This window comes from Corynebacterium sp. NML 150383 (assembly GCF_002285085.1).
Taxonomy (GTDB): Bacteria; Actinomycetota; Actinomycetes; order Mycobacteriales; family Mycobacteriaceae; genus Corynebacterium; species Corynebacterium gottingense.
Genome location: NZ_NSGK01000008.1, coordinates 1 through 54,085 on the forward strand (window position 1 = coordinate 1; position 54,085 = coordinate 54,085).

The 54,085-nt window shown below is 66.3% G+C and carries 59 protein-coding genes, 1 rRNA gene and 1 pseudogene (1 of these 61 cut by a window edge); 38 read left to right on the top strand and 23 right to left on the bottom strand.

The features are described from left to right. Positions 1–8 precede the first annotated feature (8 nt). From rrf to CKJ85_RS08570, 3 genes are all read left to right on the top strand, one after another. Positions 9–126 (top strand): 5S ribosomal RNA (rrf, locus tag CKJ85_RS08560). A 1,003-nt stretch (positions 127–1,129) separates the two neighbouring features. Next, positions 1,130–1,672 (top strand): hypothetical protein, encoded by a 543-nt coding sequence (locus CKJ85_RS08565; RefSeq protein ID WP_095554072.1) that lies wholly within the window; start codon positions 1,130–1,132, stop codon positions 1,670–1,672. Positions 1,673–1,735: 63 nt separating this feature from the next. Then, positions 1,736–2,362 carry a DnaB-like helicase N-terminal domain-containing protein gene (locus CKJ85_RS08570; RefSeq protein ID WP_095537420.1) on the top strand — a complete coding sequence of 209 codons (627 nt, stop codon included), beginning with the start codon at positions 1,736–1,738 and terminating at the stop codon, positions 2,360–2,362. Here CKJ85_RS08570 and CKJ85_RS08575 read toward each other — a convergent pair. Continuing rightward, positions 2,275–3,351: a pseudouridine synthase gene (locus tag CKJ85_RS08575; RefSeq protein ID WP_369825033.1), complete on the bottom strand. Its 1,077-nt coding sequence runs from the start codon at positions 3,349–3,351 to the stop codon at positions 2,275–2,277. The genes CKJ85_RS08570 and CKJ85_RS08575 overlap by 88 nt on opposite strands. On the opposite strand from CKJ85_RS08575, the gene CKJ85_RS12120 reads away from it, so the two are divergent. From CKJ85_RS12120 to CKJ85_RS08590, 4 genes are all read left to right on the top strand, one after another. Beyond that, positions 3,287–3,433, top strand: a complete 147-nt coding sequence (locus tag CKJ85_RS12120; RefSeq protein ID WP_165765395.1) for a hypothetical protein — start codon at positions 3,287–3,289, stop codon at positions 3,431–3,433. The two genes, CKJ85_RS08575 and CKJ85_RS12120, sit on opposite strands and share 65 nt — an antisense overlap. 71 nt (positions 3,434–3,504) lie before the next feature. Then, entirely contained in the window at positions 3,505–4,425 is a 921-nt protein-coding gene (locus CKJ85_RS08580) for a universal stress protein (protein ID WP_095554073.1), read from the top strand. An 81-nt stretch (positions 4,426–4,506) separates the two neighbouring features. Then, positions 4,507–4,776 (top strand): GlsB/YeaQ/YmgE family stress response membrane protein, encoded by a 270-nt coding sequence (locus CKJ85_RS08585; protein ID WP_095535964.1) that lies wholly within the window; start codon positions 4,507–4,509, stop codon positions 4,774–4,776. 164 nt (positions 4,777–4,940) lie between these two features. Further along, positions 4,941–5,570 (top strand): TetR/AcrR family transcriptional regulator, encoded by a 630-nt coding sequence (locus tag CKJ85_RS08590; RefSeq protein ID WP_095278863.1) that lies wholly within the window; start codon positions 4,941–4,943, stop codon positions 5,568–5,570. Here the strand turns inward: CKJ85_RS08590 and yidC are convergent. Next, positions 5,558–6,670 (bottom strand): membrane protein insertase YidC, encoded by a 1,113-nt coding sequence (yidC, locus tag CKJ85_RS08595; RefSeq protein ID WP_095554074.1) that lies wholly within the window; start codon positions 6,668–6,670, stop codon positions 5,558–5,560. The two genes, CKJ85_RS08590 and yidC, sit on opposite strands and share 13 nt — an antisense overlap. A gap of 72 nt (positions 6,671–6,742) precedes the next feature. Here yidC and CKJ85_RS08600 point away from each other — a divergent pair, with 72 nt between their 5' ends. Continuing rightward, positions 6,743–7,540: a class E sortase gene (locus CKJ85_RS08600; RefSeq protein ID WP_095554075.1), complete on the top strand. Its 798-nt coding sequence runs from the start codon at positions 6,743–6,745 to the stop codon at positions 7,538–7,540. 3 nt (positions 7,541–7,543) lie between these two features. Continuing rightward, a complete protein-coding gene (locus CKJ85_RS12125; protein ID WP_095554076.1) occupies positions 7,544–7,696 on the top strand; it encodes a hypothetical protein in 153 nt (50 codons plus the stop codon). Positions 7,697–7,732: 36 nt separating this feature from the next. Here CKJ85_RS12125 and CKJ85_RS08610 read toward each other — a convergent pair whose 3' ends face one another. Both CKJ85_RS08610 and CKJ85_RS08615 read right to left on the bottom strand, forming a co-directional pair. Then, positions 7,733–8,728 (bottom strand): TIGR00730 family Rossman fold protein, encoded by a 996-nt coding sequence (locus tag CKJ85_RS08610; RefSeq protein WP_095554077.1) that lies wholly within the window; start codon positions 8,726–8,728, stop codon positions 7,733–7,735. Continuing rightward, positions 8,725–9,306, bottom strand: coding sequence for a DUF2020 domain-containing protein (locus CKJ85_RS08615; protein WP_095554078.1), 582 nt, complete (start codon positions 9,304–9,306; stop codon positions 8,725–8,727). Before CKJ85_RS08615 ends, CKJ85_RS08610 begins: the two co-directional genes overlap by 4 nt. On the opposite strand from CKJ85_RS08615, the gene CKJ85_RS08620 reads away from it, so the two are divergent. Beyond that, a complete protein-coding gene (locus CKJ85_RS08620) occupies positions 9,305–10,600 on the top strand; it encodes a sensor histidine kinase (RefSeq protein ID WP_095554079.1) in 1,296 nt (431 codons plus the stop codon). The genes CKJ85_RS08615 and CKJ85_RS08620 overlap by 2 nt on opposite strands. After that, positions 10,575–11,213 carry a response regulator transcription factor gene (locus CKJ85_RS08625; RefSeq protein ID WP_095278870.1) on the top strand — a complete coding sequence of 213 codons (639 nt, stop codon included), beginning with the start codon at positions 10,575–10,577 and terminating at the stop codon, positions 11,211–11,213. The genes CKJ85_RS08620 and CKJ85_RS08625 overlap by 26 nt, the downstream gene beginning before the upstream one ends. 28 nt (positions 11,214–11,241) lie before the next feature. Here CKJ85_RS08625 and CKJ85_RS08630 read toward each other — a convergent pair whose 3' ends face one another. Further along, the gene (locus CKJ85_RS08630) at positions 11,242–11,874 is read right to left on the bottom strand and encodes a DUF6474 family protein (RefSeq protein WP_095554080.1); all 633 of its coding nucleotides are present in this window, start codon (positions 11,872–11,874) and stop codon (positions 11,242–11,244) included. Positions 11,875–11,950: 76 nt separating this feature from the next. Between CKJ85_RS08630 and CKJ85_RS08635 the strand changes: the two genes are divergently transcribed. After that, on the top strand, positions 11,951–13,447 hold the full coding sequence (locus tag CKJ85_RS08635; protein WP_233127010.1) for a TM0106 family RecB-like putative nuclease: 1,497 nt from the start codon (positions 11,951–11,953) through the stop codon (positions 13,445–13,447). On the opposite strand, the gene CKJ85_RS08640 is transcribed toward CKJ85_RS08635, so the two are convergent. Together CKJ85_RS08640 and CKJ85_RS08645 are read right to left on the bottom strand one after the other, a co-directional pair. Further along, on the bottom strand, positions 13,439–14,620 hold the full coding sequence (locus tag CKJ85_RS08640; protein ID WP_233127011.1) for an MFS transporter: 1,182 nt from the start codon (positions 14,618–14,620) through the stop codon (positions 13,439–13,441). The genes CKJ85_RS08635 and CKJ85_RS08640 overlap by 9 nt on opposite strands. A gap of 142 nt (positions 14,621–14,762) precedes the next feature. Further along, entirely contained in the window at positions 14,763–15,365 is a 603-nt protein-coding gene (locus tag CKJ85_RS08645; RefSeq protein ID WP_095546267.1) for a superoxide dismutase, read from the bottom strand. A gap of 116 nt (positions 15,366–15,481) precedes the next feature. On the opposite strand from CKJ85_RS08645, the gene msrA reads away from it, so the two are divergent. Next, positions 15,482–16,123 carry a peptide-methionine (S)-S-oxide reductase MsrA gene (msrA, locus tag CKJ85_RS08650; protein ID WP_095546266.1) on the top strand — a complete coding sequence of 214 codons (642 nt, stop codon included), beginning with the start codon at positions 15,482–15,484 and terminating at the stop codon, positions 16,121–16,123. On the opposite strand, the gene CKJ85_RS08655 is transcribed toward msrA, so the two are convergent. Continuing rightward, complete coding sequence (locus tag CKJ85_RS08655; protein ID WP_095547948.1) at positions 16,120–18,006, bottom strand: alpha/beta-hydrolase family protein; 1,887 nt, start codon at positions 18,004–18,006, stop codon at positions 16,120–16,122. The two genes, msrA and CKJ85_RS08655, sit on opposite strands and share 4 nt — an antisense overlap. A gap of 65 nt (positions 18,007–18,071) precedes the next feature. Between CKJ85_RS08655 and CKJ85_RS08660 the strand changes: the two genes are divergently transcribed. From CKJ85_RS08660 to CKJ85_RS08690, 7 genes are all read left to right on the top strand, one after another. Continuing rightward, positions 18,072–18,836 carry a glycerophosphodiester phosphodiesterase family protein gene (locus CKJ85_RS08660; RefSeq protein WP_233127012.1) on the top strand — a complete coding sequence of 255 codons (765 nt, stop codon included), beginning with the start codon at positions 18,072–18,074 and terminating at the stop codon, positions 18,834–18,836. A gap of 9 nt (positions 18,837–18,845) precedes the next feature. Continuing rightward, entirely contained in the window at positions 18,846–19,586 is a 741-nt protein-coding gene (locus CKJ85_RS08665; protein WP_095554083.1) for a glycerophosphodiester phosphodiesterase family protein, read from the top strand. A gap of 24 nt (positions 19,587–19,610) precedes the next feature. Beyond that, positions 19,611–20,516, top strand: a complete 906-nt coding sequence (locus CKJ85_RS08670; RefSeq protein WP_095554084.1) for a DUF5926 family protein — start codon at positions 19,611–19,613, stop codon at positions 20,514–20,516. Positions 20,517–20,649: 133 nt separating this feature from the next. Beyond that, positions 20,650–21,615, top strand: coding sequence for a carbohydrate ABC transporter permease (locus CKJ85_RS08675; protein ID WP_095278879.1), 966 nt, complete (start codon positions 20,650–20,652; stop codon positions 21,613–21,615). After that, on the top strand, positions 21,616–22,578 hold the full coding sequence (locus CKJ85_RS08680) for a carbohydrate ABC transporter permease (RefSeq protein ID WP_095535978.1): 963 nt from the start codon (positions 21,616–21,618) through the stop codon (positions 22,576–22,578). Positions 22,579–22,647: 69 nt separating this feature from the next. Next, the gene (locus CKJ85_RS08685) at positions 22,648–23,952 is read left to right on the top strand and encodes an ABC transporter substrate-binding protein (RefSeq protein ID WP_095535979.1); all 1,305 of its coding nucleotides are present in this window, start codon (positions 22,648–22,650) and stop codon (positions 23,950–23,952) included. 40 nt (positions 23,953–23,992) lie between these two features. Further along, complete coding sequence (locus CKJ85_RS08690) at positions 23,993–25,123, top strand: ABC transporter ATP-binding protein (RefSeq protein WP_095535980.1); 1,131 nt, start codon at positions 23,993–23,995, stop codon at positions 25,121–25,123. A 63-nt stretch (positions 25,124–25,186) separates the two neighbouring features. Here CKJ85_RS08690 and CKJ85_RS08695 read toward each other — a convergent pair whose 3' ends face one another. Then, positions 25,187–26,416, bottom strand: coding sequence for an LCP family protein (locus CKJ85_RS08695; protein ID WP_095535981.1), 1,230 nt, complete (start codon positions 26,414–26,416; stop codon positions 25,187–25,189). Between the two features lie 185 nt (positions 26,417–26,601). Between CKJ85_RS08695 and CKJ85_RS08700 the strand changes: the two genes are divergently transcribed. Further along, positions 26,602–26,928 (top strand): helix-turn-helix transcriptional regulator, encoded by a 327-nt coding sequence (locus CKJ85_RS08700; protein WP_095278884.1) that lies wholly within the window; start codon positions 26,602–26,604, stop codon positions 26,926–26,928. Further along, positions 26,928–28,061, top strand: a complete 1,134-nt coding sequence (locus tag CKJ85_RS08705; RefSeq protein WP_233127025.1) for an MFS transporter — start codon at positions 26,928–26,930, stop codon at positions 28,059–28,061. Before CKJ85_RS08700 ends, CKJ85_RS08705 begins: the two co-directional genes overlap by 1 nt. A 194-nt stretch (positions 28,062–28,255) precedes the next feature. On the opposite strand, the gene CKJ85_RS08710 is transcribed toward CKJ85_RS08705, so the two are convergent. The 5 genes from CKJ85_RS08710 to CKJ85_RS08730 all read right to left on the bottom strand — a co-directional run bounded on the left by CKJ85_RS08710 (position 28,256) and on the right by CKJ85_RS08730 (position 32,017). Then, positions 28,256–29,245 carry an IS481 family transposase gene (locus CKJ85_RS08710; RefSeq protein ID WP_095554085.1) on the bottom strand — a complete coding sequence of 330 codons (990 nt, stop codon included), beginning with the start codon at positions 29,243–29,245 and terminating at the stop codon, positions 28,256–28,258. Further along, complete coding sequence (locus CKJ85_RS08715; RefSeq protein ID WP_095554086.1) at positions 29,242–29,994, bottom strand: ABC transporter permease; 753 nt, start codon at positions 29,992–29,994, stop codon at positions 29,242–29,244. Before CKJ85_RS08715 ends, CKJ85_RS08710 begins: the two co-directional genes overlap by 4 nt. Next, positions 29,991–30,920 carry an ABC transporter ATP-binding protein gene (locus CKJ85_RS08720; protein ID WP_095554087.1) on the bottom strand — a complete coding sequence of 310 codons (930 nt, stop codon included), beginning with the start codon at positions 30,918–30,920 and terminating at the stop codon, positions 29,991–29,993. The genes CKJ85_RS08715 and CKJ85_RS08720 overlap by 4 nt, the downstream gene beginning before the upstream one ends. Then, positions 30,917–31,165 (bottom strand): AbrB/MazE/SpoVT family DNA-binding domain-containing protein, encoded by a 249-nt coding sequence (locus CKJ85_RS08725; protein WP_095554088.1) that lies wholly within the window; start codon positions 31,163–31,165, stop codon positions 30,917–30,919. Before CKJ85_RS08725 ends, CKJ85_RS08720 begins: the two co-directional genes overlap by 4 nt. Positions 31,166–31,270: 105 nt before the next feature. Further along, positions 31,271–32,017, bottom strand: a complete 747-nt coding sequence (locus CKJ85_RS08730) for a CPBP family intramembrane glutamic endopeptidase (RefSeq protein ID WP_095554089.1) — start codon at positions 32,015–32,017, stop codon at positions 31,271–31,273. 17 nt (positions 32,018–32,034) lie between these two features. Here CKJ85_RS08730 and pheA point away from each other — a divergent pair, with 17 nt between their 5' ends. Next, on the top strand, positions 32,035–32,958 hold the full coding sequence (pheA, locus tag CKJ85_RS08735; protein ID WP_095537443.1) for a prephenate dehydratase: 924 nt from the start codon (positions 32,035–32,037) through the stop codon (positions 32,956–32,958). Here pheA and CKJ85_RS08740 read toward each other — a convergent pair. Genes CKJ85_RS08740 through CKJ85_RS08750 form a run of 3 tightly spaced genes read right to left on the bottom strand, consistent with a single transcriptional unit; the run spans position 32,955 to position 35,128 of the window. Then, the gene (locus tag CKJ85_RS08740; RefSeq protein WP_095278888.1) at positions 32,955–33,302 is read right to left on the bottom strand and encodes a metallopeptidase family protein; all 348 of its coding nucleotides are present in this window, start codon (positions 33,300–33,302) and stop codon (positions 32,955–32,957) included. The genes pheA and CKJ85_RS08740 overlap by 4 nt on opposite strands. After that, positions 33,302–34,381: a septum formation family protein gene (locus CKJ85_RS08745; RefSeq protein WP_095554090.1), complete on the bottom strand. Its 1,080-nt coding sequence runs from the start codon at positions 34,379–34,381 to the stop codon at positions 33,302–33,304. Before CKJ85_RS08745 ends, CKJ85_RS08740 begins: the two co-directional genes overlap by 1 nt. A gap of 3 nt (positions 34,382–34,384) precedes the next feature. Beyond that, entirely contained in the window at positions 34,385–35,128 is a 744-nt protein-coding gene (locus CKJ85_RS08750; RefSeq protein WP_095535985.1) for a GntR family transcriptional regulator, read from the bottom strand. 133 nt (positions 35,129–35,261) lie between these two features. Between CKJ85_RS08750 and serS the strand changes: the two genes are divergently transcribed. The 3 genes from serS to CKJ85_RS08765 are packed head-to-tail and all read left to right on the top strand — an operon-like array spanning position 35,262 to position 38,207. Further along, positions 35,262–36,515, top strand: coding sequence for a serine--tRNA ligase (serS, locus tag CKJ85_RS08755; protein ID WP_095554110.1), 1,254 nt, complete (start codon positions 35,262–35,264; stop codon positions 36,513–36,515). Further along, entirely contained in the window at positions 36,515–37,375 is an 861-nt protein-coding gene (locus CKJ85_RS08760; protein WP_095535986.1) for a 1-acyl-sn-glycerol-3-phosphate acyltransferase, read from the top strand. The genes serS and CKJ85_RS08760 overlap by 1 nt, the downstream gene beginning before the upstream one ends. 4 nt (positions 37,376–37,379) lie before the next feature. Then, on the top strand, positions 37,380–38,207 hold the full coding sequence (locus CKJ85_RS08765) for an HAD family hydrolase (RefSeq protein ID WP_095554091.1): 828 nt from the start codon (positions 37,380–37,382) through the stop codon (positions 38,205–38,207). A 37-nt stretch (positions 38,208–38,244) separates the two neighbouring features. Here CKJ85_RS08765 and CKJ85_RS08770 read toward each other — a convergent pair whose 3' ends face one another. Beyond that, entirely contained in the window at positions 38,245–39,159 is a 915-nt protein-coding gene (locus CKJ85_RS08770) for a LysR family transcriptional regulator (RefSeq protein WP_095535988.1), read from the bottom strand. A 58-nt stretch (positions 39,160–39,217) separates the two neighbouring features. Between CKJ85_RS08770 and CKJ85_RS08775 the strand changes: the two genes are divergently transcribed. The 4 genes from CKJ85_RS08775 (at position 39,218) to glpK (ending at position 43,329) form a co-directional block, all read left to right on the top strand. Then, positions 39,218–40,117 carry an EamA family transporter gene (locus tag CKJ85_RS08775; protein ID WP_095535989.1) on the top strand — a complete coding sequence of 300 codons (900 nt, stop codon included), beginning with the start codon at positions 39,218–39,220 and terminating at the stop codon, positions 40,115–40,117. Beyond that, on the top strand, positions 40,114–40,767 hold the full coding sequence (locus CKJ85_RS08780; RefSeq protein ID WP_095535990.1) for an NAD(P)-dependent oxidoreductase: 654 nt from the start codon (positions 40,114–40,116) through the stop codon (positions 40,765–40,767). Before CKJ85_RS08775 ends, CKJ85_RS08780 begins: the two co-directional genes overlap by 4 nt. 86 nt (positions 40,768–40,853) lie before the next feature. Continuing rightward, positions 40,854–41,840, top strand: a complete 987-nt coding sequence (locus tag CKJ85_RS08785; protein ID WP_095535991.1) for an IS481 family transposase — start codon at positions 40,854–40,856, stop codon at positions 41,838–41,840. Positions 41,841–41,862: 22 nt separating this feature from the next. Further along, a complete protein-coding gene (gene glpK, locus CKJ85_RS08790) occupies positions 41,863–43,329 on the top strand; it encodes a glycerol kinase GlpK (protein WP_095535992.1) in 1,467 nt (488 codons plus the stop codon). Between the two features lie 16 nt (positions 43,330–43,345). Here the strand turns inward: glpK and CKJ85_RS08795 are convergent, their stop codons facing one another. Next, positions 43,346–45,316 carry an N-acetylmuramoyl-L-alanine amidase gene (locus CKJ85_RS08795; RefSeq protein WP_095535993.1) on the bottom strand — a complete coding sequence of 657 codons (1,971 nt, stop codon included), beginning with the start codon at positions 45,314–45,316 and terminating at the stop codon, positions 43,346–43,348. Between the two features lie 156 nt (positions 45,317–45,472). On the opposite strand from CKJ85_RS08795, the gene glf reads away from it, so the two are divergent. Both glf and CKJ85_RS08805 read left to right on the top strand, forming a co-directional pair. After that, positions 45,473–46,666 carry a UDP-galactopyranose mutase gene (gene glf, locus CKJ85_RS08800; RefSeq protein WP_095535994.1) on the top strand — a complete coding sequence of 398 codons (1,194 nt, stop codon included), beginning with the start codon at positions 45,473–45,475 and terminating at the stop codon, positions 46,664–46,666. 186 nt (positions 46,667–46,852) lie between these two features. Then, positions 46,853–47,368, top strand: coding sequence for a DMT family transporter (locus CKJ85_RS08805; RefSeq protein WP_233127014.1), 516 nt, complete (start codon positions 46,853–46,855; stop codon positions 47,366–47,368). Positions 47,369–47,478: 110 nt separating this feature from the next. Here CKJ85_RS08805 and CKJ85_RS08810 read toward each other — a convergent pair whose 3' ends face one another. Next, the gene (locus tag CKJ85_RS08810; RefSeq protein ID WP_095535995.1) at positions 47,479–48,471 is read right to left on the bottom strand and encodes a hypothetical protein; all 993 of its coding nucleotides are present in this window, start codon (positions 48,469–48,471) and stop codon (positions 47,479–47,481) included. Positions 48,472–48,542: 71 nt separating this feature from the next. Between CKJ85_RS08810 and CKJ85_RS08815 the strand changes: the two genes are divergently transcribed. Next, entirely contained in the window at positions 48,543–49,439 is an 897-nt protein-coding gene (locus CKJ85_RS08815; protein ID WP_095535996.1) for a LysR family transcriptional regulator, read from the top strand. Here the strand turns inward: CKJ85_RS08815 and CKJ85_RS12385 are convergent. Both CKJ85_RS12385 and CKJ85_RS12390 read right to left on the bottom strand, forming a co-directional pair. Beyond that, positions 49,436–49,654 (bottom strand): annotated as a pseudogene (locus tag CKJ85_RS12385) (NAD(P)H-binding protein); the annotation flags it as partial. The gene CKJ85_RS08815 and the pseudogene CKJ85_RS12385 sit on opposite strands and share 4 nt — an antisense overlap. A 72-nt stretch (positions 49,655–49,726) precedes the next feature. Beyond that, on the bottom strand, positions 49,727–49,852 hold the full coding sequence (locus tag CKJ85_RS12390; RefSeq protein ID WP_109561206.1) for a PLDc N-terminal domain-containing protein: 126 nt from the start codon (positions 49,850–49,852) through the stop codon (positions 49,727–49,729). Positions 49,853–49,866: 14 nt separating this feature from the next. Between CKJ85_RS12390 and CKJ85_RS08825 the strand changes: the two genes are divergently transcribed. Next, complete coding sequence (locus CKJ85_RS08825; protein ID WP_233127016.1) at positions 49,867–50,079, top strand: EamA family transporter; 213 nt, start codon at positions 49,867–49,869, stop codon at positions 50,077–50,079. A gap of 180 nt (positions 50,080–50,259) precedes the next feature. On the opposite strand, the gene CKJ85_RS12260 is transcribed toward CKJ85_RS08825, so the two are convergent. Next, positions 50,260–50,382, bottom strand: coding sequence for a CBS domain-containing protein (locus CKJ85_RS12260; RefSeq protein ID WP_233127017.1), 123 nt, complete (start codon positions 50,380–50,382; stop codon positions 50,260–50,262). Between the two features lie 430 nt (positions 50,383–50,812). Here CKJ85_RS12260 and CKJ85_RS08835 point away from each other — a divergent pair, with 430 nt between their 5' ends. The 4 genes in view from CKJ85_RS08835 to CKJ85_RS08850 are tightly spaced (at most 57 nt apart) and all read left to right on the top strand, a layout consistent with a single transcriptional unit that may run on beyond the window. Next, the gene (locus CKJ85_RS08835; RefSeq protein ID WP_095278983.1) at positions 50,813–51,715 is read left to right on the top strand and encodes a siderophore-interacting protein; all 903 of its coding nucleotides are present in this window, start codon (positions 50,813–50,815) and stop codon (positions 51,713–51,715) included. Between the two features lie 57 nt (positions 51,716–51,772). Beyond that, positions 51,773–52,750 carry an iron ABC transporter permease gene (locus CKJ85_RS08840; RefSeq protein ID WP_255396018.1) on the top strand — a complete coding sequence of 326 codons (978 nt, stop codon included), beginning with the start codon at positions 51,773–51,775 and terminating at the stop codon, positions 52,748–52,750. Further along, the gene (locus CKJ85_RS08845) at positions 52,750–53,745 is read left to right on the top strand and encodes an iron chelate uptake ABC transporter family permease subunit (RefSeq protein WP_095278984.1); all 996 of its coding nucleotides are present in this window, start codon (positions 52,750–52,752) and stop codon (positions 53,743–53,745) included. The genes CKJ85_RS08840 and CKJ85_RS08845 overlap by 1 nt, the downstream gene beginning before the upstream one ends. Next, positions 53,742–54,085, top strand: partial view of an ABC transporter ATP-binding protein gene (locus CKJ85_RS08850; RefSeq protein WP_095278985.1) — the 5' end (the start) only. 427 nt of this gene lie beyond the right edge of the window; 344 of the gene's 771 nt are visible here — the first part of the coding sequence; the start codon lies at positions 53,742–53,744; its stop codon lies off the right edge, out of view. Before CKJ85_RS08845 ends, CKJ85_RS08850 begins: the two co-directional genes overlap by 4 nt.

Below are 54,085 nucleotides of genomic sequence, written 5' to 3' on the forward strand. Positions count from 1 at the left end.
TTGGGTGTGTCGGTGGTTGATGGCGGCGGGGAAACGCCCGGTCCCATTCCGAACCCGGAAGCTAAGCCCGCCCGCGCTGATGGTACTGCACTCGGGAGGGTGTGGGAGAGTAGGTTACCGCCGACCCAATAACTATAAATAATTGAATAATTGTGTGTGCGCCCCGGCCCCGGGGGTGGTGGGATCATGTGTTGATCCGCACCGCCCTTTGTGGCCGGGGCGCTTCTCTGTGCGCGTAGCAGGGTGGGGGGAGCCTGGCCCGCCGAGACGCGTAACCTGCCACCGGGGAGTAGCCGTTGTCAGCTGCCGTCTGTGACGGGCATCAATGGCGGCGGCTCGGCCGACCCACGAGGCGTGCGTACTTGGCGCTAGCTCCATCTACGGCTACCGGACACATACGACCAGGGCTTTTACCGGTGAGCCTGGCGTAGATGGCGCTAGCTCCATCTGCGGCCACCAGACGGATGCGACCAGGGTATTTACCGGCGCCACCGTCCAAATGGAGCTAGCTCCATATAACGCAGCCCGCGCCGAAGTCTCACAACCATCGCAGAGCAAGCTGTGGCCGTGCCGGGGGCTTTACTCTGCCACCGCAGAGTAAATGGGGAGCGTGGACCGCCGTGGTGCCTACGCTGTCGCCGCAGAGTGCCACCCGGTTGAACACCCGGGCAAAGGCTAGGCGGACACTCTCTGCCGCGCGATCGCCCGGCGTTGCTGCTGCCCCCCCCGATTCACACGTGCTGGCGGACCGCTTGGCCCAGTGAGGCGTCTATCCGACGAGATCTCCTTGACGAAGATGCGAGACGAGGTCCGTGAATTCGTCACCCCCTTCTCGTCCAACACACAGCTGCCATCAAACACATGGTCTTCTCGTCAAACACACGGAACCACATCACGCCGGACAGCCGAGCCAGCTGCAGGCCGCCCTGAGTCGGCAACCACTCACTCCACCCCGCCACCGCAGAATATGATCTCACCTGCCAGGGGTGCGCCGGCAACTTTCGGTCCCTATCAACACAACAGCCTCGAAAACCACCCCGCGTTAACGGTTCTTGATTATGCTGTGCTCAAACCCCCAGTTCGCCCCCAGTCTGGCAGCAGCAGTGCAGTACAACACAAGGAGACCACGATGAGTGCCCCGAAGATCCGCGCAACGTCCATCGCCCTCGCCGCCTCGCTCGCCGCTGCCGGAGTGGTTGCAGCACCTCTCGAGTCGTCGGCTTCCGAAGTCATCGTCAAGGGGGACAAGTGCACCTTCAACTACTCCGGTGACCTGGGTACTGGCTATACGAAGGTGCGCACCCGTACTATGACGAAGGCTCAGGCGCAGAAGGAGCTCGACCGGATCATCGCTAAGGAGAAGGCCTACCTGGACAAGGGCGGAAAACGCCCTACCACCGGTTCCTCGGAGGGGATTGATGACTACCTCGAGGTAAACGGAGCGGGGTCCTACCTGGCGCCGGGCCTGCGTGCGTGCATCAAGGGGCGCAACCTCTCTTACGACGAGTCTGAGTGGCAATCAGGACTGTTCTACCCTGACGGCTCCCCAATGCCGGCGATGATCCTCTGGCCCACGCTTCTCGCGCTTCTCGTCGTCGGCGGGGTAGTCGGTGCCGCGTGGCCGCAGATCGCGCCGATGCTTCCGGCGAAAGTTACCGCGCTTATTCCGTAGCCGCGCACCACTCCGTTCCATCCGCTAGTATGTGCGAATAGTCAACTAGCTGAAAGGAGTGGCATGGCAGATCAACAGCGCCGCTACACCGAGGTCGAGACGGAGGGGCACCCCGATCTCGACCCGGACTTTCCTCCCTACAACCCTCGGCACGACAGCGAGGCGCTCCTCCTCTCCGCGCTTTTGTGGGCAGGTCAGCGCGGTGATCTCCTGACTGTCAAAGAAGCCCTCAACATCGTCGAGGCGGGAGATTTCTACCGCCCTAACTACGCCAAGATCTTCAGGGCGATCCAGGAGCGTGCCGCGGAGGACCGCCCGACGGACTCGGCGACGGTCATCGCGACGCTGAGCGCCAAGGGCGCGAAAGACGGGATGACTACTCGCGACACCACCGAGCTTATGGCCACGCTCCTCGGCCTCCAGGCGAACGACCTGCTCGCCGCCGAGTACGCGCGCCAGGTCCTCTCGCTGTCGTACCGGCGCCAGTTCCGCCGCATGGTGCAGCGGCTCGCGCAGATCGCGGACGAGGCGCCCGAGGACGAGCTGTTCGCGCAGCTCGTCGCGCAAGGCAAGCAGCAGCGCGCGGCGTGGGAGCGGTTTGCTTATAGGCGCCACCCTGCCCCCGGCAGCCACGCCTCAGCTCGGAACTCCCGTTCCCGGCCGGAGAGCGGGTCGGTGAAGCCGAGGTAGACGGACGTGAGCAGCATCGGTCGGGAGAAGTCTTCGGTGCCGAAGGGGCGAATGGTGGGGTAGATGGGGTCGCCAAGGATTGGGGCACCGGCGGCGCACATCTGGATGCGCAGCTGGTGGGTCTTGCCGGTGACGGGCTCGAGGAGGTAGCTGGCCAGCGGCTCTGGGGTGGAATAGGTGGTGGCGAGGGAGGGGGACAAGGGGGCGTCGATAAGCGAAATCTGCGTGACGTGCGTGGTGGCATTGGGCGTGCCGGGGACGAGCCTGGCGGCGACGTCGCCGGTGACTTTGTGGATGCGGTGGCGCCACGTGGTGGGCGAGATTGGGCGGTGCGGCGCGATGGCGGTGTACTGTTTGCGCACCTCGCGGCGGGCGAAAAGCTCCTGGTAGGGGCCGCGGAGCTCGCGGCGTTTGGTGAAGAGGAGGAGGCCGGACGTCATGAGGTCGAGCCGGTGCGCCGGGGTGAGCTCCTCGTTGCCGGTCGCGCGGCGGAGGCGGACCGTGGCCGTTTCGGTGATGTGGGCGGCGCGCGGCATCGTGGCGAGGAAGGGCGGCTTGTTGATGACGAGGATGTCGTCGTCCTCGAACACTGTCGTGATCCGGTACGGGACCTCGCGCTCCGGGGCGGGGCGGCGGTAGAAGAAGACGTCGGTGCCGGGGGCGAGAACCCGGTCGGCGGCGATGGGCTGGCCGCTGCGCAGCACGACCTCGCCGTCGGCGAAACGGCGGGCTACGGCGTCGGGGGTGTCCTCGGGGTGGCGGTGGCGCTGGCTCGCGATGACTTCCGCGAGGAACTCGAAGGCGGTGAGCGGCGCGTCGGTCTCCGGCACGCGGACGCGGGAAGCGCCGAGGCCGTCGCGCGGGGGCAACGGCGGTGCGAGCGTGCTCTTTTTGCGGGCCATAGTATGTAGTAGCGTATCCGGCATGGACATTGGAGCAATGCTAGACCCAATTTTGCAGTTCTTTTCCGAGGGGATCGGTAAGGGCATCGCTGACCTGTTCAGGTTCCTGTACGAGGTCTTCTTCCCCGCCAACGCGGACGCCGCCGAGAAGGTTGAGATTCCGCAGTAACGGCGACTGCACCCCCGCCACCGCGCTACACTGAGGATATAACCAGTTCCCCAATCGAAAGGGCGGAGGCTATGAGCCGCGAAGAACGAGAAAACCTGGAAGACCGCGAAGACATCGTCGTTGTCGCCGTGGATGGCAGCCCCGCATCGCAGACTGCGGTGCGCTGGGCGGCGAACACCGCCATGAAGCGAGGCATCCCGCTGCGTCTGGCCTCCAGCTACACCATGCCCCAGTTCCTCTACGCGGAGGGTATGGTTCCGCCGCAAGAGCTTTTCGACGATCTCCAGCGCGAAACCCTGAAGAAGATCGACGAGGCCCGCGACATCGCCCTCGAGGTGGCGCCGGACATCAAGATCGGCCACGCCGTCGCCGAGGGCTCCCCGATTGACATGCTGCTGGAGATGTCGCGTAGCTCCACGATGGTGGTCATGGGTTCCCGCGGCCTGGGCGGCCTGTCCGGCATGGTCCTGGGCTCCGTCTCCGGCGCCGTCGTCTCCCACGCGTCCTGCCCGGTCGTGGTGGTGCGCGAGGACAACAACGTCACCGACGCCAACAAGTACGGCCCGGTTGTTGTCGGCGTCGACGGTTCTGAGGTGTCCCGTCGCGCCGTTGAGTACGCCTTTGAGGAAGCGAACGCTCGCAAGGCGGAGCTCGTGGCGGTGCACACCTGGATCGATACGCAGGTGCAGGCGCCGGGCGCCGGTTTCGCCGTGGACGACGACCGCTGGGCGGCCGTGCAAAAGGAAAAGGCCGACAAACTCGAGGAGTACCTGGGCACGCTGCGCGAGCAGTTCCCCAACGTCGAGGTGCGCACCCTCATCACCCGCGACCGTCCGGTCCGAGCGCTGACGGAGGCGGCGGAAGGCGCTCAGCTCCTGGTCACGGGCTCGCACGGCCGCGGTGGCTTCAAGGGCATGCTGCTCGGTTCCACCTCGCGCGCGCTGTTGCAATCTGCTCCGTGCCCGATGATGGTGGTCCGCCCGGAGGAGTAAGGTCTAGCGGTCCTCATATAAGACAGGCATAATGGGAAGGCGAACGAAGGTACGCACGAATACGAAGGGAATTTTCTCACTATGACTCTGTCTATGGGCTTCATCGCCTGGATCATCATCGGCGGCATCGCGGGCTGGATCGCCTCCAAGATGCAGGGCCGCGACGCGCAGATGGGCATCGGCCTGAACATCGTCGTCGGTATCGTCGGCGGCCTCATCGGTGGTTGGGTCCTCGGCCTGTTCGGCGTTGACGTCGCCGGCGCCGGGTTGTTCTTCAGCTTCCTCACCTGCCTGCTGGGCGCGGCGATCCTCCTTGGCATCATCAACGCGGTGACCAACAAGCGCAAGTAGCGCGAGATCACGATTCGCCCCCGGATCGGCCTGCGGCTTACCGCAGCACCACCGGGGGCTTTCGCATGCGCGGGGTGAAAGATATGCCCGGCCGACTGGAATGTACGTACCGGTTTGTCTATATTGAGACCGGACGCAATGACCGGAGGAAGTGAGGACGCAACGTGAGCAGTGGCACGGCGAAAAAGAAGACGACGACTCGTCGCCGCAACCGCCCGAGCCCGCGGCAGCGCCTCCTCGACGCGGCCACGAAACTCTTTACCGAGGAAGGCATCCGCGTCATCGGCATCGACCGGATCCTGCGCGAGGCCGACGTGGCGAAGGCGTCCCTGTACAGCCTGCTCGGCTCCAAGGACAACCTGGTCATCGCCTACCTGGAGCGCTTGGACGAGCAGTACCGGCAGCGGTGGGAGGAGCGCGCGGTCAAAGCGTCGAGCGCGGACGAGAAGGTCCTCGCCTTCTTTGACATGGCCATCGAGGCGGAACCGCAGCGCGAGTTCCGCGGCTCCCCGTTCCTCAACGCGGCGACGGAGTACCCGCGCCCCGACACCGAGTCGGAGCAGCGGATCGTGCAGACCTGCCTGAACCACCGCACCTGGATGCACGACACCATCACGGAGCTGCTGAGCAACAAAAACGGCTACGACTCCTCGAACCAGGCGGACGAGCTGCTCATCTTCCTCGACGGCGGGATGTCGGGCGCGCGCCTGCTGCGCGACGTCGCACCGCTGCGCAAGGCGCGCGACCTGGCGGAAAGCCAGCTCGGCGCGCCGCCCGCGGACTACTCCATCTGATCCTGCTTCTGGCGCTTCTTGTCCCGCGCGAGCTGGCGGCTCGCCTCGTTGCGCGCCTTCTGGAGTGCCTTCCGCTCCTGCTTCTCGCGCGCTTTTTCCTGCTTGCGCTCGCGCTTCTCGGCGCGCAGCTCGCGGGCGATTGCGCCCGCCTCACCCGGGCGGCGCAGCGCGCGCAGGCGCTTCGCGCGGCGCGACCGTGTGCGCTCCTTGCGTGCGGCGCGCAGCTCCTCGGCCTTCTGCTTCGTCTCCGCCCAGAACTCGCGGTGCAGCGCCTCCGCCGGGTAGCGGCGGACCGTCCAGGCCCAGAAAAGGATCGTCTGCGTCATCGTCCACAGGTTGCCCGTGACCCAGTACAGCAGCACCGCGATCGGGACGATACCGGAAAGCCCGGCGGAGATGAGGCTCAGGGCGACGAGCGGAATGGCCCACCACAGCAGGCCGTAGGACTTCCGCGTCATCGCGTTCTCCCAGTCCAGCGTGGAGCGGTTGCGCATCTGCGAGATCGCAAGGTTGGAGCAGGTGAAGATGACGGCGGCGATCACCATGGGCAGGGCCACGGCCCGCACCTGCGCCTCCGTGGTGCCGAGAGCGGCGAGGTGTTCTGGGGGCATGGCCATGTAGGCGGGGAGGGGGGCGTCGAAAAGCGAAGCTGCCCGGAACGTCTCGAGGTCTTGCGGGGTGAGGATGCCGATGGTGTGGTTGTCGCCGTCCGTGGGCACGGCCATCCAGCGCAGCAGGCGGTAGAGGCCGATGAACACCGGGAACTGGATGAGCGCCGGGATGCAGCCGGCGAGCGGGTTGTAGTTGTGCTCGTCCTGGACCTTCTTCATGGCCTGTTTCTCCGCGGCGATGGCCTCCGGCGAGGTGGCGTCGGCGTACTGCGCCTTGATGCGCGCGAGGTGCGGCCTGACCAGGAAGCCGACGCGGCTGATGCGGTATTGCTGCAGCGCAAACGGCATGATGAGCGCGCGGACCGTGACCACGAGGAGGATCACGGAGGCGACCCACGCGGCGGAGGGGCCCATGCCCAGGACGTCTGCAAGCAGCCAGTGCCACAGCTTAATCACCGCAGAGACCGGGTAGACCAACATTTCCAGCATGCTGAGCAAGCGCCCCTTTCGTAGCGTCGTTCGCAGTGCCGCGCGCGAGCGGTCGTGAGTTAATGTTATGCCATGCCCGCAGCCCCTCACCGCATCAGTGCCTCACAGGTCATCGGAGAACTCCTGCTCACCGCAGGCGCCCTCCTCCTCCTGTTCGCGTTCTATGAGTCGTTCTGGACCAACATCGCCTCCGGCGAGAAGCAGCATGAGGCGCAGCAGAAGCTCGAGCTGCAGTGGGGCGAAGGCTGGGTCAACCCGCGCGAGGCGAAAGCGCCGGCGCTTGGCGACGCCTTCGCGCGCATGTACATCCCCGCCTTCGGCCCCGACTACGAGTTCGCCATCATCGAGGGCGTGCAGGAAAAGGAGCTGCTCGTCGGGCCGGGCCGCTACCCGGACACCCAGATGCCCGGTGAGAACGGCAACTTCGCCGTCGCCGGCCACCGCGTGGGCAAGGGCGCGCCCTTCAACGACCTGGGCGGGCTCAAGGCTTGCGACGCCATCGTGGTGGAAACCCAGACCCAGTGGGTGACCTACCGCGTGCTCCCCATGTCGCAGCAGCCGGACGAGCGCCGCGCCGAAACCGCGGACTGCCTGCCGGGCGAGATGAACGAGCGGGTGGCCACCGGCGACTACGGCAAGGTGCAGGGGCGCCACATCACGCTGCCCGGCGACATCGACGTGGTCAACCCGATGCCGGAGACGAAGTCCATGGAGGTGGTGGACGGCATGGAGGGCATCATGACGCTGACCACCTGCCACCCTCAGTTTTCCAACGCGGAGCGCATGGTGGTCCACGCGATGCGCACCGAGGTCCTGCCGAAGAACCCGGAGGGCAACTCCCTCCCGAGCGCGATGTCGGAGGTGAAGTAGCGCATGTACGCATTCCTCTGGCGCAAGTTGCCCGGCAACAGGTGGGTCAAGGCCCTCATCACCGCCGTCGTCCTGGTCGCGGTGTTCTTCCTGCTGATGGAGGTCGTGTTCCCGTGGATCTCGGCGATGATGCCGTACAACGACGTTGCCGTCTAGCGCCGTTGAGCGCCGTTGAGCGCCGTTGAGCGCTGTCTAGTCCGTCCAGCGCGGCACCGGCGGCACCCAGCGCTCAAGCCTGTCCAGCAGCTCGTCCGGGTCGTTCGCGACGACGAGGTGGTCGCGGTCCGTCTGCCGCACGAACCCGTTGTGCACCATGTGATCCACCATGTCCAGCAGCGGCTGCCAGAACTCGCTGCCAAGCAGCCCGATTGGCTTGGAGTGCAGCCCGAGCTGCTGGCTCGTCCATTCCTGGAACAGCTCGTCCAGCGTGCCCGTCCCGCCGGGCAGCGCCACGATCGCGTCGCCCTGCTGGCTCATCATCGCTTTGCGCTCCGCCATCGACCCGACCAGCTCGAGCCGGTCCAGCCCGTCGAACTTGAGCTCGTAGTTGGCCAGCTGCGTGGTGAGCACGCCGAGCGAGGAGCCGCCGCTTGCCGACGCCCCCGCGGCCACCGCTCCCATCACGCCCACCTTGCTCCCGCCGTAGACCAGGGTAGCGCCGCGCCGGGCGAGTGCCTCGCCGAGCAGGCGGCCCTGCTCGAGGTATTCCGGGCGCTTGCCGGGGTTGGCCCCGGCGAAGACGGTGACGGCGCGCAGCCGGCGCGGGCGCAGCGCCGGGAAGATCCGCGAGGCGAGCAGGGGCGCGATCTGCCGGTCGCCGGGCGCCTCCGGGTCGATCCAGGCAGCCTCGGCGATCTCCGCCGCGGGTGCCGGCGCGGCGGGCGGGGCGGGGTGGACGTACACGGTCGAGGTGACGGTGTGCCCCGGCTCGTTCGACGCCTCCGCGCTGAAGCGGCCCAGGTAGCTCAGGCGGGAGCGGTCGACCTCCACGCCGATCTCCTCGCGCGTCTCGCGCAGCGCGGCGTCCAGGGTGCTTTCGCCGGGCTCGAGTTTGCCGCCCGGCAGCTGGTAGCGAGGGCTGGAGTGCTTGCGCACGCACAGCACCCGCCCTTCCGCGTCGCGGAAGACGATTGCGGCGACGATGATCTCTGCGAGTGGCTGGTCTGGGGGCGTTACGTGTTCGGTCACAGGCCCAGGGTAGCGATGACTTGCTCCGCCACGTGTTGTGCCTTCACCGACTCGTCCTGGTTGGTAAACACGGTGACGGCGTGAGAGCCCTTGGCCACCGAGTATGCGGCACCGATCCGGTCGGGGACCTCGCCGCCGCCGTGGCGCCCGCCGTTCCACCCGACCGGCTGGTCCGCGGGTGAGGTGTACGCGATCGGCGTGGCCCAGTCCACCACCTGCATCGCCGCCTCCGGGCTGTCCATGTGGCGCACCACCACCGTCAGCTGCGGCTCCTCCGGGTAGGACCAGAACTGGCAGGCGGGCGTGTCGAAGCGTTCGTCGATGCCCACGCCCGTGACGCGCTGCCCGTTGGTCTGCGCCACCCACTCCGTATCCAGGTAGGGGCAGTCGACCCACCCGTTGCGGTCCGTCGCCGGCAGCGCCTCCACGGGCAGCCCGGAGTCGGGGGCGGCCGCTTCCGTTGGCTCCCCACCCGCGCTGTCCGGGCTGTCCTCGCTACCGCTGCCGCACGCGGCGAGCGCGAGACCGGTTGCCACGAGCACGGGGGTCATCCACACAGTGGGTAGTGTCAAACGCATGAGCTCTAGACTAGCCAGCGCGGCGCAACCGACCGCAGACGTGCCGGACAATAAGGCGCTCGACACCGGCATCACGGTGCTCGCCGTGTGCCTCGTGCTCGTCTCCCTCGGTGCGCTGGCCCGGATGCCGCTGAACCTGGCGCTGCTACAGATCCTCCTGGTCTCCTCCTTCTCCTTCGTTCTGTTCTACGGCATGGTGGAGATGCACCGGTGGGGCCGCTGGATGCGCGGCCTGTGGTGCCTCGCGCTCACTGCGGTGTGGGTCGCGGATATGACTATTTCGCCGGTCGCGGTTTACTGGGTCTTCATCCTCTTCTTCGTCTTCCTCCGCGTCTTCAACAACTGGCGCGGCCTCCTCCTCGTCGCCGCCGGCCTCATCATCTCCGTCCTCATCCAGATCCCGGGCGGGCTCACCCTCGGCGGCGTCCTCGGCCCGGTCCTTTCCGCCGCGGTCGTGGTGGCCATCAACTACGCGTTCACCACCATCGGACGGGTGAGCAAGGAGCGGGAGGCGCTTATCGACGAGCTGCTTTCCACCCGCGACAAACTGGTCGCCACCGAGCGCGCCGCCGGCGTGGCGCAGGAGCGCGAGCGCCTCGCGCACGAGATCCACGACACGGTGGCGCAGAACCTGTCCTCGATCCAGATGCTGCTCCACGCCGCCGAGCGGGACCTCACGGGCCTGGACGTCCCGGCCGAGCAGCTGGAGGCGCCGCTGAAGCGGATGGAGACGGCGCGCCGGGCGGCGTCTAACAACTTGGCGGAGACGCGGGCGATGATCGCGGCGTTGGCGCCGGCCCCGTTGAGTGAGACGTCGTTAAGCGATGCCCTCACCCGCATCGCGGGCGACCTGGAGACGGCGAGCGACATGCGTATTGAGATCGACACGGACGGGGAGGCGCAGCAGCTGCCGATGCGCACCGAGGCCGGGCTGCTGCGGATCGCGCAGGGGGCGATGGCGAACGCGGTGAAGCATTCGGGCGGGACGCGGATGCGGGTGACGCTGACGTACGGAGCCGGGGAGGTGCGCCTGGACGTGGTGGATAACGGCCACGGGTTCGACACGGAGGCGCAGGCGGAGCAGCCCGCGGGGCTGGGGCACCTGGGGCTGGACGCGATGCGCTCGCGCGCCGCGGAGCTGGGCGGGGAGCTGGTGGTGGAGTCCGCGCCGGGTGGACCTACGGCGCTTTCGGTCGCGGTACCGAGTAATGTCAATCAAAAGAATGATGCGGCCAACCGCATCGACGAAGATAAGAACGAGGTGAACGATGATCCGGGTGCTGCTGGCCGATGACCACGAAATTGTGCGGCTCGGGCTGCGCTCCGTGCTCGAGGCGGCGGAGGACATCCGCGTCGTGGGTGAGGTGGCGACCGCCGAGGCCGCAATCGCGACCGCGCAGGCGGGCGGCATCGACGTGATCCTGATGGACCTGCGCTTCGGCGCCGGGTCCGAGGGCGCGCGGGTGACCACGGGCGCGCAGGCGACGGCGGAGATCCGCTCCAGCATGGCGACGCCGCCGAAGGTGCTGGTGGTGACCAACTACGACACGGACGCGGACATCCTGGGAGCGATCGAGGCCGGCGCGGTGGGGTACTTGCTCAAGGACGCGCCGCCGGAGGAGCTGCTCGCCGCGGTGCGCTCCACCGCGCGCGGCGACGCCTCACTGTCGCCGGTCGTGCGCGACAAGCTGGAGACGCGCGACAGGGCGCCGCGGTCCTCGCTTACGCCGCGCGAGCTGGAGGTGCTGCAGCTGGTGGCCGAAGGCTCCTCGAACCGGGAGATCGGCCAGCAGCTCATGCTGTCGGAGGCAACGGTGAAGTCGCACCTGGTGCACATCTACGACAAGCTGGGGGTGCGCTCGCGGACGTCGGCGGTGGCGTCGGCACGCGAGCAGGGGGTGCTGTAACCCCCAAGAGCTCCGAGAGCCCCGAGGCTTAGCGGGACTTCTTGGCGATCTCCGCGCCGAGTGTGTCCAGCTCCTCCTCCACGGTGCCGTACGCCAGGCGGCGCTGCTCCGGGTTGAGGTGCTCCGCGTCGCGCACGTTGCGTGCCAGCTCGTTGAGGCGCACCTTCGCGTCGCCGGAGAAGCCGGAGGGCAGAGCGTCAGCGGACTCGACGGAGGTTCGCAGGGCATCAATACGCGCCTTGAGCTCGGCGCCGCGGCCGGAGTGGCGCGCGAGGTCCTGCGGGTTGACGCCCAGGCCGGCGGCGCGGGAGTTCATGCGGCTCTGCTGGTAGGAGGTGTACGCCTTGTACGCCAGCGGCAGCAGGATGGGCACGAGGATGCGCGACGCGCCGACCCACTGCTTCGCCTTCTTCTGCGTAAAGCCGGTCTGCTCGATGCGCTTCAGGTGCGCCTCGGCCAGCTGCTTCTCGTGCTTGCGCTTGCGCTTCAGGCCCTTCTTCTCTTCCTTGATCAGGCGCTTTTCTGCCTTGTCCAGCAGCTTCGCCGTCTTCTGATCGGCCTTCGCCTGTTCCTTGGCCATCTTGCGGGCGCGCGCCTCGGCGGCCTTGATCTCCGCCTTCGTCCTCGCGCGGGCCTTGCGGATCGCTTCAAAAACTCCCATTGGGGTGGTGCTCCTTGGTCGTGTCGTTTTTCGCTGTCCCGATCTTACCCGCCGTCCAGGTAATGTGGTCCATATTGTGAATGAGCCGTTTCAGGTCCGTCCCGCGGACCTCGTGGGATGCAGGTTCCGGTTGCGCCAGCGTTGGGCGCACCCGGAGATCGGTCCAACCCCGAGCGGCGAGTCCCGGCAGGCGCAGCTCGAGGCCGCCCGCGAACTCGTCTTCGCCGCGCTGCCCACGAAGCGTGCGGTTGGCGACGGCCGCCGGAAAGCCTTCGTCCGCGTCGACCTCCCGCCGGCCACGACCCCTACCGAGCTGCTCAGCCGCGACGCGGAGACGCGGGCGGCGATGCGCCGCGGCGCCCACCTGATCACGCGCGCGGTCCTGTGCGGCACGCTCGAGGGGATCCGCGTGGTGGACGAGATCGACGTGCTCGTGCGCACCGACGACGGCTACCTCCCCGTCATCGTGTCCAACCACCGCGTCGCGCGCAAGGACCCGGAGTCCAGCACGCGGATGGTGCCCACCGGCCGGCTCGGGCTGGGCAAACCGCTCGCGGTGCGCGCCAAGCCGCGCCACCACACCATCGACGGCTACCGCCTCGCCATGGCGGAACTCCTGCTCGGTGAGTCCGCCACCGGCCTCGGCGCGAGCATCGGCCAGGACCGCGAGCGCGCCTACCTCGGCGAGGTCACCCGGTTCGTGCCGCCGATGCTGCGCGCGCTCGGCGCACCGATCCCGGACGAGCCGCTGCGCCTCAAACAGTGCGCGGGCTGCCGGTTCTGGCAGCTCTGCGAGCCGCGCCTGCGCGAGCTCGATGACATCTCGCTCGTCTTCTCCGGCGGCCGGGGCGACGCGTGGCGCGACAAGGGGATCGTCACGGTGCAGGGGCTTATCGACGCCTCCTGCGGCGAGGCGTCGGTAATCGCCCGCTCCTGGCGCGAGGGTATCCCGGTGCTGCGACGCCAAGGGCCGATCCGCGTGCCGCGCGCCGACGTGGAGATCGACGTGGACATGGAGGCGTACCTGGACCAAGGCGCCTACCTGTGGGGCGCGTACGACGGCGCGGTGTACCGCGCGTTCGTCACCTGGGACGACGTGGGCGGCGAGGCCGAGGAACGCAACTTCACGCAGTTCTGGCGCTGGCTGATGGGCGTGCGCGACGCGGCGCACGCGGCGGGCAAGACGTTTGCGGCCTACTGCTACGCGGCGGGCGGCGAGAACCACTGGATGAAGTCATCCGCCAAGCGCTTCGACTCCGTGGAGCTGGCCGAGGTGCAGGCCTTCATCGCTTCCGACGAGTGGGTGGACGTGTTCGCGCACGTGCGCACGCACCTGGTGGGCACCGACGGGCTGGGCCTCAAAGTCCTCGGGCCGGTGGTGGGGTTCACCTGGGAGGACGACGACGTGGACGGCGAGGTCTCCGTGGCGCTGCGCCGCGCAGCGCGGGAGGGCGGCGTCGACGGCGCGGCGGCGCGGGAGACGCTGCTGCGCTACAACGAGGACGACTGCCGGGCCACGCGCGCCGTGCGCGAGTTCCTCGACGCGGGCGCGCCGGGCCTGCCGCTACTCTGAGCGCTTCTCCGCCACGGCGAGCGCGACCGCGATGGCGATGAGCGCGCCCAGCATCGCCGCGAGCACGGCCACGAACCCCGCCCACGGCAGCGCCTCAAACGCTTGGCCCGTCGCCGCCCCCAACAGCGACGATCCCATGTAGTAGCAGAACACGTAGAGGCTCGACGCCTCCGCGCGGTCCTTCTCCGCAATCAGCCCTACCCAGCCGGACGCCGTGGAGTGCAGGGCGAAGAAACTGGCGGTGAAGAGGAGCAGCCCCACCAGCGTGACGATGAGGTTGCCGCTCGACCCGATGAGCGCGCCGGTGAGCATGAGCACCGCGGCGGCGAGCACGACCCGGCCGCGACCGAAGCGGGAGACGAAGCTGCCCGCCCGCGCGCTCGACCACGTGCCGGACAGGTACATCACGTAGGTCAGGCCCGCCAGCGACGGCGCGAGCCCGAAATCATTGATGGCGCGGAACCCGAAAAAGTTGTACATGGACACGAACACGCCCATGGCGATGAACGCGGTGGCGACCAGCCCGACCAGGCGCGGGTTGCGCAGGTGGCCGGCCACGGCGCGGACCTCGGCGCCCGGGCGGATCGACGCCTTCGGGCGGAAGTTGCGCTGCTCCGGCAGCAGGATGGCGGTGGCGACGGCCAGGGCGAGGCTCACCGCGGCGCTCGTGGCCAGCGCCCAGCGCCAGTCGGTGACCTCGAGCATGAACGCCGGGATGAGGCGGCCGGTCAGCCCGCCGACCGAGGTGCCCGCGATGTAGAGCCCCATCGCGCCGGCGAGGTCGCGCTCGTCCAGCTCCTCCGACAGCCACGCCATCGCCACCGCGGGCGTGCCCGCGAGCAGCGCTCCCTGGAGCGAGCGCAGCACCACGAGCTGCTCGATGCTCTGCGCCAGCGGCAACGTCAGCCCGAGCGCGGTGGCGGCGAGCGCGGAGATGACCAGTACGCGGCCGCGCCCGAACTTCTCCGACAGGATCGACGCCGGCACCACGCACACCGCGAGCGCGCCCGTCGCGGCGGACACGGTGAGCGCGGCGGTGGACGGGTCGATCCCCATCTCGCGCGTGAGCGTGGGCAGCAGCGCCTGCGTGGCGTAGAGCGAGGAGAAGATCGCCAGGCCGACGAGGAGCATGCCTATCGACGCTCTGCGATACTCAATCGTGCCCTTCCTCATAAGGACTTATGGTCCACCTTTTTGCGCGCTCCCGCAACGGTTTCGCCGGATTTCCTGTGGCGTGCCCATAAAAAACCGCGCCGGCCACGCGGGTGCGTGGTCGGCGCGGGGTGCGGCGTCTTACTCGGGCCTTACTAGGACCTTACTTGGACGCAGCTGCGAGGCGCTCGTTGACGTCGTCCCAGTTGACGACGTTCCACCAAGCCTTGACGTAATCAGCCTTGACGTTCTTGTACTGCAGGTAGAACGCGTGCTCCCACATGTCCAGCATGAGGACCGGGGTGAAGTCAACGGAGATGTTGCCCTGCTGGTCGGTCAGTTGCTGGATGATCAGGCGGCCAGCGATGTGGTCGTAGCCCAGGACGGCCCAGCCGGAGCCCTGCAGGCCGGTGGCGACGCCAGCGAACTGCTTCTGGAATGCCTCGAAAGAACCGAAGTCGCGGTCGATGGTCTCGGCGATTGCGCCGGTCGGGTTGCCGCCAGCGTTCGATGCCATGTTCTTCCAGAAGATGGAGTGGTTGGTGTGGCCACCCAGGTTGAACGCGAGGTTCTTGGACAGCGCGCGCAGCTTGTCCGGGTTTGCCTCGCCGTTGCGCTCAGCCTCGAGGGCCTCGAGCGCAGCGTTCGCGCCAGCGACGTAAGTTGCGTGGTGCTTGTCGTGGTGCAGCTCCATAATCTCCTTGGAGATGTGGGGCTCAAGCGCGTCGTATGCGTACGGGAGTTCCGGAAGCTCGTAAACAGCCATTGTGCTAAATCCTTTCGTCAACTTGTGATGACGTGCCCCATAGTAGACAAAAACTCATTTCGTGCAATGAAAATATCCGTGGAATTTCCGGGGCCCAATTGTTAGTTATTAGACACATGGGATTCCTTTTTGCACTGACACCTGAGCTCGTTCCGGACGACCAGACGCTGCCCGGCCGCGCGGAGCCGCTGCTGCCAAACCCCCAGCCGCACGCCGTGCTGGGCACCCCGATTACCGGGCCGTGGAAGCCGGAGCAGCGCCGCTTGCGCATCGCCATTGGCTGCTTCTGGGGCGTGGAGAAGATGTTCTGGGAGCTCGACGGGGTGGAGTCCACCTCCGCGGGCTACGCCGGCGGGCAGACCCCCAACCCCACCTACGCCGAGGTGTGCGGCGGCAGGACCAACCACGCGGAGACCGTCGAGGTGGTCTACGACCCGGAAACGATCAGCCTGAAGGACCTGGTGCGCACCGCGCTCGAGGCGCACGACCCCACGCAGGGCTACCGCCAGGGCAACGACCACGGCACCCAGTACCGCTCCGCCTTCTACCCGGACACGGAAGAGGAAGCGGAACAGATCCGGCAGTGGTGCGACGAGTACGGCCGCCAGCTCAAGGAGGCCGGCTACGGGGACATGACCACCGAGGTCCGCGCGGACGTGGACTACTACCTGGCGGAGGAACAGCACCAGCAGTACCTGCACAAGGTGCCCAACGGCTACTGCCCGCACCACTCCACGGGCGTCGCCTGCGGGATCTAAGCGCGCAGCTTCGTCGCGTCCGCCGCAATCCACCGGTTGATGCGCTCCAGCTCGGCGTTGGTGAGCCCGCCGTCGAGCACCTTGTTCCACGCCGCGACGGTCTCGGCGTGGTAGTTGTGCCCGTGCGGGGCGGCGAAGTCCTTGGAGTTGATCTGGTCGATACCCACCTGCCAGAAGGTGACAAACGGCCACCAGCGCAGCGTGTCCAGCACGTCTAAGTGCTGGGCGGCGGGGGCGGGGACCCCGCGCGATCCGGGCTCCTTGAGCCAGTCGGGGGCCCGCCACAGCAGGCTCCAGTCCCACCACACGATGGGGTCCGAGGCGTGTTGGGCGAAGACGGCGCGGGGGAACTCCCACGGGGCGTCGTACTCGTTGCCCGCATAGTCGTGGTCCAGGTGGTCGGGGTGGGAGATGAAGCGGAAGTGGCGGCCGCCGTCCACGACGGGGAGGCGCTGTGGGCTGCCCTCTTCGCGCCGTCGCGTCAGCGCCGCGTGGGCGGCGCAGAACGCCGGCGCCCCCGTGAACACGCCGCCGGAGGTGCGGGCGAGCAGCTCCTCGGGTGCGTGGAAGGCGTCGGCGACGCCGTAAGCGCCGAGGGACTCTCCGCCGACGTAGAGCTTGGGCTGGCGGTGGGCGTCGAGAAGCGAAATGCGCTCGGAGATCGCATTGATGAGGATGCGGGAGGACTGGACGGCGGATTCGCGGTCCGCCATGTAGGAGTAGAGCGACGGGACGTAGGAGTACTGCATGGCCACGATGGCGCAGTCGCCGCGCGCGACGAACTCGAAGCCGGAGGTGTGGAAGTCATTGATCCAGCCGGTGCCGGCGGCGGAGAGGACCGCGATGTGGCGGCGCGACCAGGCGTCGGTGCGGTCCATCTCGCGCAGGGCGGCGGCGGCCATCTCTTCGTAGGAGCGGCTGCGGTTGCCGTCGCGAAGCGCGATGAAGATGCGGATCGGCTCCTTGACCTTGTCGGGGGATTCGCCCAGGACCAGACCGATGTCGCGCTTGCGCGGCCCGCCCGCGACCACCGCGCGGCCCTGGCGGCCCATCCTGCGCCACGCCTCGCCGGACGCGGGCGAGCCCGTGCGCTCCGGCTCGCGCGGCTGCGCGGCGCCCGGGAGGAACTGCCGGTTAAGCTCTTCCGCCTCCTTGTACACGTTGGAGAGGAAGTTGCGCACCACCAGGCGATCCGTGAACAGGTAGGCGCCCGCGCCCACCGCGAGAATTGCCAGCGGCCACGAGGTCACGGGCGGGAGACGGCGGCCGAAGACGGCGTTGATGCGGTCGACGGAGGTCTGCAGGGCCTCGCCAAGCAGCAGCGTCGCGCCGTACCCCAGCGTGCCCACCGCCAGGCCGGCCACCGTGTCGGCCGCCCGCACCGGGCGCGGGTTCTCCACCAGCCGCTCCTGCCGGGCATGCACGCTTAACGACGCCCCGTAGGCCGCCATCGTCATCGAGCTCATCACAATGCGCGCCGGGTTGGCGTGACGCCCCCGCGGCCCGCTCGTCCCGCAGGCGCGCGCGACGCTGCCCACGCCCGAGCCGATCATGTGCCCGACGGCCTGGCAGATCGCCACGTTCGCGGCGGTGGTCCACCAGCGGCGGGGCAGCAGCGAGGGCGCGACCGCGCCCCACGAGGCGATCTCCGCGCCGATCACCCCGGAGCGGAAGTTGTTGGGCAGGCGGCGCAGGCCCTGCAGGCGGACGATGGGGGAGAGGTCCGCGAGGATTTCCACGGCGGCGAGCGGGGCGGCCAGCACGCCGTGGCGGTCGAAGCTGTACCGGCCGCGGGCGCGCCGCACGGCCCGACGCGCCGAGTCGATACCGGCGGTGAGGCGGGAAAGGGGCGCGGTGGCGTCGATAAGCTTGGGTGTGCCCATGCCCAGCATTATGACAAAGTTTCTCCGGTCGCGCGGGGGCGCAACCCGTTGTAGGTTTGGGCACTGTGAGGCAGACGAACATTGTTGCGCACCGCGGATTTTCCGGCATGTACCCCGAGCTGACCAGGCGAGCGTTTGAGGAAGCGCTGAAGCTCCCCATCCACGGCATCGAGTGCGACGTGCGCCTCTCGCGCGACGGCAAGCTCGTCGTCTTCCACGACGCGAACGTTTCGCGCACCACGAACGGGCGCGGGCGCGTCGACTGCATGGACTACGCGCAGCTGCGCGAGCTGAACTGCGGCACCGACGAGGACCCGCAGCAGATCATGCTGCTGGAGGAGCTGCTGGAGCTCATGCAGGACTACCCGGACAAGCACCTCTACATCGAGACGAAGCACCCCACCCTCTACGGGCCCGAGGTGGACGAGCAGACGCTGCGCGTGCTCACCTACGCGGGGCTGCTGCACAGCGAGCGCATCCACATCATCTCCTTCTCCCACAAGGCGGTGCGCTACTTCACGCACATGGCGCCGCAGCTGGAGACCTACTACCTGTTCCGCGTGCGCGAGAAGCGGTGGAACCCGCGCGGCACCATGCTGTCGCGCCCGTACGGCGTCGGCCCGTCCATCCAGCACCTGCAGGCGCGGCAGCAGCTGGTCGGGCTGCGCGGGCTGAAGACGTACACGTGGACCGTGAACACGCCGCGGCAGATGATGTGGTGCCGTGACCACAACGTGGACGTCCTGGCCACCGACCTGCCCAACCTGGCGCTGGAGACGTTCGCGCGCGCGGACGCCACGAGCGTGCCCGCCCCGGCACCTGCGAGTTAAGGAGACTCCATGGATTCCAACATTCCCGGCATCGTCGCGCACCGCGGATTCAACGGCTGCTACCCGGAGAACACGCGCCGCGCCTTCGAGGAGGCGCTCAAGCTGGACATCTACGGCATCGAGTGCGACGTGAACATGACGAAGGACGGCCAGGCCGTGGTGATCCACGACCTCTCCGTGGACCGCACCGCCATGACCGCCGACGGCGAGCGCGCCACCGGCGAGGTCGCGGAGCTGACGCTGGAGGAGATCCGCCAGCTCAACTTCGGCACTCCGGAGGACCCGCAGCAGATCATGCTGCTCAGCGAGCTGCTCGACCTCCTCGCCCAGTACCCGGGAAAGCACCTGCTCATTGAAACGAAGCACCCGTCCCCGTTCGGCGCCGAGCTGGACGAGGAGGTCGCGCGGGTCGTGCGCGCGCACGGCATGGACACCGGCGAGCAGGTGCACCTCATCTCCTTCAACCCGGAGGCCATCGAGCGCTTCCGCGAGCTGCTGCCTGAGCTGCGCTCCTTTGCCCTGATGAGCCCGACCGAGCCGCTGCCGGTGGACTTCGGCCAGGCCACGGGCCCAGGTCCGTCCGTGCGCCAGGCGCAGGCGGAGCCGGAGGCGCTCGGCGCGGCCGACCAGCCGTCCTACGTGTGGACCGTCAACCTGCCGCGCGAGATGCAGTGGTGCCGCGCCCGCGGGGTGGACCTCATGGCCACGGACCTGCCGCAGCTCGCGCTGGAAACGTTCGCGGGCGAGTAGCGCGCTTCCGGTAGATTTGACCGCATGGCTAAGAAGAAGCGTAAGAAGCAAGAGGACCTGCCCGAGGGCATGAGCCGCCGCCAGGCCAAGATGGCCGCGCGCGCGAAGGAGCGCGAGGCGCTGCAGAAGGATCCCCGCCCGTTCGGCGGGCTCGCCGCTGAGGCCGAGCTGATCGCGCTGCAGGAGTTCGTGCCGTCGGCAAGCGCGAAGTTCCAGGTCAAGGGCGAGGACGTCACCGTGGCCACCGTGCTGCCGGGCGCGGCCGCGGCAATGGTGCGCGAGAGCGGCGAGCGGCTCGTGGCCCTGCAGGTCGGCGCGCACTCGCAGAACCCCGGCCGCGACCTCGCGTACGCGCTGAGCTGGGTGCTCGAGGCGAAGCCGGGCGAGACGCTCCAGTCCACCGCCGCCGACGGGAGCCAGCCGGAGCTCAAGGCGCTTATTGACGCCACCTTCACCCCCGAGATCACCGTCCACAACGACTTCAACTGGTGGTTCGCCGAGGGCGAGGACGTCCCCGCGCAGCTGCGGCAGGCGATGAACCAGGCGAACGGCGCTGTGTGGCCGTCCGCCGAGGTCAACGCGGGCGTGCCGGGCGCCGTGTGGTGGGTCAACCCGGGCGGCGGGAAGGCGCACATCCGCTGGATCCGCACGGAGGACAACGAGTCGCAGGTGCTCAACGCGCTCGCGCGCATCGCCGCGAAGGGTGAGCTGGTGCTGGGCGAGGGCACGAAGTTCGCGGGCGCGTTCCGCACCCACGGCGTGGTCGTGCCGGTGTGGGACCTGGACCCGGAGGTCGCTCCGGAGTCCTACGCGGAGGCGCTCAAGGATCTGAACGCGAAGCTGGAGGCGGAGCTGGGCAACGACGCGCAGCTCACCGCCGCCGAGCGCAAGCAGCTGGACAACATCAAGTCGCGCCAGGTGACCATCTAAACCCAGCTGAAAGACAGTTGTCGCGCAGAGCTTTTGTACATCTCTTGCAGATCTCTTGAAGTTTGCAAGTAGTTTTCTCAGGGAGAACTTTCTGTCAACCGGATGTTCACCTGGGGTCTCTAAGTTCTTGCGCATGCAACCCACATCGCAGACGCGCGCGCGGATTCCCGCGGTCTCCGAAGTCCCGGAGGTTTCCGAGGAGTACGCGCGCAACCCGCGCAAACGGAAGATTGATTGGCGGCAGATCGGCCTGGCTGCGCTGCTCATCGGCCCGAACCTGCTGCTCCTCATTCTGTTTACCTACCGGCCACTGGTAGATAACATCCGCATCTCCTTCTACGACTGGAACATCTCCTCGCCGACGATGCACTTTGTCGGCCTGCAGAACTACCTCGACTGGTTCCAGGCCCCGGACACCGGGCGCGTGGTGTTTAACACCGTCGTGTTCACCTTCTTCGCCGTCGCCGGCTCCATGGTGATCGGGCTGGCGCTGGCGCTGCTGCTGGACCAGAAGCTGTTCGGCCGCGCCGCGGTGCGCTCCATGGTCTTCGCTCCTTACGTCATCGCCGGCGCGGCGATCGGCGTGGCCTTCCAGTTCGTCTTCGATCCCTCCTACGGCCTCATCCAGTTCTTCCTGGCCAAGATCGGGGTGGATGTGCCCAACTTCTACCAACAGCAGAACTGGGCGCTGTTCATGGTCACCGTCACTTACGTGTGGAAGAACGTGGGCTACGTCTTTGTCATCTATCTCGCCGCGCTGCAGGGGCGCCGCCGCGACCTGGACGAGGCCTCCGAGATCGACGGCACCTCGCCGGCGCGCCACTTCTTCCGCGTGGTTCTGCCGCAGTTGCGCGGCACGACCTTCTTCCTGCTCATCACGGTGCTGCTGAACTCCTTCCAGGTCTTCGACATCATCAACGCCATGACCGGCGGCGGTCCGTTCGGCTACGGCACCTCCACGATGGTGTTCCAGGTCTACCAGGAGACGTTTGTGAACAACCGCGCCGGCTACGGCGCCGCGGTGGCCACGATCATGTTCCTCGTGGTCCTCATCATCACGGTCATCCAGGTGAAGATGCAGGAAAGGATGGAGAAGTAGATGTCTACGAAGCAGACCATCCCGGCGGTCACGCACTCCGCTCCCCGGGGCGACCTGCCCCCGGTGCCGGGCTCCCAGTCCGACGCGGAGCCGGTGATCACGGAAACGCAGCGCAAGCGCAAGGGCGCGCCGATGGACCACTCGCACCCGGCGGTGAAGGTGCTGGGCTACATCGCGCTCGTGCTGACGGTGCTGGTGATCATGGTGCCGCTGTACTTCATCTTCATCACCAGCTTTAAGTCGTTCCAGGATGTCTACTCGGACCCGATCTCGTTTTGGCCCAACCCGTTCAAGGCGGAGAACTATTCGTACGTGTGGCAGACCTCCGGCTTTGCCAGCTACCTGAAGAACTCTGTCATTATCACGCTCGTGCTCACCATCATTGAGGTGGTCCTCGGCGTGTTGTCGGCCTACGCCTTCGCGTTCCTGCGCTTCCCGGGCCGCAACCTGCTGTTCCTGCTCATCATCGCCTCGCTGATGGTGCCCAACCAGATCACCATCATCTCCAACTACTCGCTGGTGGCCTCGCTGGGCTGGCGCGACACCTACGCCGGTGTGATCATCCCGCTGGCCGGCGTCGCCTTCGGCGCGTTCCTCATGCGCAACCACTTCCAGTCGCTGCCGCCGGAGATCCTGGAGGCCGCACGCATGGACGGCGCGGGCTTCTTTACCACCCTCTTCCGTGTGGTGCTGCCCATGTCGTGGCCGACGCTTTCCGCGTTCGTCCTGATCACCGTGGTCAACGAGTGGAACCAGTACCTGTGGCCGTTCCTGATCACGGACACCCCGGCGGCGGCCACGCTGCCCGTCGGCCTGACCCGCCTGCAGGACGCCGAGGGCGTGACCAACTGGGCCCCGGTGATGGCCGGCACCGTGCTGACCACCCTGCCCATGATCATCATCTTCCTCATCCTGCAGAAGCCGATGATCAAGGGCCTCACCGCTGGTGCGGTGAAGGGCTAGGCGCTTCTCGACGCCACCGTCACCCCCACCAACCGCAACACTTCCAACAACACATCAAGGAGAAACACCATGTCCCGTCACACCAAACGCATCGCCGCCCTGGGCGCAGCACTGCTCACCACCGTCTCGCTGACCGCCTGCGCGGGCGGCTCCACCACCGCCTCCAACGGCTCCAAGGACTCCGGCGACGCCAACACCATCACCTTCTGGTCCAACCACCCGGGTTCCTCCCGCGACCTGGAAGAGGAAATGATCAAGGAGTTTGAGCAGGAGAATCCGGACCTGCACGTCGAGCTGGTGACCGCGGGCTCCAACTATGAGGAGGTGGCGCAGCGCTTCAACGCGTCGCTGGCCGGCGGCGACCAGCCGGACGTCCTCGTGGCCTCCGACGTCACCTGGTTCAACTTCGCGCTCAACGAGGCAACCACCCCGCTGGATGAGCTGTGGGAGATGAACGACATCGACGCCGACAGCTACGTCGACACCCTGCGCGAGGACTACAAGTACAACGACAAGCACTACGGCGTCCCGTACTCCCGCTCCACCAACCTGATGTACTGGAACACCGACGACCTCAAGGCTGCGGGCCTGCCGACCGATCGCGGCCCGGAGTCCTGGCAGGAGTTCGACGAGTGGGCGACCGCCATCAAGGAGAAGCTGAACAAGCCGGCCGTGACCGTGCCGGACGGCTCCAACTACCTGGACTGGTACTTCCAGGGCATGATCTGGGCATTCGGCGGGTCCTACTCCAACGAGTGGGAGCCGAACTTCACCTCCCCTGAGTCCATCGAGGCGGGCAAGTTCCTGCAGGATCAGGTGAAGGAGGGCCACATCGAGATCGCGACCGACCCGACCGTCGCGTTCGGCTCGGGCAAGGCTTCCGGCCTGCTGGAATCCACCGGCTCCCTCGGCGGCCTGAAGGAGACCGCGACCGTCCCGTTCATCACCACCTACCTGCCGGGCCCTGGCCCGTCCGCCGCAACCGGCGGTGCCGGCCTGGCCGTGCCTAACGGCATCTCCGATGAGCGCAAGGCCAACGCGGTGAAGTTCATCGACTTCATGACCAACACCAAGAACACCATCAAGTTCTCCCAGAAGACTGGCTACATGCCGGTGCGTAAGGACGCCCTGGAGGATCCGGAGGAGAAGAAGTTCCTGGAGGAGAACCCGAACGCGGAGACCGCGATCAAGCAGCTGAACGAGAACACCAAGCCGCAGGACTACGCCCGCGTGTTCGTCTCGGGCGGCGGCCAGCGCATCGGCGGCGCGCTCGACCGCATCACCGTCGGCGGCCAGGACGTGGAGCAGACCTTCGCCGACCTGCAGAAGGAGACCCAGGGCGTCATCGACCGCGACATCACACCGAAGCTCTAAGCCCGCACCCTGCACATTTCGCACCACCTGAAAGGACATCATGGCCACAGTTGAATTCCGCCAGGCCTCCAGGATCTACGATCCGCAGAAGCCGCCGGCGGTCAGCCGCCTCAACCTGGAGATCGCCGACGGCGAGTTCCTGGTGCTTGTAGGCCCGTCGGGCTGCGGCAAGTCCACCACGCTGCGCATGCTCGCCGGGTTGGAGCCGGTTGACGAGGGGCAGATTCTTATCGACGGCACCGACGTCACCGAGACCCGCTCCCGCGACCGAGACGTGGCCATGGTCTTCCAGTCCTACGCGCTGTACCCCAACATGACTGCGCGCCAGAACATGGCGTTCGCCCTGCAGAACGCCAAGGTGGACAAGGCGACCATTGAGGAGCGCGTGAACTTCGCGGCGAAGATGCTCGAGCTCGAGGACCTCATCGACCGCAAGCCGTCCGCCATGTCCGGCGGCCAGCGCCAGCGCGTGGCCATGGGCCGCGCGATCGTGCGCCAGCCGAAGGTCTTCCTCATGGACGAGCCCCTGTCCAACCTGGACGCGAAGCTGCGCGTGTCCACTCGCGCCCAGATCCTGCAGCTGCAGCGGGAGCTGAACACCACCACGGTCTACGTCACGCACGACCAGACCGAGGCGATGACCATGGGTGACCGCGTCTGCGTGCTGAAGAAGGGCATCATCCAGCAGGTCGACGCCCCGAACACGCTGTACGAGAACCCGGGCAACACCTTCGTCGCCACCTTCATCGGCTCCCCGGCGATGACGCTGATTGAGAACGTGCCGGTGGTTGGCAACCGCGTCGCGGGCGGCAAGGACCACGCGCTGGACTACCACATGCCGGCGGAGCAGATGGCCAAGGTGCAGTCCGACCGCGTGATCGTGGGCATCCGCCCCGAGAACTGGGAGATCCTCGGCGTGAACCAGCCGGGCGAGCAGTACGGCCTGCCGGTGCGCGTGGACATCGTGGAGCACCTCGGCTCCGAGCTGTACGTCTACGGCAGCCGCGAGGAGAAAGCCGACGACGTGATCGCCGTGCGGGGCGACCGCATCACGGTGAAGGTGCCGCGCGGCATCAACGTGGATCAGGGCGACACGATCTACCTGCGCCCGATGGAGGGCGGCTGCGTCTTCTTCGCCCCGGACACCGAGATCAACTACGACTACCTGTAGAGCCGGTAGGAGTTTGCGGCGTCGCCCCAAAACACGTCCTCGGCGTGGTCGGGGCTGATGTGATTACCGCAGGGACGCGAAGAGCTCCTCCGCCGCGGCCTCGTCCCAGAGCAACACGTTGCCCACGTCGGTGTCCTGGAAACCACCGAGCGGGATCGTCTCTGCGTTGATGCCGCCGCGCATCGCCAGCGGGATGCGGGCCAGGTTCCAGATGTGGTCGCCCTCGCCGACCGAGAACATCGTCGGCACCGTCCACAGCAGCGGGACCAGGCGGAAGGGGTTGAGGAACACGGCGGGCGAGGTCACCTTGTCCAGCATCGCGCCGAGGAAGTCGCGCTGCCGCATGACGCGGTCCAGGTCGCCCTGTGCGGTGGCGCGGGTGCGCACGTAGCCCAGGCTGGTCGCGCCGTCCATCTTCTGGCAACCGGGCTGGACGGAGATGTTGGCCAGGGGGTCGTCGATCGGCTCCTGCACGCAGATCTCCACGCCGCCGACGGCGTCGACCACGTTGGCCAGCCCGCCCATGCCGATTTCGGCGTAGCGGTCGATGTGCAGGCCTGTGCTCTCCTCGACGGTCTGCGCCAGCAGCGGGGCGCCGCCGTACGCGAACGCGGCGTTGATCTTGTCGTAGCCGTAGCCCGGCACGGCCACGTAGGAATCGCGCGGGATGGACACCAGCGTCGGCTTCCCGTGCAGCGGGAGGTGTAGCAGCATGATCGTGTCGGTGCGGGTTGTGCCCAGGTCGCCGCCCGTGCCGAGGCGCTCCACGTCCTTCTCGCTCAGGCCCTGGCGGGAGTCGGAGCCGACGAGCAGCCAGTTCGTGCCCGAAGTGTTCGCAATCTGCTCGGGCGGGAGCGCCTGGATGCGGGTGAGGCGGGCGTCGGTAAACAGCGTGCCCACCACCACGAGCACGATCAGCGCGAGGAAGAGGACGCCGCAGCCTGGGGCCTTCGCTTTTCGACGCCGCTTCGTTCCCCTTCGACGCCCCCGCGACACCTGCGACGGCACCGGCTCGCGGGCGGGCTCGGGCGCCGGGCGCGAGTACTGCGGGGTGCGACGGGGCTGGTATTCCTGGCGCGGTGCTTGCTGTCGGGGGCGCTCCACGCGGGTGAATTCGGGGACGCGTCGTGGCTCGTATTCCTGGCGCGGCGCCGGCTGCCGGGGAGGCTCCTGGCGCGCGCTGCGCTTGCGGATTGGCCGACCGTACCGGTCTACCAGGGGCTTTCCATCCTTGCCCAGCACGAACTCCCCCAGGTGATCGCGTGGGTCGTTGGAGTGGGGCGTCGAAGACATGCACTTAGTGTAACGGTTGTGGCGCGTGGGACCTACTGCTTCGTAGCGCCGCGCGCTGGGAGTTCGCCGGGAAATCCGCCACTAGATGCCCTGGACGGGGCGGTCGGAAGCTACCGAAGAAGAGTTGTGCAACAATTGCTGCACGATTATCATGCAGGTATCACTGCACGAAAGAAGGAGGTTTCATGTCCCCTCGCACATACCACCATCCAGAAACCGATGAGATCACACTGGCTAGAGTGTTGGCAGCCCTGAGCGATCCCACGCGTCTGGAGATGATTCGTCGCCTAGCGGACGGGGGTGAGCACGATAGTCTCGAGCTCGCAGACGATCTTCCTCGGTCGACCCTGACTTATCACACCCGCATGCTGCGCGATGCGGGTGTGACATGGACGCGGAGTGAAGGTCGTGCGTGTCTCATTCGGCTGAGAAGTGAGGATCTAGATCAGTTGTTCCCGGGCGTGCTTGCGGCTGTGATCGCCAACGCCGGCACGAAGGCGGGACGAGCTTGATGGGGCGGCTTTGGCCCTTCGTGGTGGGCAGTGTTGCTCTCGGGCTAGACGCCTACGTTGTTGCCGGTCTTCTTCCTGCTATTGCCTCGTCCATGAATGCACGCGAATCCACCGTGGGCCTGGGGGTGGCGGCCTTCACCGGCGCATATGCAGTAGCAGGACCCCTGCTGGCTGGGCGTGCGGGTCGGAGATCACGACGGAGCCTGATCCTTTCCCTTCTGGTTTTTACAGTGGCGAACTTAGCCACAGCGCTCTCGTCGACCGTCGTGGTGTTCTTGGTTACCCGAATAGTGGCTGGCGCGGCAGCGGGGGTGTACTCGCCCTTATCGTCCGCGGTTGCCGCCGAACTCGTGGGAGAAGAACGCCGGGGACGCGCGTTAGCCCTGGTCCTTGCGGGTTTGGCAGTTGGTACCGTGTTCGGTGTCCCGATAGGCTTGGAGCTGGCACATCGCTGGGGGTGGCGAGCCGCCATTTTGTTGATCGTGGCTATCGGTGGCGCATCACTAGTGGGAGTCGCTGTGCGGGGAGGAGAACTGCCAGCAATACCTGCGTCGGGTGCGGGCGACCGGCTGCGATCGATCGCGCGCCCCAAGAACTTGCTCACGGTGACAGTGACATTGCTGACTGGCGTAGCTTCTCTGGGGCTCTATACATATATGACCGTGATTCTGTCCGTGGGAAGTCTCGCCACACACCAGACTCTTGCGATTTGGGTTTGGGGCGTTGGAGGCGCGGTGGGTGCGCTAGGTATAGGCAGACTCATGGATCGGTGCAATCCGCTGCGTCTCAGTGTGACCATCCTCGTGGGGCTCATCTGCGCGTTGCTCGGTATGACGCAGGGGCAGACCGTCTGGCTTCTGGTTGCGAGCCTATTTGTTTGGGGAATGTGCGGGTGGGCCTCACTTGCGCCCCAGCAGCACATCCTTCTCCAGGCAAACCCGGCTGACGGCGCCACTGCCGTAGCCGCGAATGCCTCTGCTAACTACTTGGGATCGGCACTGGGCGCGACTGCTGGCTCACTGCTCGTAGCGGCACAGGCGGCGCCTACCGTTCTCTGTAGCTCTGCAGCTGCCGTGGCCGGGATGGCACTGCTTTGCCAGCTTTTTAGGCAGCGCATGAATTCCAAGGAGTAGACACGTGCGCTTTAACGCCCAGGGCCTGCATCCTGGCGGATTGCGAGGACGTGTGACTGTGGCAAAACCAGCGGAGCCGACTAGCACGGTGAGCCCAAAGGCGGAATTCACTGCCGAACACGCCACCGCCCATGATCAGTCACCGGAAAAACCACCATTCTTTTCATGGTTGAACTACGGCACGGCGAGTATATCTAGATGTACTGACCGGGGACGTTGGTCAATCGGGAGATGGGCGGCTGGTAGTCGCAGGCCGTGTGCGGCCGGTGGTGGTTGTAGTGGTGGAGCCAGTCAGCGAGTGCGTCGCGACGCTCCTGCTCGCTGGTGTAGCAGCGAGCGTAAGCCCATCCGTCGGCCATTGTGCGATGGAAGCGTTCGACCTTGCCGTTGGTTTGCGGCCGGTAGGGGCGGGTCCGCTTCGGGGTGATGGACAGCTCCTCGCAGGTGCCGCGCCACAGGTGCGAGCGGTAGGCACCGCCATTGTCTGATAAGACTCGTTCGACAGTGACGCCACGATCGGTGAACCACTCGACCGCACGGTGCAGCACAGCGACCGCAGTGGTGGCGGTCTCGTCGTCGTGGGCCTCGGAGTACGCCACTCGTGAGTGATCGTCGATCACGGTGTGGATGAAGGCGTACCCGAGCTTGGGATCGCGCCACTTGTTCTTCGGCTTGTCGGGGGTGGCGGAACGGTTCTTCTCTCCTTGGCGGCGGCCCACGTAGCGCCAGCCACCGCCATCGGGAATGTTCCCGAACTTCTTCACGTCTACATGGATGAGGGAGCCAGGGTAGCGGTGTTCGTACCGGCGAACTAGCTCGCCAGTGGCGCGGTCGAGGTAAGCAAGTCGGTTCAATCGAGCCGAGCGCAGGATGCGGTGCACGGTCGATGGAGCGACACCGACGCGCACGGCGAGCTGAACCGGTCCTTCTCGCAGCCTCATTCGCAGGCTGATACAGCGCTTCGTGACCGCGAGCGATGTCTTGGTCGGTGAGTTCTTCGGGCGCGAGGACCTGTCCTGCATGGACTCGCCGGACAGATAGCGGTCGACCCAACGCTTCACGGTGGGCCACGACACCTGGAACCGGGCTGCGATCTCGCTGATCGGCCATCCTTCGTCGACGACGAGGCGGGCGACCTTGAGTCGGTGGCGAGGTGTGAGAGCGGCGTTCGCGTGCGTCGTCATCGGACCGGCTCCCACTGGAAGCGCCACCGGCCAACGAGAGCAGCGACAGCGAGTACAACGCACAGAAGAAACACCGGCATGATCATGGCGGCTAGTGGGTCGCCGTCCCACGCGTGTTGAGCGGCTTCGACGAACCAACGGACGGGTGAATACTTAACGATCTGCTGAATCGCCGACGGCATCTCCGCCAATGGCGTAAAGGCTCCGGATGTGAACATGAGCAGGATCATGAGCACGTTCCCTATGCCCGTAGCGGCATTGGCGGACGGATAGAGCGCCGCAAGCGCGCAACCCACTGCCAGGAAGGTGCTGAGCCCGATGAGGCACACGGCCAGGACACCTGGGACGTGGCTAGGCATGGGCACCCCGAAAACCCCGATCCCAATCGCCAAAGCGGTGAGCATGCCCGCAATACCAACGACGAAGTGCACGGTGAGGCTCGCTGCGATGAAGGTGGAACGACGCAGCGGCGTAAGACTCAGGCGTCGGAGTGCGCCCGTGTCACGAAGGGTCAGCATCGCCACGGGCACCTGGAGGACCCCGGTCATGGCGAGAACAAGAGAGGCGAAGGCGGGCAGGGTCGCATCGAGGAATCCCCGTCCACCGAACTCCGGTCGCGGATCGTTACCGAAGATCACACCCAAGGCCAACACCAAAACCGGCGCGAAACCGAAAGAGAAGAACAGGCCTACAGGGTCGCGGCGCTGGGAGCGCCATAGGGCTTTGAGAAGGGCTCGATATGCGTTCATGCCGCCTGCTCCTCGGTGGTGATGTGTCGACCGGTGAGGGCCAGGAAGACGTCTTCAAGGCCGGGAGTCGTCGTGCTCATGCTCGTTACGGTGATGCGGTGTGTCGCCAGTGCAGCAAGGACGCCTTGCAGCCCGTCCGCAGCGCCGCGGATGGTCAGTTCCCGTCCCTCTATTCGAGCGCTGGTCACGCCAGGAACTCCGTTGAGGTCGAACTCTGCGCTAGGCGACGCCGACAGGATGAGCTTCGCCGTGGTTTTGCCGGCGTGTTGCTGGATGAGGGAAGCCACTGTGTCCAAAGCAACCAACCGGCCGTGGTCGATGATGGCTACACGGTCGCATAGCCGTTCGGCCTCCTCCATGTAGTGGGTTGTGAGAACGACCGTTGCACCGCTATCGCGGACGTGCTCGACGGTGTCCCACATGTTTCGACGTGACTGAGGATCGAGAGCGGTGGTGAGCTCGTCCAAGAAAGCGAGCTGGGGACGGTTGATCAAGGCGAGGGCGACGAACACTCGTTGACGCTCCCCACCCGAGAGCCTGTCAACGCGGGCGTTGGCCTTGTCCTTGATCCCCAGATCCTTCAGCAGTTCGCGCCAAGGCCGCGGACGCTCGTAGAGGGCGGAGTAGAGCTCGAGGGCGTCCTGCACAGTGAGGCGAGGTGGCAGGGCCGCGCTTTGCAGCTGGACCCCAATTTGCTGAGCCAACGAGTGCTGGTCCTTGATGGGGTCGCAGCCGAGCACCTCGACGTGCCCAGACGAGGGGCGGTCCAGTCCTTCCAGGCAGTTCAACAGGGTCGTCTTACCAGCACCATTCGGGCCCACGACCCCGAAGATCTCTCCTTCACGGACCTCGAAGGAGACGTCTTCGAGGGCAGTGAAGCTGCCGAAGTTGCGGCTGACAGCCGCACAGCTCACGACATTCTTCATCCCTCATCACCCTCGGAGTCCACGGGGGCCTGATGGCCAGGCATCGCCTGCATGACGATCTGATCGAGCGCCTCCTGGCGCATCAAAGCGATCCCTTGGTTCGCGTCAGCGAGAAGGAGCAGGGTGTCGCCCGGGTGAATATCGAAGAGCTCCCGCGCGCCCTTGGGGATGACGACCTGTCCCTTGGGGCCGACCTTGACCGTCGCGGCGTACTTGCCCGGTGGGGGCGTTTGATCCATGTCCATGTTGACCTCCTGGTTGGTGTCACAAGTATAACAAGTATAACAAGTGGCACCAACCGGGAAGTGACCTCACGGCATGTAGTCGATCAACGTGTCCGGTCAGTACATCTAGATGCCCAGCCAAGAGAGGTCTATCAGCGGGTAGGCCACAAAGGCGACGGCGTCGATGAGGAAGTGCGCGAGCACCAGCGGCCACACGGCGCCGATCTCGGGTGTGCGCCACTCTGCGGCCGCAGAGTGGCTCCGCCTGCTCCGCCACAGGAAGTAGCCCGCGAAGACCACGCCCATCACAATATTGCCCGCGCCCGCCGAAACGCCCTGGTAGAGGTGGTAGGAGCCGCGCAGCAGCGCAGACGCCGCGACCGCCTGCCAGGGTGCCCACCCCAGGGCCCGCAGCCGGGTCACCAGGTAGGCCACCACCACGACCTCCTCGCCAAAGCCGTTGGCCAGCGCCCACAGCAGCGAGGTGGGGATCTGCACCGCCTCCGTGGCGGGCACCACCACCTTGGACAGGCCGAGGTGCACCGCGCCGACGTAGAACGCCAGGCCCGGCAGCCCGATGAGCGCGGCCAACCCGGCCGCGTGCGCCCAGTCGCGCCATTTCGGCCAGCGCCACTGGGCGCCAAGAAGGTACCAGGCCAGCCCTCCCCACGCGAACAGCGTGCCCGCGGAGGCGACCTGCATGGCCAGGTCCAACCAGCCAATACTCGAAGCCTGCTGCACCAGCGTGGTGGACTGCTCGTTTAAGGGGGCGGTGAGGTAGGCGTCGATAAGCTTGAGCCCGGAGCGAAGCCCGCTCATGCCGAAGGTGACTGCGAGCACGAGAATAATTTCGGTGATGAGGCGGCGGCGCATGCGATAACTTTAAGCCCATGACCCGTATCGCGTACCTGGGACCTGCCGGCACGTTTACTGAGCAGGCTGTGCACGCCTTCGCGCTGCCCGCACCGGAGCTCGTGGCCGTGGACTCGTCGGCGGAGGCGCTCGCCGCGGTGGCCGAGGGGCGGGCCGACCGCGCGGTGGTGGCCATCGAGAACTCGGTCGACGGAGCCGTGACCACCACCTCGGACGCGCTCCTGGCCACCCCGGGCGTGCAGATCTTCGCCGAAACCGAGCTGGAGATCGCGTTTGCCATCATGACTCGCAAGGGGCAATCGCTTGCGAGCGCCACCCGCTTCGCCACCCACCCCGTCGCCTACCAGCAGGTGAAACGGTGGATGGGCGAGCACGCGCCGGGCGCCACCTTCCAGGCCGCGACCTCGAACGCGGCCGCCGCGCAGCAGGTCGCCGAGGGAGCGGCCGACGTCGCCGCCGCCCCGGAGCGCGCCGCCGAGCTCTTCGGGCTTGAGGTTCACGCCCGCAACGTGGCGGACCTGGAGGCGGCGCGCACCCGCTTCGTCCTCGCGGGCCCGGTGGCGGCCCCGCCCGCGCGCACAGGCAACGACCGCACCTCCATCGTCTTCCAAACGCCCAACGAGCCCGGCAGCTTGGTGGGCATCCTGCAGGAGTTCGCCTACCGCGGCGTGGACCTCTCGCGCATCGAGTCCCGCCCGACCCGCGAGGAACCGAACACGTACAACTTCTTCGCCGACCTCGTCGGCCACATCGATGACGCGCCGGTGGCGGAGGCGCTGCGCGGGGTGTACCTGCGCTCCTCGCGGATCCGGTTCCTCGGGTCGTGGCCGCGCTGCGCCGGCGGGCCGCACCCGGTGCGCGACGCGCGCATCGCGGCGGCTGCGGAGTGGGTCGACGCGGCCCGCGCTGGGACACTCGGGCAGCAGGAGCGCGCCCGCTAGCCCCAGCCGAGGGCGTGGAGCTCGTGCTCCTCCATGCCGAAGTAGTGGCCCACCTCGTGCTTGACGGTCACGTCCACCTCGTGGCGCAGCTCCTCCACGGAGTGGCACATCGCCTGGAGCGGCTGCTTGTAAATGAACACCGCGTCGGGCAGGTAGCCGGTGTGGTTGGCGTGCTGCTCCGGCAGCGGCACGCCTTCGAACAGGCCCAGGATCTCGGGCTGGTCCTCGTTGAACTCGCGCGCAAGGATGACCACGTTGGTCATCCGGCGGGCAAACTCGTCGGGGATGGTGTCCAGGGCGTCGTCGATCATCGCCTCGAACTCCTCGTCGCTGACCTCGACCATTACTGCACAGTCTCCGGGGCAGCCTCCGGGGCGGCTTCTGGGGCAGGCGAGGCCGGGGCGGAGGAGGCGGCCGGCGTCTGGTTCTCGCGCAGCGGGCGGCGCTGGGGTCGCTCCGGCGGCGGGGTGCCGTCGATAAGCAATGCCTCCCGGCCTCCGGTTGCCGAGCCCGTGAGCTCGGAGAACCCGCCGTTGGGCGAGGAGAAGACGAGCGCGCAGTTTACGCTGTGCGAGCCGCCCTCCCACGAGGCGGGCTGCTGCGTGGTCCAAAACGGCTGCAGCGAGATCTGGTACAGGTTCTCCTCGCTGCCCAGGTAGGTGTGGGCGGCCTCGGTGCAGGCGTCGCCGAGGTACTTGTCCTGGTCCTCCACGGTCGGCGTGCCGTCGGGGAAGATCGGGGCGAGGTCGACCTTGCTGGTGATCTCCATCTGGTGCGGCTGGCCGCAGTCGACCACTGTGGCGTTGTTCGCGCCGTCGATGGCCACGCACTCGCCGGGCGCGAAGGTGCGCGCCTGGTCCTCTTCGGCGACGCGACCCGTGGTGAGCAGCTGCTCGCCGGCGCGGTTGGTCTCCTGCAGGCCGCACAGCATGGTGCGGTCGCCCGCCTCCCAGGCCGCGGCCGGCGGGAGGATCGGCGCGATGGAGTAGCGGCCGTTCGGGTCGTATTTGCCCTCCAGGTAGCGCAGGGTGGACGCGCCGCACAGCTCCTCGCGCAGCTGCGCCTGGCGCGTCGGGTTGGGCATGGGTGCGTCCTGCCCAAACTCGGAGGTGGGGTAGATGGCCAGGTCTTGGCGCGAGGCCACCTCGAAGCGGTGCTCGACGGCGCAGTCGGTCTGTTCAAAGCCGGTGACGCTGCCGTCCTCGGCCACGTTCCAGGTCAGGCAAGCGCCCTGGTCAGCGGTGGTAAACGGCGTTGGCGGCGCGCCGTGCTCGCTGGTCTGCGCCTGGGGTTGTCCCTGCTCGCCGTTCGCGCCCCCGCCTGGGGCGTTCGCGTCGGTGGTCATGGCGTAGGAACCCATGCCCACCGAGCCGGCGAGCGCGGCGATGAGGAACGCGCGGGTGGCGTTGGAAGTCGAAACCATGCCTTACATACTAGGCAACTGCTCGCCGCAGTCGGCGTCCTGGCCGACGCGGGTGGTCAGCCAGTAGCGGTCCGAGCGGTAGCACGAGGTGCAGTATTCCACCGGTCGCGCGCCGCTTCCGGCCCGCCGCACGATGCGCAGCAGTGCGGTCCCGGTTTGCACCTCCAGCGCCTTCGCGTTGGCGGCCGTGGCGCTCGCTGCGGTGACGGTCTGCTCCGCCTCGGTGATGGGCAGCCCGTAGCGGGTACGGAGTAGCGAGTAGACGGATTGCTCCACGTCGTGCTCGAGTAGATCCGGGACGAGCGCCGCGTTGTACCAGGCGTCGTCCACGGCGTAGGGCTGGCCGTCGCCAAGCCGCAGCCGGCGCAGCTGGATGTGCGGGGTCTCCGGCGCGGTGCCAAAGAACTCGGCCGCGTCGAGCGGGGGAGTGGCGAGGCCAGAGTGCAAGATTATCGACGCCGCGTCCACCCGCTGCTCACGCATCTCCTCCGAAAAGCTCGCCAGGTGCATGCGGCTTACCAGCGGCGACGGCGCCACGAACGTGCCCTTGCCGCGCACCCGCCGCAGCTTCCCGTCCGCGACGAGGTCCCCGATCGCGCGCCGTACCGTGATGCGCGAAACGCCGTACTCCTCCTCCAGCGCCCGCTCGCCGGGCAGCAGGTCCCCGGGAGCGAGTTCCTCGGCGCAGCGCCGCTCCAACAGCGCCCGCAGCTGGGCGTGTTTGGGGACCGGGCCGTTGGTGATCATACCTCCACCATACCGCGCTGGTTATGACCAGCTGGGGTGAAATGGGATGTGGTGTGCGTCGCTAAGCTCGGTGCGCAACGCCACGCCCCATTCCCGGCTGCGGTGGGGCGGCGACAAGGTAGAGTGAGTGCTTGTGATTGATCTGAAATTCCTGCGCGAAAATCCGGACGTTGTACGCCAATCCCAGACCGCCCGCGGTGAGGACCCGGCGCTGGTTGACCAGCTGATTGCCGCCGACGAGCAGCGCCGCGCCGCGATCCAGGCGGCGGACGAGCTGCGCGGTGAGCAGAAGGCGTTTGGCAAGAAGATTGGGCAGGCGGCGCCGGAGGACCGCCCCGCACTGCTGGAGGGTTCGAACGAGCTCAAGGCGCGCGTGAAGGCCGCCGAGGCCGAGCAGGAGGAGGCAGAGGCCAAGGTCAAGGCGCTGCAGTTCAAGATCCCGAACCCCATCCAGGGCGCGCCCGCCGGCGGTGAGGAAGACTTCGTCGTGCTCGAGCACGTCGGTGAGGTCCCGGAGTTCGACTTTGAGGTCAAGGACCACCTGGACCTGGGCGAGGCGCTCGGCGCGATTGACATGAAGCGCGGCACCAAGATCGGCGGCGCCCGCTTCTACTACCTGGTCGGCGACGGCGCCTGGATGCAGCTGGGCATGCTCATGCACGCCGCGAAGAAGGCGCGCGAGGCCGGCTTCAAGGTCGTTGTCCCGCCGGTGCTGGTGCGCCCCGAGATCATGGCGGGTACCGGCTTCCTGGACGAGCACGACGAGGAGATCTACTACCTCGAGCGCGATGACCTCTACCTGGTGGGCACCTCCGAGGTGGCGCTGGTCGGCCTGCACCAGGACGAGATCATCGATCTTTCCGACGGCCCGCTGCTCTACGCCGGCTGGTCCTCATGCTTCCGCCGCGAGGCCGGCTCCTACGGCAAGGACACGAAGGGCATCCTGCGCGTCCACCAGTTCGACAAACTCGAAATGTTTGTCTACTGCAAGCCGGAAGAGGCAGAGGACATGCACCAGAAGCTGCTCGGTCTGGAGCGCGAGATGCTCGCCGACGTGGAGGTGCCTTACCGCGTCATCGACGTCGCCGCGGGCGACCTCGGTTCCTCCGCGGCCCGCAAGTTTGACACCGAGGCGTGGGTGCCGTCGCAGCACACCTACCGTGAGCTGACCTCCACCTCCAACTGCACCACCTTCCAGGCCCGCCGCTTGAACATCCGCTACCGCGACGAGAACGGCAAGACCCAGATCGCCGCGACGCTGAACGGCACCCTGGCCACGACCCGCTGGCTGGTGGCCATCTTGGAGAACAACCAGCAGGCCGACGGCTCCGTCCGCGTGCCCGCCGCGCTGCAGCCGTGGGTGGGCAAGGAAGTGCTCGAGGCCTAATGGGCACCGCACCGCAGTGGAAGACGCTGCGCGGGTTCACCGTCCCGGCGGACTACCGGGCCCCGGCGAAGCACCCGGTGGAGTCGAAGGAGCGGCTCTACCCGTTCACCGTGCGCATGTTCAATCGCCTGATGCGCCTGCAGCGCATGCGCGTGCGCGTGGTGGGGGCGGAGCACGTCCCGGAGCGCGGTGGCGCGATCATCGCTGCCAACCACACCGGCTACTACGACTTCATGCTCACCGGCACCGGCCCGCTCCTGCAGGGCGGGCGCCTGCTGCGGTACATGGCGAAGCAGGGCGTGTTTGACATCCCCGTGCTGGGGACGCTGCTGCGCACCATGAAGCACGTGCCGGTGGACCGGGACAACGGGGGCTCGGCTGTCGACGCCGCCGTGCGCGGCCTCCGCGACGGCGACCTGGTCGGCATCTTCCCGGAGGGCACGATCTCGCGCTCCTTTGAGCTCGCGGACTTCAAGACGGGCGCGGCACGCATCGCCGCGCAGGCGGACGCGCCGCTGATCCCGTGCGTGATCTGGGGCTCGCACCGCATCTGGACCAAAGATTTGCCCAAAAAGTTCCGCGGCGTCGGCGTGATCGTGCGCTACGGCGCACCGGTCGAGGTCACCGACGACGCCGAGGCCGACACGGCGCGGCTCAAACAGGCGATGCAGCGCATGCTCGAGCAGTCCCGCGCTGAGTACGACGCGGAGTTCGGCCCGTTCGCGCCCGGCGACAAGTGGGTGCCCGCCTCCCTCGGCGGCGGCGCGCCCACGCTGGAGCAGGCGGCGGAGATGTACGAGCGCGAACGCGCGGAACGCAAGGCGAAAAAGGCCGCGAAGCAAGCCAAGAAAGGCACCTAAACTCATGCACGCCCCCAAGCTCATCATCAGCGACATCGACGGCACCTTCATCACCCCCACCGGCCGGGTGACCCCGAGGCTGCGCGACACGGTGGTCCGCGCGGTGCGTTCGGGGGCCAAGTTCGCCCTGGCCACGGGGCGCCCTCACCGCTGGCTCATGCCGGTGCTGGATCAGCTGCCCATCGCGCCGACCTGCGTGTGCGCGAACGGCGCTGTGGTCTACGACCCGGTGAAAGACACCGTGGTGCGCTCCTTCGAGCTCGCGCCGGAGACGATGCAGCGCGTCGTCGACGCCGTCGGCAAGGCGCTCGGCCCACACGGCCTGCAGCACGGCTTCGGCGTGGAGCGCGTCGGCCAGAGCGCGCTCGACCCGGAGGAGGACTGCTTCCTCATCACCCCCGAGTACAACCGGGACGCCTGGGACAGCAACTTTGGCATCGGCACCGCCGCGGAAATCGTCGCCGAGCCCGCCGCCAAGCTGCTCGTGCGCTGCCCGCAGCTGCGCTCCGCGGAACTGTTCGACCTGGTCGCGCCCACCATCGAGCCGGAGGACGCGCACCTGACCTATGCCATGGACGAGGGCCTCATCGAGCTGTCCCACCCGGGCGTGAACAAGGCGACCGGCGCGTCCGTGCTCGCCGCCAGCTACGGCATCGACGCCTCCCAGGTCATCGCGTTCGGCGACATGCCCAACGACCTCGAGCTGCTCGCCTGGGCCGGGATGGGCGTGGCGATGGGCAACGCCGCGCCCGTGCTTCTCGACGCCGCCGACTACACCACCGCCACCAACTCCGAAGATGGGGTGGCGCAGGTGCTGGAACACTGGTTCTAGCTGTACGGACCGGAGACGTTGATCGATGGGACCGGCATCAGCCGACCATGTGCAGGGCGATTGATTCCTTGACCTGTTCGATGAACGCCCGAGACGCGGGGCTCGGATTGAAAGAGCCCCACGCGACGTACTCGGCCCGGCAGGGGCCATCGGCCACGGGAACTGCTCGCAGCGCTGGGTTAGCCGGCACACATTCGACGGGCAGCAGGCAGACGCCCAACCCACGTTCGACGAGGGCGAGCATGAACTCGGTCGACATCGCCTCGAAGCCCACGCGGCGCTGAAGGCCTGCGGCAGCGAATGCCCGATCGCCTTGGAGTCTGCCTGGTGAACCGGCCGGGAAGTCGATGAACGTCTCGTCGACCAAGTCAGCCAGGGCCAGGGTGCCCGTGTGCGCTAGCCGGTGTTGTGACGCCATGACGGCGACGAGACGCCCTCGGGCGATCTCGTGCGCGGTGAGTCCGGACGCTGGGGCGACGTCGGCGTCCACGCCGAGAAAGGCCACGTCGAGTCTCCCGCTGCCGAGGTCGCGCATGAACTCATTGCTTCCCCCGCCCCGCACGGTGAGGTCCACGTGGGGATGGCTGGCGTGGAAGGCCGCGATGATGTCGGGCACGCTGACGGCTGTGACCGTCGGGATGACACCTACCGATAGGCTTCCGCGGACCTGGCCCACGGCCTCGGCAGCGACCGCCACGGCACGGTCGGCGGCTGCGAGGCTGGCGCGTGCTTCCATGAGGAAGGCTTCGCCGGCGGCGGTCAGCTCCACCCGACGGGATGAGCGCACGAACAGTGCCGTGCCGAGTTCCTGTTCGAGGGCCTTGATCTGGTGGCTCAGTGCTGATTGCACGACGAAGCAGCGTTCTGCTGCTCGCGTGAAGTTGCGCTCCTCGGCGATCGCCACGACGTACCTGAGCTGTTGGAGTTCCACTAAACCATGATTGTAGGTCATTGTTTGGATGAGAACAATGTGTTGGACTCACCGCTGGTGGGCGACTGACAATGGATCTATGAACACTTCTTCCCATGGTGCCCGCAGTTCGTTGCTGTGGACCTGTCTGACGGCGCTGGCCCCCGCTACGTGGGGGACAACGTACATCGTGACCACCCACCTCCTCCCAGCCGGACACCCCTTGTTCGCCGCGTTCATGAGGACGCTGCCGGCAGGGATCATCGCGGTGGGCCTGTCGATGCAGCTGCCGCGCGGCTCGTGGTGGTGGAAGAGCTTCGTGTTGGGCGGTCTGAACATGGCCGCGTTCTTCCCCCTGCTGTTCTTGTCGGCGCAGCGTCTTCCGGGCGGGGTCGCGGCCACGCTGGGTGCGGTGCAGCCCATCATCGTTGCCCTGCTGGCCGTGGCTGTCCTCCACGAGCAACTCTCCGGCTGGCGCCTGGGATGGGGTGTCGTGGGTGTCGTGGGGGTGGCTCTCGTGGTCCTTGGGCCGAGCGCCGCCCTGGACCCGGTGGGTGTGGCTGCAGGACTCGGTGGCACAGGGGCCATGGCCACGGGCGTGGTCCTGACCAAGAAGTGGAAGCTCCCCCAAGGTGTCTCGCCCATCGCATTGGCCGGTTGGCAGCTGACGGCCGCCGGCCTTCTGCTGGCGATCCCGGCGCTGCTGGTGGAGGGGCCACCGGCAGTGATTTCCGGTCGTGGCTGGCTTGGGTACGCCTGGCTCGGCCTGGTCGGGGCACTGGTCTCTTACAGCCTCTGGTTCACCGGCATCCGACGCCTGCCCGTCACGTCCACAGCCCTCCTGGGACTTCTCTCGCCGTTGGTCGCCGCCCTGCTCGGCGTCCTGATCGCGCACGAACACCTCGGAGCCGAGCAGTACCTCGGCTTCGCGATCGCCCTGGCCGCCATGGTCTGTGGCCAGCTACCCGCACCCACTCATCATCGAAAGGACAATTCATGAACATCACGGTTCTCGGAGCCACCGGCATGGCCGGCGCAGCGATCGCGCAGGAGGCCACACGCCGCGGCCACCACGTCACTGCCGTATCGCGGAACCCACAGGAGACCAACGACCCGCATACCACCGTCACTCGTCTCGATCTGACAGACCTCGAGGCACCCTTGCAGCCCGTCCTGAACGACGCAGACGCCGTCGTGCTCGCCGTGCGCATGGCCCCCGGCGACGAAAGCCGTGTGGCTCCGCTGACCAGCCGTGTCCTCGACCACGCCGCCGTCGCGGGGGTCCGGGTCTTGGTCGTGGGAGGAGCAGCGCCCTTGCGCTCACCTCACGATCGAGAGTTGCTCGTCCTGGACGACCCCGCCTTCGTGCCGACCCAGTGGCGTGACATCGCGTCGGCCAGCCTCGACCAGTTCAACGCGTGTACCGAACATCCGAACCAGAACTGGATCTACCTGAGTCCGTCGGCAGTCTTCGAGCCCGGACAGGGAACCGGCGCCTATCGCCGTAGCGGTGACACGCTCCTCATCAACCACGATGGCACGTCGCGGATCACTCCTGCGGACCTGGCCCTAGCGGTGCTCGACGAGCTCGAGCAGCCCAGCGCCGTACATCACTTCACCGCCATCGAGCTGGCAAAGGGTCTGGCCTAGGGCCAGCGGTCCACAGAGGAATCCACGCTAACAACCGTGAGGGGGTCGAGCTATCGGCCCCCTCCGTCTATTCCAAGGGGACGCTCTTGCTCCACGCCAACGCAGCACTGACCCCGCGCCACCGCTTGATCGTCGGCCAGCTCGTGGTCGACCAGGGCTGGCCGATCAGCGAGGTCGCCGCCCGGTTCCAGGTTTCCTGGCCCACTGTGAAGCGCTGGGCCGACCGCTATCGCGCCGGCCAGTCGATGCAGGACCGCTCGTCACGGCCGCATCACTCGCCGAACAAGACCAACGCGAAGACGACGAAGCGCTGCATCCAGCTCCGTCTCCGTCTTCGAGAAGGACCCGTGCAGCTCGCTTGCCGGCTGGGGATCGCTCCGTCGACGGTTCACCGGATCCTCGTCGACGCGCACCTGAACCGGCTTTCGCATGTCGACCGGGCAACCGGGGAGCCGGTCCGCCGCTACGAGCACGACCACCCCGGGGCGATGCTGCACGTCGACGTGAAGAAGCTCGGCAACATCCCCGACGGCGGCGGCTGGCGCTACGTCGGCCGCCAGCAGGGCGAGAAGAACCGCGCCGCCACCCCGGGCAAGCCCAAGAACAAGTACAGCGATCCGTTGATGGGCAAGGCCTACGTCCACACCGTCATCGACGACCATTCCCGCGTCGCCTACGCCGAGATCCACGACGATGAAACCGCCCTCACCGCCACCGCGGTCCTCGTCCGGGCCGTCGAGTGGTTCAACGCACGCGGGGTGACCGTTGAGCGGGTCCTGTCCGACAACGGCGGCGCGTACCGCTCACACCTGTGGCGAGACACCTGCCACGAGCTCGGCATCCGGCACAAGCGCACCAGGCCCTATCGGCCGCAGACCAACGGGAAGATCGAACGCTTCCACCGCACCCTGGCCGACGGCTGGGCCTACGCCCGCTGCTACACCAGCGAGACCGAACGCCGCGGAGAACTCGACGGCTGGCTGCACTACTACAACCACCACCGGCCCCACACCGCTTGCGGGAACCAGCCGCCCTTCTCACGCTTGACCAACGTACCCGGTCAGTACATCTAGCCCACACCATACAATTGTCGGCATGCCTCTCATCGCCGCCATTGACCAGGGCACGACCTCGACCCGCGCGGTCATCACCGATACCGAAGGACGCGTCGTCGCCCAGGCGCAGTTCGAGCACACCCAGCACATGCCACGCGAAGGCTGGGTCGAGCACGACCCCATGGAGATCTGGCGCAACACCCGTCGCGCGCTGAGCGAGGCGATGGCGGAGGCCGACATCGCCGAGGACGACATCGGCGCGCTCGGCCTGACCAACCAGCGCGAAACCGCCGTCATCTGGGACAAGGCGACGGGCGCGCCGATCTACAACGCGATCGTGTGGCAGGACACCCGCACCAACCCGGAAAACGACGCCGACCCGGGCCGCTACCTCGAGCGGACCGGCCTGCTGCACAACTCCTACCCGGCCGGACCGAAGTGGGCCTGGATCCTGGACAACGTCGAAGGCGCGCGCGAGCGCGCCGAGCGTGGCGAGCTGCTCGCCGGAACCATTGATACCTGGCTGATCTGGAACCTCACCGGCGGCGCGCGGGAACCCGAGCGTGCGCTGCACGTCACCGACGTCACGAACGCCTCGCGCACCCTGCTCATGGACCTGCGCACGCTCGCGTGGGACGAGGACCTGTGCGCGGAGATTGGGGTTCCGCGGCGGTTGCTGCCGGAGATACGGGCGTCGATAGGCACGTTCGGCACCGTGCGCCGCCGCGGCCCGCTCGCGGGGGTGCCCATCGCGGGCGTGCTGGGCGACCAGCAGGCCGCGCTGTTCGGGCAGCACTGCCTGCGCGAGAACGAGGCGAAGATGACCTACGGGACTGGGCTGTTCATGCTGCTCAACACGGGTGCGCAGCCGCGCATGAGCAGCGACGGCCTGCTTACCACCGTGGCGTACCAGATCGACGGCGAGCCGCCGGTGTACGCGCAGGAGGGGTCCGTGGCCGTCGGTGGCTCCCTGATCCAGTGGCTGCGCGACCAGCTGGGCATCCTGCGTACCGCGGAGGAGTCGGAGCGGCTCGCGGCGCAGGTGGACAACAGCGGCGGGGTGGTGATCGTACCGGCGTTCTCCGGGCTGTTCGCGCCGCGGTGGCGCCCCGACGCGCGCGGCGTGATCACGGGCCTGACCAGGTTTGTGGATCGCCGCCACATCGCCCGCGCCGCGCTCGAGGCCACCTGTCTGCAGGCGCTCGAGGTGGTGCGCGCGATGGGTGGCGAGCCAACGGAGCTGCGCGTCGACGGTGGCATGACCACCAATGACCTGCTCATGCAGATGCAGGCCGACATCCTGGGCCTTCGCGTCGAGCGTCCCGCGAACACGGAAACCACGGTGATGGGCGCGGCGTCGGCTGCGGGCATTGGGGCCAAACTTATTTGCGCCCCCTTGTCCCTCGGTCCCACCACCGCCTGGGAAAACACGTGGGCCGGCCCCGAACGGGACCGGCTGGTGGCGCGGTGGGAGGACGCGGTGCGCCGCTCCTACGACCAGGCCTAGCTGCGGGCCTGACGGCCTAGTTGGTCGTGATGTTTACCGCGTTGGTGGCGGGGTTGTAGCTGATGGCGCCGCCTTGGAAGGTGACCTGGACGGTGCCGTCGCCAAGCGTGCGCTCCTGCGAGAGCGGCATGCCGAGCGGGCCGGCGTCCATGCCCTGCTGGAGCCAGGCGTCCGCCACCTTGCCGGCCAGCGTGTAGATCTGGCCCTGGCGGTCCTTGACACCGATGCCCTTCTGGAAGAAGGCGTACTCGCGGCCGCCCACCTGCGGGCCGCCCACGCCGGCGGTGATCGCGCCGAGGGTCGGCTCGAACTGGTACCACACGTCAGCGAGGTCCTGCTTGCCCACCGCCTGCAGCGCGGGGCCGATGTACGGGGTGAGCTGCTGCACGGTCAGGCCGGGGATGATCTCCATCCCGGCGACGGACTTGGTGGCGCCGGGCAACAGGCCGCGGGAGTTGGCGTACAGGATGACCAGGCCGGCGAGCGTGCCGGCAGCGGCGGCGATGGCGACGGCGTCGCCGGCGGCCAGGCCCTCGAGGGAGACGTTGCTCTTCGCCTTCTGTGCGTTGCCGTTCGGGCGGACCACGGTCGTGGTGGTGCCGTCAGGGTTGGTCACGGTCTCCGTGTCGGCGTCGCTGGAGCCGAGGGCGGAGGAGAGGTCGCCGACGGTGGTGTCGGTGGCCTCGACGTCGGGGTTGGCGTTGTCGGGCAGGCCGTTATCAATCCCGCCGTTGTTGCTCGGCTTGGACGGGTTGAGGATGGAGTCGAGGCCCGTGGAGCCCTTGAGGCTGTCGTACTTGCGGTTGGCAATCCGGCGGATGTCGCCCATCCGGTTGTACAGGTTTTGGCCCGGGCAGGCGTTGTAGTGGAAGTCGCGGTGGGCGTTGATGTTGGGGAACATCGCGCCCTGGCCCGCGGGGTAGCGGGATCCCGGGAAGGAAAAGTCGGCGTAGTGGTAGTCGGAGCCCATCGGGTCGAAGCCGGCGACGGCGGCCTTCCAGCCGATGATCTCGCCCATCGCGTTGATGGCGGCCTCGGTGGGGGAGGCGGTCTCGTAGTCGCCCAGCATGGACACGCCCCAGGTGTTCTGGTTGAAGCCACCCACGTGCGCGCCCTCGACGGCGCGGTCCAGGCCGCCGGCGCGGCCCTCGTAGATGTTGCCGTACTTATCCACCAGCGCGTTGTAGCCGATGTCGCCCCAGCCCAGGTTGCGGGCGTGGTACTGCCAGATGCCGCGGACAATGCCCGGTGCCTCGGCCTCGGAGTAGCTGTTGGAGCCCGCGGTGTGGTGCACCGTCGCCGCCGTCACCGGCTCGGTGTAGGTGGGGTTGGAGGAGGCACCCGCGCCCCACTGGGAGCGGGTGATCACCTTGGGCATGCCGCGGGTGTAGGAGTCGGCCGCCGGGGCGATGGGGTTCGCGTTGCCGCTGCCGCCGTCCAGGAACACGGCTTGCAGGTCCTTCGCGGTGGTGGGGGCGGCGGAGTCCGTGCGGCCCTCATCCAGCAGGTCGACGTTGCCGGTGGAGACCTGGATGCGCTTGGTGGATTCGACGAAGATCGGTTCGGTGCCGTTGGTCTCGCCCTGCGCGTTGTCGGCGTGGTCCATCTCGAACCATTCGGTCCAGGAGCCGTCGGCCTTTTGCGAGCGCACGTAGGCGACGATGTCGCGGTCGCCCTTCCAGGTCAGGCCGAAGAGGTTGAACTCGCGGTCGCGGCTGAACTCCTTGACCACGCGGCGTGCCTGGGAGTCGCCGCCCTGGGTCTTCACGGCGGCGTCGTCCACCGTGGTGTTGTTGCCCGTGTCAAAGGAGGCGGTGTCGGAGTAGATTTCGGCGTCCGCGCCGCCGACCGACTGGACGTTGAGGATGTGGTTGCCGCCGAAGGCGCCCGCGGCGACGACGGCCACGGTGAGGATTGCGGCCACGGTGGTGGTCAGCAGCGGCGAGGTCCGGGTGGGCGCCGGATTAAGGCGTTTGCGTTGTTGCACGGTAGGACTCCTGGAAACTCCTGTGGCGGATGTGAAAACAGTTATCTGTTGAGCAGTGTAGAGGAATCTAAAGTTTAAAGTAAGTCTTGAGACTTCCGGTGTGTCGTCGTGTTGGGCGGGGCTACGTCGATAAGCAAATATGCAAAGATTGAGACCATGACTTATGACCTCATCGTTGTTGGATCCGGATTCTTTGGGCTGACCGTGGCGGAGCAGGCCGCGAGCGAGCTGGGCAAGCGCGTGCTGATCGTGGAAAAGCGCGACCACCTCGGCGGCAACGCCTACTCCGAAAAGGACCCGGACACCGGCATTGAGGTGCACAAATACGGCGCGCACCTCTTCCACACCTCCAACAAGCGCGTGTGGGAGTACGTGAACCGCTTTACGGATTTCACCGACTACCAGCACCGCGTGTTTGCCATGCACGACGGCACCGCGTATCAGTTCCCCATGGGCCTGGGCCTGATCAACCAGTTCTTTGGCAAGTACTACTCGCCGGATGAGGCGCACAAGCTCATCGAGGAGCAGCGCGAGGGCCTCGACCCGGCCGCCGCGACCAACCTGGAGGAGCGCGGCATCGCGCTGATTGGCAAGCCGCTCTACGAGGCCTTTGTCAAGCACTACACCGCCAAGCAGTGGCAGACCGACCCCACCGACCTGCCGCCGGAGATCATCTCCCGCCTCCCGGTCCGCTACACCTTTAACAACCGCTACTTCAACGACACCTACGAGGGCCTACCGGTCGACGGCTACGCCGCCTGGTTGGAGAAGATGGCGGAGCATGAGCGTATCGACGTCCACCTGTCCACCGACTACTTCGACGTCCGCGAAAAGCTTCGCGCCGAATCCCCCGACGCCCCCGTGGTCTACACCGGGCCCGTGGACCAGTACTTCGACTACGCCGAGGGCCACCTGGGCTGGCGCACCCTGGACTTCGAGCGCGAGGTGCTGGAGACCGGTGACTTCCAGGGCACACCGGTGATGAACTACAACGACGCGGACGTGCCGTACACCCGCATCCACGAGTTCCGCCACTTCCACCCGGAGCGGCAGGAGGCTTACCCCGACGACAAGACGGTGATTGTGAAGGAGTTCTCCCGCTTCGCCGAGGACGGCGACGAGGTGTACTACCCGATCAACACGCCCGAGGACCGCGACAAGCTGAAGAAGTACCGCGAGCTTGCTGCCGAGGAGTCCCGCGAGAACAAGGTGCTCTTCGGCGGGCGCCTGGGCACCTACCAGTACTTGGACATGCACATGGCCATCGGCGCGGCGCTGTCCCTGTTTGATAACCACCTGCGCCCGCACTTCGAGGACGGCGAGGCGCTGAACCAGGCGCGCGGGCACTAATCTCGCGTGGGTGTCCTATAAGCAGAGACAGCGAGTGGCTCCCCGGCGGGGCCTAGAGGCCTTCCTCGGCCTTCCGGTAGCACCAGTTGTGCTGGTGCTCATCGGCTCGATCGGCATCCAGGCTGCGGCGGTGCTGGTGACAGACATGCTGTCGACGGTTGGCGCGCCGGGGTCTCGGGCCTGCGCATGACCGCAGCTGCCGTGATCATGGTGGCACTGTTTAGACCCCGCTTGACCGGCATGACCCGCGTTCGGGCGATCAACATCGTGGTCTACGGCGTAGCCATGGGCATGATGAGCATGATGATCTACCAAGCCATCGCGAGGCTTCCGCAGGGCGTGGCCGTGACCATCGACTTCCTCGGCCCCTGCGTCGTGTCCTTTCTTGGCCTGAAGATGTGGCGCTCCCGACTGTGGGCCATCGCTGCGTTCGTGGGTGTTGCCCTCATCGCGCAGCCCTCCAACGACCTCGACGTTATTGGTATTGGTTACGCCGCAGTCGGTGCGGTGTTCATTGGTGCCTACACCCTCTTCGCTGCCCGTATGGGCAGTACTGAGGGTGGCGGAATGCCGGACCTCGCGCTGTCGGTGGTCGTCGCGGCGCTCGTGCTCGCGCCCTTCTCCGTATCCGCAGCGCCACACGTGCATGGCTCGATGTGGGGCACGATTGTGATCTCCGGGTGTGCGGTTGTAGTGGTATGAGCTGGGGTTAATGCGTACGCGCATAGCCTTTTACTACGACTACGGCTATTTCCCGCTCGAGGAGTACGCCCGCATCGTGGCGGATTTACCCAATCATGATGTGGCTTACGCTAATGGCCTGGTGCGGGCGTTTGTTGCGTACTGCGCTCGTGAATCAGCCAAACAATGAAGCGAACCGCGCACACCATCCAGTGCAGTGCCAAAACAACAAGCAGCATCTGACTGACGCCGTTTAGCCAGACAGCACCAGTAGTTTGGGACAAGAAGTGCGTTCCGAGGCTCAGCGTGCCAACGGGAAATGTTGACCCCCACCAACCTGGCGTGTAGGCCGCCCACCGGCTCACGGTGCGTGAGAAGTGCCGGGCCGCATACATCATCGGGCCGATTCCAAGAATGAACATCGTAGCCCCATATGCGGCACCGACTTGTTCGCTGAACAGCAGCTGTGCTGCTGCCGTTGATTGCCCGACAATACCCAGCGGAATCCATGCCGTTCCACCCATCGTCGGCGGGATGGAGAGATGTCTTCGCGCAGCGGCTACATAACACCGCGCAAAGATGGGCAGAGCGGTGACAAGCGCGAGAATGAACGAGGCAGTTCCAGCTGCGTGGAACAGACCCGCGGCGAACGTGCTGTGAGCCTCAACGTAGCTGGCGAGCTGAGCTGCGCTTGTGGCCGCCACCATAGGCGACACAAGGGCCAGGCCCCACTGGAAGGTGGGGGCGCCTGAAAACTTCTGTAGTTGTTTTATGCACACCACCCAGCTAAGCGGCGCCCCGATCCACCACGAAGCGAGTTGCCAATGCACTGCTCCGCTGATCCCGGTTGCGGCAGAACCCAGCGCCAGAATTCCCATGGACGTCATTCCCCACTGCGACATCGACTGCGAGCTAAACCCAGGTTCACGATAGTGCCACCACCCCGCCACCAGAGTGCACAGTATCCCGACACCGAGTACCAAGAGCAGCGGCGAAACGATCGGCACTCCATGCATATTGCTTAACGTGGCAAGAATTGAGGTGCCCATCAGTGACCCAGCCCACGCAGGACCCGGTGAAGGCAGATTCGAACTTGGCTGTGTCTGGGGACGCGTACTTGTCATGCACCTCACGCTAACGCTGCAGGATGTGAAACCAAGATGACGAGAGTGCATGTGCGGGTTACCATGCTCACATGTACCCAAAACTACCTGCGATAACAGATCTTGAGGCGCTCCTCGCTGTATCGCGCGCGGGATCCATCTCCCGCGCCGCTAGGGACATGGGAATGAACCAGCAGACACTGTCAACTAGGGTCTCTCGCGCTGAGCAGGTGCTTGGAGTCACCGTTTTCGAGCGCTCCCCATATGGGATCAAGGCCACCGAGAGTGGCGAGGTGGTACTCGAGGCGGTACCTGCACTGCTGACAGCGTGCGCTGATTTTGCTCACAATGTTGAGCAGGCACGCGCTGACAACCTCGCACGACACCTGACTGTGGCCGTGTCCAACACAGTGGCGGAGATCCACTACCCGGTATGGGCAGCCGCGTTTCGTGATGCGCATCCCAAGGTCAAACTCACTATGGCCCATGGGAATTCCCAAGACGTTCGCGAACTCGTTGCTACCGGTATCGCTGGGCTTGGGATCGTAGAGGGTGGTACGCCCCGACATGATCTCATCGAGACGGTGCTGTGCTCAGACGAACTAGTGCTTGCGGTCCCCGCGCATCACCTGTGGGCCAACAGAGAGTCGGTGAGCAGAGAAGAATTGCGCGCAACCCCACTCATAGTTCGAGAACCGGGGTCAGGAACGCGCCGGGTGATCGAAGAGGAGTTGGGAGAACTCGCCGACCCAGCCGGCGAGTTCGGCTCTTTGTCTGCGCAACGCGCGGGGATGATCGCCCTCGGAGCACCCGCGATCATTCCCCGGAGCGCCGTGCTGGATCAGGTTGCTTTGGGGGCGGCGGCGATCGTAGCCACAGAAGTCGCGTTCGAGCGCAGCATCTCCGCAGTCGTCCGCCGCGGTGCGACGGTGCCCAAAGACGCGACAGCGTTTACCCGGCTTGCCAAATCTTTCGGAGCGTTCAGTTAAATCTTGGGGACGTCGTCGCCGTCATCGAACTCAAATCGGTTTGGCTGGAGCAGGTCCTCGCGGTTCACGACCTCCACGATCACCTCGGCAACAAGCTCGCGGGAGGTGGTGGATTCGGGGTTGCGGGGGGCGTCGAGAAGTGAAATGCCCTTGGAAGGCTCATCGGTGAGGCGGGTGAGACCGAGAATGGTGACCGGCAGCTCGGAGGCGTAAAGGCGCTGGTCAACCGCCTACTTGGACTCGACGTAGGCGTGCCACGAGCCCGCCCCGGTGCACAGGTTCAGCAACTAACGATTTTTCCCGATGAGGAAGTAGCCGACCCAACCCAGCGTGTTCACCGCGCCGATGATCGGGGTCCAAAGCCACTTTGGACCCCGAATCTGCTTCGAGTTGGTGCGGGCTAGGTCCCGCAGGCTTTATCGGCGCGGTGGTTCCCTACGTGCTGGACACGGTCGCCGCCGGCATTGTTTCGGCGGCGGTTGTCGGCACGCTTTTCGCGCTGGATCCAGTCATCGGGGCGATCCTGGGCTGGGCCTTCTCCGGTGACCAGATCACGTGGTCCATGGCGGTGGGCATCGCGTTGATTGCTGCGGCCGGCGCGATCACGTGGCGCGGGGCCCAGGAGTCTCGCGCGGCGTGAGTTGTCAGGGTAATGCGGTGAGTAATGCACAACTCTGAACAACTCAGAACAACTCAGAACAATTCTTGATAGCTGTTTTGAACTGGGGAGATGGCGTAATTTTGGGGATATTGTGAGGCGAAGTTGTTTCAGAGTTGTTTGGAGTTGTTTTAAACAACTCTCCGACTCCGGCCCGTTGCGCTACCCAGCGACCGGCACAAACGTCGAGACGAGGTACCGATTGATGTCGGAGCGGCTGATGATGCCGACGACGGCGCCATCGTCGCTAACGATGGGTGCCTTCTTCAGGTGCTTGTCTGTCATTGACCGGGACGTAGAATCCCCGGTAGTAGCGCCCTTGGCTAAAGATTCACGTTCATTGCGGGGTTTAAACCGCATTGCCTCCTGGCGGATCTTTTCGTACCGGTGCCCTTTGCGGATGCTCGTGAGTTCTTCGAGGAATCGTTTTCTCGGCACGTCCAAGGAGACTGTTCTAGACGTTGAATCGAGCGCCTCCTTGGCAGTAGCTTCTAACTGCCTGTCGAATAATCGTAACGCCACGCGGATAGCTTCGATCTGTCGGACGACAACGAGATTCTTACGGGTGGTATTCGGGCCGGGCGCAGCATTAATGACTCTGTCGTTCATTGACATATCGCGTGATCTTTCCTGCAACTCGAACTGTTTTTGCGGGTACCAGACCTACCGCCCCGCAGTCTTCCTTTAGGTAAGGCAATCCTATATAGTCTGCAGGGTGAGTTTTAGGCCTTTCCTTGCAACCGTCCTCCGTAGTGAACGTGTCGCGCCGAATTTCCAACGAGTGACGTTCACCGGGGTCGATGCAATGGGGCCTGCCGTACCCATCAGGGATTTGCGCATCAAGCTGCTGATCCCGTCTGCCAGCGGAATGCTCAGCCTCCCAGAGGAAGGATGGTGGGACGCGTGGCGTGCGATGCCGGAGCGCACGCGCGGGCACCTCCGTACCTACTCGATTCGAGAGCTCCGACGATGCGCCGACGGCCCTGATGAAATAGATGTGGATTTTGTTCTGCACAGTGACAACCCCGGCCCCGCCTCGGCATGGGCGGAGGACGCGCAACCTGGCCAGCAGCTCCTGATAATTGGGCCGACCCGCGACGATGATTCCGGTGTTGGCATCGAATTCAATCCGGGGTCTGCAGCAATGGCATGCCTCTATGGTGACGAAACCGCGCTTCCAGCAATAGCCCGCATCTTGGAGGATTGGCCCGGGGGTCTCGCCGGGTCTGCTGACATTGAGGTACCGGCCGGCAACCACTTGCCCATCGATGCCCCTGCGCAGGTCGACGTCCGCTGGCACTGCCGCGAACACCACGACGTCGACCACGGGGATTTACTTCGTGCACAACTGCAAGACGATGTCGCATCCCGCTGTGCCTCAGTATCTTCGGGAGCTGGAAAACTAGAGCCAGTTGATGAGGCCCTCCTCGACATGGTCTGGGAGACACCCACGTACTCCAGCGGCGGTGAATCTATCGCCCCCGCTTCGGGTACTGCAGGGCATACCTACTACTGGATCGCAGGGAAGAACACGGCTGTGACGGCGATGCGGCGGCTCCTGGTGAAAGAGGCAGGTGTGCCTCGCCACCACGTGTCGTTTATGGGGTACTGGCGATAACGGGGTTACAACGTGGATAAACGTGTAGGGCTTGTCGCTTTCCTTGCGGCTTTCACCGTGTGCGCAGCATTAGTGTCGCTTCTGTTCGGGGCGCGCGAAATGGGGTTCGCGGCAACGGTGAGCGCGGTTCGCGACGGAATCACGCTGGCGTTCTCGGGAGGCGCCGAACAACTCGAGGCGGCCAGCGACGAGGCGAAGATCATTGCACAACTTCGAGTTCCGCGCACCCTGCTCGGCCTGTTGGTAGGGGCAGCGCTAGGTACAGCGGGGGCGCTGCTGCAGGGCCACACCCGAAACCCGCTCGCAGACACAAACCTGCTGGGCGTAGGGCCAGGTGCGGCGCTCGCAGTGGCGGCAGCTATTTCCTTTCACGGCTCCATGACGGTGTTGGGCACTGTTGGGGTGGGCTTCCTCGGCGCAATACTCGCGGTGGCGCTCGTGTTCGCGCTTAGCATGAGGAGCCTGGGATCTACCCCAATCATGGTCGTGCTCGGTGGTTCTGCGCTGGGCGCGGTCTGTAGTGCGCTTACCAGTGGCATCGTGCTGACGAATACGCAAAGCCTCAACGAGATGCGGTTTTGGACAGCGGGTGCTATCGCTGGGCGCGACATGCAGGTGGTTGCGGTGCTCGCCCCGGTGATTCTCCTCGGGCTTGTGGGGGCCTTTGCCACAGCCAATCGGGTGAACCTCTTGAACTTGGGAGACGACGTGGCAAGTGGACTTGGGGTGAGCGTCCCCATCGCGCGTGCCGTGGGCATCGTCCTGGTTGCATTGCTTACTGGCGCCGCGGTGGCTGGGGCGGGCCCAATCGGGTTCGTTGGCCTGGTTGTTCCGCACCTTGTGCGCGCCTTCACCGGGCCCGATTACCGCTGGGTGCTGCCCTGCTCCGCGCTGGCTGGGGCCTCGCTACTCTTGCTTGCCGACGTCATTGGCCGCGTCATCGCACGGCCCGGCGAATTGCAGGTGGGTATCACGCTCGCCTTTGTTGGCGCCCCGTTCGCCCTGTACCTCTTGCGTAAAGGGGCGAAACTGTGATGCGGGTTTTCGTGACGAATGGTGTCCTTGCGGTGTTGGCTCTCGCCGCGGCCCTCGGGGGTGTCATGGTCGGAGACTTCGAGCTTACGGTCCGGGATATTGTTTCTGCGCTCATGGGCCAAACCACGGAATTGGCTCGTACGGTGATTATTGAGTGGCGTCTGCCGCGGGTAGTGACAGCTTTGGGAGTAGGAGCTGCGCTGGGTTTTGCGGGGGCGATCTTCCAGACCATCACGAGGAATCCATTGGCGAGCCCAGACATTCTGGGCGTCACCTCGGGTGCCTCCGCTTTCGCGTTGACTGCGTTACTTGCTGGTGGAAGCTCCGGAATGCTGCTGCATCTTCTGGGGGTCCCGCTCAGTGCGTTCCTCGGTGGATTGGCAGTGTCTGCGGCAATCTGGTGGCTGAGCCGTGGCGCGGGTCTCGGGTCTTTCCAACTTGTCTTCGCCGGGATCATCATCAATGCGCTGACGATGGCATATACCTCGTTCCTGCTCGTTCGCGCCGACTATCGCGATGTGGGCAAAGCGCAGGCGTGGATCACCGGTTCGGTGGGGTCTTCGAACTGGCGCGATGCACTCGCCGTACTTATTGCGCTGGCAGTCGTCGTTCCGTTCTTGCGGTGGGCAGCCTTCAATCTTCAGGCGCTCTCGCTCGGGGAGGATACGGCTGCTGGCCTCGGGGTGGAGCTCCGGAAAATGCAACTCATCCTCATGCTCATGGCTGTCGTGCTGGCATCGACGGCCGTCGCGGCGTCCGGGCCGATAGCCTTCGTGGCGTTTGTCGCGCCACAGATCGGACGCAAGATCACACACGCAGCAACGCCAACTTTAGGCACCGCGATGCTCGTCGGTGCGGCGATCGTGTCCGGCGCTGACTTAGCAGTGCGCACCCTGGTGCCCGGGAACCTGCCGGTAGGTATAGCTACAACTGCGATTGGTGGCACAGCGCTGCTCTACACGCTGCTACGTGCAACACGAAAGGTGTCCGTATGATGCTTCAAGTTCGAAATCTCAAGGTGAGTTATGGCGCTACCGTCATCGTTGATGGCATTGATCTCGACGTGCCTCAGGGCGGCGTCACCACGATCATCGGCCCGAACGGTTGCGGCAAGTCAACGCTGTTGCGAGCTACCGCTGGGCTTATTGCGCGCGATGGTGGCACGGTAACGATCAACGGCGTGGACACGGCGAAACTGAAGCGCCGCGAGATTGCGCGACAGCTTGCAGTATTGCCACAGGCACCTGTCGCACCCGAAGGACTCACGGTCCGTGACTTAGTCAGTCGCGGGCGTCACCCGCATCAGTCGTGGCTACGGCAGGCCTCTGCGGAGGA

Coding starts and splice junctions, on each gene's coding strand:
- CKJ85_RS08570 (WP_095537420.1), top strand. CDS start 1,736: ATGGCAGATCAACAGCGCCGCTACACCGAGGTCGAGACGGAGGGGCAC.
- CKJ85_RS08695 (WP_095535981.1), bottom strand. CDS start 26,416: ATGTCTTCGACGCCCCACTCCAACGACCCACGCGATCACCTGGGGGAG.
- pheA (WP_095537443.1), top strand. CDS start 32,035: ATGACCCGTATCGCGTACCTGGGACCTGCCGGCACGTTTACTGAGCAG.
- CKJ85_RS08700 (WP_095278884.1), top strand. CDS start 26,602: ATGTCCCCTCGCACATACCACCATCCAGAAACCGATGAGATCACACTG.
- CKJ85_RS12120 (WP_165765395.1), top strand. CDS start 3,287: ATGGACATTGGAGCAATGCTAGACCCAATTTTGCAGTTCTTTTCCGAG.
- CKJ85_RS08760 (WP_095535986.1), top strand. CDS start 36,515: ATGGGCACCGCACCGCAGTGGAAGACGCTGCGCGGGTTCACCGTCCCG.
- CKJ85_RS08780 (WP_095535990.1), top strand. CDS start 40,114: ATGAACATCACGGTTCTCGGAGCCACCGGCATGGCCGGCGCAGCGATC.
- CKJ85_RS08620 (WP_095554079.1), top strand. CDS start 9,305: ATGAGCTCTAGACTAGCCAGCGCGGCGCAACCGACCGCAGACGTGCCG.
- CKJ85_RS08630 (WP_095554080.1), bottom strand. CDS start 11,874: ATGGGAGTTTTTGAAGCGATCCGCAAGGCCCGCGCGAGGACGAAGGCG.
- CKJ85_RS08715 (WP_095554086.1), bottom strand. CDS start 29,994: ATGAACGCATATCGAGCCCTTCTCAAAGCCCTATGGCGCTCCCAGCGC.
- CKJ85_RS08775 (WP_095535989.1), top strand. CDS start 39,218: ATGAACACTTCTTCCCATGGTGCCCGCAGTTCGTTGCTGTGGACCTGT.
- CKJ85_RS08690 (WP_095535980.1), top strand. CDS start 23,993: ATGGCCACAGTTGAATTCCGCCAGGCCTCCAGGATCTACGATCCGCAG.
- CKJ85_RS08625 (WP_095278870.1), top strand. CDS start 10,575: ATGATCCGGGTGCTGCTGGCCGATGACCACGAAATTGTGCGGCTCGGG.
- CKJ85_RS08720 (WP_095554087.1), bottom strand. CDS start 30,920: ATGAAGAATGTCGTGAGCTGTGCGGCTGTCAGCCGCAACTTCGGCAGC.
- CKJ85_RS08725 (WP_095554088.1), bottom strand. CDS start 31,165: ATGGACATGGATCAAACGCCCCCACCGGGCAAGTACGCCGCGACGGTC.
- CKJ85_RS08585 (WP_095535964.1), top strand. CDS start 4,507: ATGACTCTGTCTATGGGCTTCATCGCCTGGATCATCATCGGCGGCATC.
- CKJ85_RS08805 (WP_233127014.1), top strand. CDS start 46,853: ATGACCGCAGCTGCCGTGATCATGGTGGCACTGTTTAGACCCCGCTTG.
- CKJ85_RS08575 (WP_369825033.1), bottom strand. CDS start 3,351: ATGCCCTTACCGATCCCCTCGGAAAAGAACTGCAAAATTGGGTCTAGC.
- CKJ85_RS08745 (WP_095554090.1), bottom strand. CDS start 34,381: ATGGTTTCGACTTCCAACGCCACCCGCGCGTTCCTCATCGCCGCGCTC.
- CKJ85_RS08665 (WP_095554083.1), top strand. CDS start 18,846: ATGGATTCCAACATTCCCGGCATCGTCGCGCACCGCGGATTCAACGGC.
- CKJ85_RS08740 (WP_095278888.1), bottom strand. CDS start 33,302: ATGGTCGAGGTCAGCGACGAGGAGTTCGAGGCGATGATCGACGACGCC.
- glpK (WP_095535992.1), top strand. CDS start 41,863: ATGCCTCTCATCGCCGCCATTGACCAGGGCACGACCTCGACCCGCGCG.
- CKJ85_RS08765 (WP_095554091.1), top strand. CDS start 37,380: ATGCACGCCCCCAAGCTCATCATCAGCGACATCGACGGCACCTTCATC.
- CKJ85_RS08705 (WP_233127025.1), top strand. CDS start 26,928: ATGGGGCGGCTTTGGCCCTTCGTGGTGGGCAGTGTTGCTCTCGGGCTA.
- CKJ85_RS08675 (WP_095278879.1), top strand. CDS start 20,650: ATGCAACCCACATCGCAGACGCGCGCGCGGATTCCCGCGGTCTCCGAA.
- CKJ85_RS08710 (WP_095554085.1), bottom strand. CDS start 29,245: ATGACGACGCACGCGAACGCCGCTCTCACACCTCGCCACCGACTCAAG.
- CKJ85_RS08845 (WP_095278984.1), top strand. CDS start 52,750: ATGCGGGTTTTCGTGACGAATGGTGTCCTTGCGGTGTTGGCTCTCGCC.
- CKJ85_RS08580 (WP_095554073.1), top strand. CDS start 3,505: ATGAGCCGCGAAGAACGAGAAAACCTGGAAGACCGCGAAGACATCGTC.
- CKJ85_RS08750 (WP_095535985.1), bottom strand. CDS start 35,128: ATGATCACCAACGGCCCGGTCCCCAAACACGCCCAGCTGCGGGCGCTG.
- CKJ85_RS08565 (WP_095554072.1), top strand. CDS start 1,130: ATGAGTGCCCCGAAGATCCGCGCAACGTCCATCGCCCTCGCCGCCTCG.
- CKJ85_RS08645 (WP_095546267.1), bottom strand. CDS start 15,365: ATGGCTGTTTACGAGCTTCCGGAACTCCCGTACGCATACGACGCGCTT.
- CKJ85_RS08685 (WP_095535979.1), top strand. CDS start 22,648: ATGTCCCGTCACACCAAACGCATCGCCGCCCTGGGCGCAGCACTGCTC.
- CKJ85_RS08600 (WP_095554075.1), top strand. CDS start 6,743: ATGCCCGCAGCCCCTCACCGCATCAGTGCCTCACAGGTCATCGGAGAA.
- CKJ85_RS08655 (WP_095547948.1), bottom strand. CDS start 18,006: ATGGGCACACCCAAGCTTATCGACGCCACCGCGCCCCTTTCCCGCCTC.
- glf (WP_095535994.1), top strand. CDS start 45,473: ATGACTTATGACCTCATCGTTGTTGGATCCGGATTCTTTGGGCTGACC.
- CKJ85_RS12125 (WP_095554076.1), top strand. CDS start 7,544: ATGTACGCATTCCTCTGGCGCAAGTTGCCCGGCAACAGGTGGGTCAAG.
- CKJ85_RS08670 (WP_095554084.1), top strand. CDS start 19,611: ATGGCTAAGAAGAAGCGTAAGAAGCAAGAGGACCTGCCCGAGGGCATG.
- CKJ85_RS08730 (WP_095554089.1), bottom strand. CDS start 32,017: ATGCGCCGCCGCCTCATCACCGAAATTATTCTCGTGCTCGCAGTCACC.
- yidC (WP_095554074.1), bottom strand. CDS start 6,670: ATGCTGGAAATGTTGGTCTACCCGGTCTCTGCGGTGATTAAGCTGTGG.
- CKJ85_RS08815 (WP_095535996.1), top strand. CDS start 48,543: ATGTACCCAAAACTACCTGCGATAACAGATCTTGAGGCGCTCCTCGCT.
- CKJ85_RS08810 (WP_095535995.1), bottom strand. CDS start 48,471: ATGACAAGTACGCGTCCCCAGACACAGCCAAGTTCGAATCTGCCTTCA.
- CKJ85_RS08770 (WP_095535988.1), bottom strand. CDS start 39,159: ATGACCTACAATCATGGTTTAGTGGAACTCCAACAGCTCAGGTACGTC.
- CKJ85_RS08680 (WP_095535978.1), top strand. CDS start 21,616: ATGTCTACGAAGCAGACCATCCCGGCGGTCACGCACTCCGCTCCCCGG.
- CKJ85_RS08615 (WP_095554078.1), bottom strand. CDS start 9,306: ATGCGTTTGACACTACCCACTGTGTGGATGACCCCCGTGCTCGTGGCA.
- CKJ85_RS12260 (WP_233127017.1), bottom strand. CDS start 50,382: ATGACAGACAAGCACCTGAAGAAGGCACCCATCGTTAGCGACGATGGC.
- CKJ85_RS08640 (WP_233127011.1), bottom strand. CDS start 14,620: ATGAGGAAGGGCACGATTGAGTATCGCAGAGCGTCGATAGGCATGCTC.
- msrA (WP_095546266.1), top strand. CDS start 15,482: ATGGGATTCCTTTTTGCACTGACACCTGAGCTCGTTCCGGACGACCAG.